We start from the raw sequence: 57,671 nt of genomic DNA on the forward strand, positions 1-57,671 counted from the left end.
TGCCGAACTGCTCAAGCAACTCGGCCGGAATCGCCGGCAGAGCCGCCGGCTGGGCTTTCGGTTTGCGAGGCATAAATTCTCCTTGGGAGCATGTTATGCCTTAAACACAAAATTCCTGACAGGCCCCGGCCGCGCGACACGAGCGCCTACCCCGCGCCCGGTTGCACCTGCCGGCGACGAATTCGGCCGGAACCCGATCGTGTGAAGTAAACTACGCGGTTACGACGCACAGACCCGCCGAAAGCGTCGCGTTCCGCGCGACGCTTTTGCATTTCTGCAGCCATTTATTGACGCTTCCAACCGTGAATCCGAGCCGCGCCTGCGCGCGGCGATAGAGCCAACGATGTCCCGAATTTCCTTGTTTCCGCGTCAGTCCCGTCTGTCGCGTGCCGTGCGTGGCGCGCTGGCGATCCTGGCGCTCGGCGCAGCCGCATCGGCATGGGCAGTCGGCGCCGGCGAACTGCCGGCGTCCGCTGCCGGCGCCGCCGCTCCGCTTACCGTGACGGTCCAGCCGGGCCAGTCGCTGAACGACATCGCGAAAGCGGCCACGCAATCGCACGATCCGGGCGTGCTCGCGCGCGCTGGCCGTGCGCTGTTCGACGCCAATCCGCAGGCGTTCATGAAGCGCGACGCGAGCCGCCTGAAAGTCGGCGCGACGCTGACGGTGCCCGCGCTCGACGCCACCGGCGCGGCGCTCGCGCCGGCCGGCGCATCCGCTGCCTCCGGGACGACGGCCGCTTCCGCGCCCGCCGCCGCATCGGGCGCGGCGGCGATCGCGCAGCATGGCGCATCGGCGCCGCATGCCGGCTCGGCCGTGCAGTCCGCGCCGGTGGCGCCTGCCCAGCATGCAACGCCGGTGAGCGGCGCGAGTGCCGCGACGGCGGCGGGGGCATCGGCATCGGCTTCGAGCGGTGCCTCTTCGAACGGGGCGTCGGCCGCACATGGCGCGTCGGCTGTCGACGGCATGCAGCCGGCGGCGCCTACGGCCGGGGCAAGCGGCCCGCACGTATGGAGCGGCGCGATCCAGTCGGCGCCGTCGGCCACGAGCGACGCCGCGGGGCAGGCGGTGCCGGGCGGCCCGGTTTCCGGCGTGCACGAACCGGCCGGCGCAGCGCCCGCCGTGAGTGCGTCGCAGCCGCGGCCGTCGAGCCTGCAGCAATTGCTGGCGCTGAAGAATCGCGTGCTGATGGAGTTGCAGAAGCACGGCATCGGCAAGCCGGCCACGACGACCGGCGTCGCGCCGGCGCCGGCTCCGGTGCCCGCCGCGCCGCGTCCGGCCGCGAACGACGCGGGTGTGTCGGCCGCCGCATCGACGGCAAGCGAAGCCGCGTCGGGCGTGGCAGCCAGCGCGCCGCAACCGGCATCGGCGTCCGTGCAGCCGGTCGCGCCCGTCGCGACACCTGCACGCCGTCCCGAACAGATGGATTGGCGTCCGGCCGCCGTGGCCGGCGCTGCCGTGATCGTGCTCGCGGCCGGCTTCGCGTGGCGCAAGCGCCGCAAGGGGCGCCGCGCGGACGATGCGGGTACGGCTACGGCCGCGGCAGGCGGTGCCGCGGAAGCGGAAGCCGCGCCGTCCGTCGAGCGCGAACTGCCGATCACGCCCGAGATGCCGGTTGCGCGCGATGCGGCGTCCGACATGAACCTCGCGGCGGCGACTGCGGCGGCGGCGGAGACCATCGAGCCGCCCGCAGCGGACACCTCGCCCGCACCCGAAGTGACGGCGCCGCCGCGCGACGAGTCGCCCGAATTGCCGTCTGCTCATGCGGCGGAGTCGCCCGCGAACGACGCGACTCCGGTTTCGGCCGAGGCGCCGCACGAGGCGGCGCCAGCGGAAAAAAACACCGCCGCCGATCAGCCGGCCGAGCCGCCCGCGGCGTCCATCGCGCCTTCGAGCACCGAAGCGCAGCACGCGACGCTGATGCAGAACGCGATCAGCGCGCTCAACAGTCTCGACATGCCGTTGCCGCCGCGGGCGACAGACGAGCCGTCGTTGACGCCGGAGGAACGCGCGGCGCGGGCAGCGCAGCCCGACGCCGATAAAATCGCAACTAACGGTCAATCCGCCCAGCACCCGCCGATTGGCTCGGGTGAAACGACGCCGGAACATCCGGCCGACCAGGACGACGAGTTCGACTGGGACCCGGACGCCGCGACGCCTGCCGGCCACGCGGGCCAGTCGCCCGCGACGTCGTCGCTGCCGGCGCTCGGCGGCGCGCAGTTCGGCGCGCTGAAGCTCGATTTCGATCTCGACCTGCCGTCCACGCCGGGCGCCGCGCTGCCTGCGCTCACCGCGGACGAACTCGCGCGCATCGCCCGCAACAAGCTCGATCTCGCGGCGGAGTACGTCGAACTGGGCGACCTGTCCGGCGCACGCACGCTGCTGCAGGAAGTGGTCGACGCGAACGACGCCGCGACGCGCGACGATGCGCGCGCGCTGCTCGCGAAACTGGCGGACGAGGCGTGATGCGGATCGCGCTCGGCATCCAGTACGACGGCGCGGCGTTCTGCGGCTGGCAGTCGCAGCCGCACGGCAAGACCGTGCAGGACCGGCTCGAACATGCGCTGGCCGAGTTCGCGCGGGTGCCGCTGCACACGACGGTGGCGGGGCGGACCGACACCGGCGTGCACGGGCTCGGGCAGGTCGTGCATTTCGACACGGAACTCGAGCGCGAGGTGTTCTCGTGGGTGCGCGGCACCAACGCGTTCCTTCCGCCGACCGTGTCGGTGCAGTGGGCGAAACCGATGCCGGACACGTTCCATGCGCGCTTTTCGGCGTTCGAGCGCACCTATTACTACGCGCTGTACGTGCATCCGGTGCGTTCGCCGATGCTGGCCGGGCGCGCGGGCTGGATCCACACGCCGCTCGACGACGACGCGATGCGCGCCGCCGCCGCGCACCTGATCGGCGAGCACGACTTTTCGTCGTTCCGGTCGTCGGAATGCCAGTCGAAGACGCCGGTCAAACACCTGTATCAGATCGACGTGCGGCGCGCGGGGCATTTCATCCATTTCCGCTTCCGCGCCAACGCGTTCCTGCACCACATGGTGCGCAACCTGATGGGCTGCCTCGTCGCGGTGGGGCGCGGCCGCTATCCGGCCGACTGGCTCGCCGACGTGCTGGCCGGGCGCGACCGCAATCTCGCGGCGCCCACGTTCATGGCCGACGGGCTGTACCTCGCCCACGTCGGCTACCCGGCGGAATTCGCCGTCCCGCCCGCGCAGCTCGGCAGCGTGCCGTGGAGCAGCGTCTGGGCGGATCTGGACCCACAAACATGACGGAGCACGCCGTGTCTTCTTCGACTTCCGCCGCGGCTGGCCTGGCGCCGCGCACGCGCATCAAGCTGTGCGGGCTGTCGCGCCCCGAGGACGTGCTGCACGCGGCGGCGCTCGGCGCCGATGCGATCGGCCTCGTGTTCTACCCGAAGAGCCCGCGCGCGGTGTCGATCGCGCAGGCGGCCGAGCTGGCGAGCCTCGCGCCGCCGTTCGTCTCGGTGGTCGGGCTGTTCGTGAATGCGACCGAAGCCGAGATCGAAGCCGTCGTGCGCGACGTGCCGCTCACGGTGCTGCAGTTCCACGGCGACGAGACGCCGGAGCAGTGCGACGCACTTGGCCGCGCGGCACGCCTGCCGTGGTTGCGCGCGGTACGCGTCGGCCCCTCGACGCAGCGTGCCGATTTGGTAGAATCGGCTCTTCATTATTCGAAAGCGCGCGGCCTCCTGTTCGACACCCTGGTGCCGGATTACGGCGGTAGCGGCAAGGTCTTCGATTGGTCTCTTATTCCCGCAGAGCTCGCGCGTCGGGCCGTTTTGAGTGGTGGCTTGAACGCGCAAAACGTCGGTGATGCGATCCGCCAGCTGCGTCCGTTTGCTGTCGATGTCTCGAGTGGCATCGAAGTGGAGGGCGCGAAGGGCGTGAAGGATCACGCCCGGATGGCGGCGTTCGTACGCGCGGTGCGCGCAGCGGACGCCGGGTGATGCAAGCCGGTGCGACCCCCAAAGCGGGCGCACCGACCGATCGAGAGAGACACCATGTACAACCTTCCTGATGATCGCGGCCATTTCGGCCCGTATGGCGGCGTGTTCGTCGCCGAGACGCTGATTCACGCGCTGGACGAACTGCGCGCGGCGTATGAAAAGTTCCAGAACGATCCCGACTTCGTCGCCGAATTCGAGCGCGAGCTGAAGTATTTCGTCGGCCGCCCGTCGCCGATCTATCACGCGCAGCGCTGGAGCGAGATGCTCGGCGGCGCGCAGATCTACCTGAAGCGCGAAGACCTGAACCACACGGGCGCGCACAAGATCAACAACGTGATCGGCCAGGCGCTGCTCGCGAAGCGCATGGGCAAGAAGCGCGTGATCGCGGAAACCGGCGCCGGCCAGCACGGCGTCGCGACCGCGACGATCTGCGCGCGCTTCGGGATGGAGTGCGTCGTCTACATGGGCTCGGAGGACGTGCGCCGGCAGGCCGCCAACGTCTACCGGATGAAGCTGCTCGGCGCGACCGTCGTGCCGGTCGAATCGGGTTCGCGCACGCTGAAGGACGCGCTGAACGAAGCGATGCGCGACTGGGTCACGAACATCGAAAGCACGTTCTACATCATCGGCACGGTCGCGGGCCCGCACCCGTATCCGATGATGGTGCGCGACTTCCAGCGCGTGATCGGCGACGAGTGCAAGGTGCAGATGCCCGAGCTCGCTGGCCGGCAGCCGGACGCGGTGATTGCGTGCGTGGGCGGCGGGTCGAACGCGATGGGCATCTTCTATCCGTACATCGACGATACCTCGGTGCAGCTGATCGGCGTCGAAGCGGCCGGCGACGGCCTCGATACGGGCCATCACGCGGCATCGCTGATCGCCGGCAGCCCGGGCGTGCTGCACGGCAACCGCACGTACCTGCTGCAGGACGACAACGGCCAGATCATCGAGACGCATTCGGTGTCGGCGGGCCTCGACTATCCGGGCGTCGGCCCCGAGCACGCATGGCTGAAGGACAGCGGCCGCGCGCAGTACGTGCCGATCAGCGACGACGAGGCGTTGAAGGCGTTCCACGACTGCTGCCGGATCGAGGGGATCATTCCCGCGCTCGAGTCGAGCCACGCGATCGCGTATGGCGTGAAGCTCGCGCCGACGTTGCCGAAGGACAAGATCCTGCTCGTCAACCTGTCGGGCCGCGGCGACAAGGACATGCACACGGTCGCCGAGCGATCGGGCATCGAGCTCTGACCCCGACCGATGCGTGACCTGATCGAAGAGCCGGGCGGCGGCGCCGCGAGCGAGGCGGAGGCGGTTCAGCCCGCCGCTGCCGTGCCGCGCGCGCTGCCGTCCGGTATCGAGCTGCACAACCGCGATTTCCTGACCCACGCCGCGCACCTGCCGGATGCGTCGATCGACCTGATCGTCGCCGATCCGCCGTACGGGCTCGGCAAGGACTACGGCAACGATTCGGACAAGCGTTCGGGCGACGACTTCCTCGCGTGGACGCGCGAGTGGCTCGACCTCGCGATTCCGAAGCTGAAGCCGAGCGGGTCGATGTACATCTTCTGCACGTGGCAGTACGCGCCGGAAATCTTCAGTTTCCTGAAGACGAAACTCACGATGGTCAACGAGATCATCTGGGACCGGCGCGTGCCGAGCATGGGCGGCACGACGCGCCGTTTCACGTCGGTGCACGACAACATCGGCTTTTTCGCGGTTTCCAAAGCGTATTACTTCGATCTCGATCCGGTCCGCATCCCGTACGACGCCGACACGAAGAAGGCCCGCTCGCGCAAGCTGTTCGAAGGCAGCAAGTGGCTGGAGATGGGCTACAACCCGAAGGACGTCTGGTCGGTCTCGCGCCTGCACCGGCAGCACGCGGAGCGCGTCGATCATCCGACCCAGAAGCCGCTGGAAATCATCGAGCGGATGGTGCTCGCAAGCTGCCCGCCGGGCGGCCGCGTGCTCGATCCGTTCATGGGCAGCGGCACGACCGCGGTGGCCTGCGCACGGCAGGGGCGCGACTTCGTCGGCTACGAGATCAACGAAAGCTATTGTGCGATCGCGCACGAGCGCGTGAGCGCGCTCGCCGCGCCGGCGTGCGCGTGAGTCGCGCCGCCGCGTCGCCGAACGCAACGCATACATCGTATGAGACCGGAGCAAGCGCTGAAGCGCCAGTTCCGGATCGACACAGGAAAATTGCCATGTCCCGTATTCAGCAGACCTTCGCCGCGCTCGCCGAACAAGGCCGTAAGGGCCTGATCCCGTTCATCACGGCCGGCGACCCCGATCCCGCGAAAACCGTCGAATTCATGCACGCGCTCGCCGCAGGCGGCGCGGACGTGATCGAGCTCGGCGTGCCGTTCTCGGACCCGATGGCCGACGGCCCGGTGATTCAGCGCTCGTCGGAACGCGCGCTCGCGCGCGGCGTCACGTTGAAGAGCGTGCTCGCCGACGTGAAGCGTTTCCGCGAAACCGACCCCCAAACCCCCGTCGTGCTGATGGGCTATGCGAACCCGATCGAACGGATGGGTGTCGACGCGTTCGCGGCCGAAGCGCACGCGGCCGGCGTCGACGGCGTGCTGGTGGTCGACTATCCGCCGGAAGAGGCCGGTGTTTTCGCCGAGAAAATGCGCGCCGCGCAGATCGATCCGATCTTCCTGCTGGCGCCCACGTCGACCGACGAGCGCATTGCCGACGTCGGCAAGATCGCGAGCGGCTACGTGTATTACGTGTCGCTCAAGGGCGTGACCGGCGCGGGAAATCTGGATGTTTCGAGCATTGCAGGTAAAATCCCGGCCATCAAGTCGCGCGTGCCGGTTCCGGTGGGCGTCGGCTTCGGTATCCGCGACGCCGAAACGGCGCGCGCGGTGGCCGAAGTGTCGGATGCCGTCGTGATCGGCAGCCGCCTGGTGCAGCTGCTCGAGAGCGCCGCGCCGGAAGGCGCCGCCGCCGCGCTGAAGACTTTCATTGCCGAGCTGCGTGCCGCGCTGGACGGCGCGGGCAAGACGGCGCGATAAACACAACAGGAAGCGGGAACGGGCCGGTCGGCCCGCCCCGCCACGGAACAGGAAACCATACGATGAGCTGGCTCGACAAACTGTTGCCGCCGAAGATCAAGCAGACCGACCCGAAAAGCCGCAAGGGCATTCCGGAAGGCCTGTGGGTCAAGTGCCCGTCCTGCGAGGCCGTTCTCTATCGCAACGACGTGGACGCGAACCTGCACGTGTGCCCGAAGTGCGATCACCACATGCGCATCGGTGCACGCGAGCGCCTCGACGGGCTGCTCGATCCGGAAGGCCGCTATGAAATCGGCCAGGAAATCGTGCCGGTCGACACGCTGAAGTTCAAGGACAGCCGCAAGTACCCCGATCGTCTGAAGGAAGCGATGGACGAAACCGGCGAGACCGACGCGATGGTCGTGATGGGCGGGGCGATCCACACGCTGCCCGTCGTCGCGGCCTGTTTCGAGTTCTCGTTCATGGGCGGCTCGATGGGCTCGGTCGTCGGCGAACGCTTCGCGCGCGGCGCGCAGAACGCGCTGGAGCAGCACGTGCCGTTCATCTGCTTCACCGCATCGGGCGGCGCGCGGATGCAGGAAAGCCTGCTGTCGCTGATGCAGATGGCCAAGACCACCGCGATGCTGACCAAGCTCGCCGAGGCGAAGCTGCCGTTCATCTCGGTGCTGACCGACCCGACGATGGGTGGCGTGTCGGCGAGCTTCGCATTCCTCGGCGACGTCGTGATCGCCGAGCCGAAGGCGCTGATCGGCTTCGCCGGCCCGCGCGTGATCGAGCAGACGGTCCGCGAGAAACTGCCGGAAGGTTTCCAGCGCGCCGAATTCCTGCTGAAGACCGGCGCGATCGACATGATCGTCGATCGTCGCAAGATGCGCGACGAGATCGCGCAGTTGCTCGCGCTGCTGCAGCGACAGCCGGCCGACGCGCTGGCCTGACCGGCGCAAGGTTGTGACTCCGCGCGTCGCCTGGCTCCAGCGTCAGGCGGCGCGCTTCGTTTTTTGGCGTAGTGGCGGTACCGATCCAGATTTGATCCGATGAGCACTTTTCCCACTCTCGACGCGTGGCTTTCGCATCTCGAACGCGCGCACCCGGTCGGCATCGACATGGGCCTGACCCGCATCGGGCAGGTCAAGGCGGCGCTGCAGCTCGAATTCGCGTGCCCGGTGATCACCGTCGGCGGCACGAACGGCAAGGGCTCGACCTGCGCATTCCTCGAGACGATCCTCGTGCGCGCGGGCTACAAGGTCGGCTGCCACACGTCGCCGCACCTGCTCGAATTCAACGAGCGCGCGCGCGTGAACGGACGGAACGTGACCGATGACGAACTGCTGCCGCACTTCGAGGCCGTCGAAGCCGCGCGCACGTCGCTGGCCGAGCCCGTATCGCTCACGTATTTCGAATTCACGACGCTCGCGATCCTGCATCTGTTCGCGGCGCGCGGGCTCGACGCGGTGATCCTCGAAGTCGGCCTCGGCGGCCGGCTCGACGCGGTCAACATCATCGATACCGATTGTGCGATCGTCACGAGCATCGACATCGACCATACCGAATACCTTGGCGACACGCGCGAGAAGATCGCGTTCGAGAAGGCCGGGATCTTCCGCGCCGGCAAGCCGGCGATCTGCGGCGATCCGGCCGCGCCGCAGACGCTGATCGACCACGCCGAAGCGATCGGCGCCGATCTGTGGCTCGTCGGTCGCGATTTCCGCTACGAGGCGCAAGCGGGCGCCGAGCGCCAGCAATGGAGCTACCTCGGCCGCGAGAAGCGCTATCCGGCGCTCGCGTATCCGGCGCTGCGTGGCGCGAATCAGCTGATCAATGCGTCGGCCGCGCTCGCCGCGCTCGAGGCGCTGCGTCCGGTGCTGCCGGTGTCCGCGCAGGACATCCGGCTCGGGCTGGCGAACGTCGAGCTGCCGGGGCGCTTCCAGGTGCTGCCCGGCAAGCCGGCGATCGTGCTCGACGTCGCGCACAACCCGCATGCGTCGGCCGTGCTCGAGCAGAACCTCGGCAACATGGGCTTCTTCCCGTACACGTACGCGGTGTTCGGCGCGATGCACGACAAGGACATCGACGGCGTGCTGCAGCACCTGAAGGGCGAGATCGACCACTGGTGCGTGACCGACCTGCCGCTGCCGCGCGCGGCCTCCGCGGAGCAGCTCGAAGCCGCGCTGCGCAAGGCTGGCGTGGAGGAGGGGCCCGATTCGAGCGTGACGCGCTACGCGTCGCCTGCGGAAGCGTTTCGCGATGCACTAAAAAGAGCATCCGAGAATGATAGAATCGTGGTTTTCGGCAGTTTCCATACGGTTGCCGGCGTGCTGGCCTACCGTAAATCGCAGCAACACTGACTGACGGGCAGTTTCGGACTCAGCCATTCATGGGAATTTTCTCGTTCGGCAAAAAAGACGACGACGCGCCCCCGCGGCGCGGCGGTCGCACCGGGGCTTCCCGGAACGTGCGCACGGAGCGCACTGAACGCGTCGAGCGGCGCCCGCGCCGCACCGAGCGTCCGGAATCGGACGCACTGCTCCTCGATCCGACCCTTCCAGAAAAGCAACGCGCACGCCGGCGCCTCGTCGGCGCGATCGCGCTCGTCGTGGCCGCGGTGATCGTGCTGCCGATGGTGCTCGACTCGCACCCGAAGCCGGTCACGGACGACATCGCGATCGACATCCCGAACCGGCCCGCGCACCAGGCGGTCGCGCCGCGCGACGACGATGTGTCCGACGTGCAGGCGGGCGTCGCCCACGACGAACCGCCGGCATCCGACACGACCGTTGCGGCCGCACCGGCCCCTGCGCCGAAGGATGCCGCCAAGCCGGCCGCGAAACCCGATACGACCACCACGGCGAGCGTGACGCCGCCGAAGCCCGCGCCGAAGCCGGCCGCCCCCGCGGCGAAACCGGCCGCGCCGAAGCCTGCGCCCGCAACCGTCGCGAATGCAGGCGCCGCGAGCCCGGACAGCGGCGACGCATCGTCGCCGGCATCGCCGGCCGGTGCGCGCTTCGCGGTGCAGCTCGGCTCGTTCAAGGACGACGCGACGGCCCGTTCGTGGGCGACCAAATTGAAATCGGCGGGTGTGCCCGCATATGTCGAGCATCGCAAGCAGGCGGACGGCAGCACGGCTACACTGTTGCGTGCCGGCCCGTTCGCGGATCGATCGGCGGCTTCCGCCGCGATCGCGAAGGTGCGCGAAGCCGGTCTGACGCAGTAATGCCACGATGCTGACGGCTTTCGACTACGCTGTATTGGCGGTGATCGTGTTGTCGGCGCTGCGCGGCGCATGGCGCGGCTTCGTGTCCGAGATTTTCGGGCTGATCGGCTGGATCGCGGCGATCGTGATCGCGGGCCGCTACGTCGGGCTGGTCGTGCCGTACATCCCGGCGAACTGGCCGGGCGGCGCGCTGACGCAGTGGGTGATCGCCTTCGCGTTAGTCGTGATCGGCGTCGTGCTGGTCGCCGGCGTGGCGAACGCGCTGCTGTCGCGGATCGCGCAGGCGAGTGGCCTGGGCGGCGTCGACCGCTCGCTGGGCATGATGTTCGGGCTCGTCCGCGGCTGCGTGCTGGTGGTGCTGCTGGTCGCGGCGGCCGGGCTGACCGAACTGCCCAAACAGGATTTCTGGCGCAATGCGCTATTGCGTCCTTTTGCCGAACAGGGCGTGCACGAGCTGAAGCAGCTCCTGCCCGACGGCATGGCCCAGTACGTACGCGTGTGACGACGCGGCCGGGCAGGACGGAACCGATTTTGTCATTCTGAAGGACATGCCATGTGCGGCATCGTAGGTGTTATCTCCCAATCCCCGGTCAATCAGCTGATCTATGACAGCCTGCTGCTGCTGCAGCATCGCGGTCAGGACGCGGCGGGCATCGCGACGGCGGACGGCAGCAATTTCCACATGTACAAGGCGAACGGCATGGTGCGCGACGTGTTCCGCACGCGCAACATGCGCAGCCTGCCCGGCACCTACGGCATCGGCCAGGTGCGCTACCCGACGGCCGGCTCGGCGTCGAGCGAGGCCGAGGCGCAGCCGTTCTACGTGAACGCGCCGTTCGGGATCATCCTCGCGCACAACGGCAACCTGACGAACTGGCAGCAACTGAAGGACGAGATGTTCCGGATCGACCGCCGGCACATCAACACCAATTCCGACAGCGAAGTGCTGCTCAACGTGTTCGCGCACGAGCTGCAACTGTCGACCACGGGCCTCGAGCTCGATCCGGCGTCGGTGTTCAAGGCGGTGTCGGGCGTGCATCGCCGCCTGCAGGGTTCGTACGCGATCGTGTCGCTGATCGCCGGCTACGGCCTGCTCGCGTTCCGCGACCCGTTCGGCATCCGTCCGCTCTGCATCGGCAAGCTCGAAACCGAACACGGCACCGAATGGATGGTCGCGTCGGAGTCGGTGGCGGTCGAAGGCATCGGTTTCGAATTCGTGCGTGACCTGGAGCCGGGCGAAGCGATCTTCATCGACAAGGCCGGCAACTTCCACAGCCAGCAGTGTGCGGAGAACCCGACGCTGAATCCGTGCATGTTCGAATACGTGTATCTGGCCCGTCCGGATTCGTGTCTCGACGGCGTGCCGGTCTACAACGTGCGCCTGCGCATGGGCGACTATCTCGCCGAGAAGATCAAGCGCGAGCTGCCAAACGTGCCGATCGACGTCGTGATGCCGATTCCCGATTCGTCGCGCCCGGCCGCGATGCAGGTCGCCGCGAAGCTCGGCGTCGAGTATCGCGAAGGCTTCTTCAAGAACCGCTACGTCGGCCGGACCTTCATCATGCCGGGGCAGGCCGTGCGCAAGAAGTCGGTGCGCCAGAAGCTCAACGCGATGAGCATCGAGTTCAAGGACAAGCACGTGCTGATCGTCGACGATTCGATCGTGCGCGGCACGACCTCGCATGAAATCGTGCAGATGGCGCGCGATGCGGGCGCGAAGTCGGTGATCTTCGCGTCGGCGGCGCCGCCCGTGAAGTTCCCGAACGTGTACGGCATCGACATGCCGACGCGTGGCGAGCTCGTCGCGCACGGCCGCACCGACGAGGAAGTCGCGAAGATCATCGGCGCCGACCACCTGATCTATCAGGACGTCGACGATCTGCGCCGCGCGGTGCGCGACATCAACCCGAAGCTCGAGCGCTTCGAGGCGTCGTGTTTCGACGGCAACTACATCACCGGCGACGTGACGCCCGAGTATCTCGATGCGATCGAGCGCGCGCGCCTCACGCCGGCGTCGCAGGCCGATCGCGATACGGCCGGCGATACCGAGCGTTCGCAGATGAACCTGCAGCTGTCGGTCGAGTAACGCCGGCGCACGCTTCGATCGAGGCGTGATAGGATGTGGCCTTGCGTCGATTTGATATCAGCTTGCGGACGCGGGGCAACTTCCCAAAACAGCTAAAGCGAAGGCCGGCGGCAGCCGGCCCGAGTCGATCGCTGTCGTACCGCACCGAAGCCCGCTGATGCCGACGCATAGCGGGCTTTTTGTTTTTGGCCTGGGTTTTGACCGGGTCCGCGCCTCATGAACGACCGTCGGCGCGGCCATCGAATACGGAAAACGGAACATGGACGACTCCCTCAACTTCGACACGCTTGCCGTGCGCGCGGGCACGCAGCGCAGCGACTTCAACGAGCATTCGGAAGCGCTGTTCCTCACGTCGAGCTTCTGCTTCTCGAGCGCGGCCGACGCGGCCGAGCGCTTCGCGAATTCGGAAGACTATTTCACCTACTCGCGCTTCACGAATCCGACCGTCACCATGTTCCAGGAGCGTCTCGCGGCGCTCGAGGGCGGCGAGGCGTGCATCGCGACGGCGTCGGGCATGGCCGCGATCATGTCGGTCGTGATGTCCGCGCTGCAGGCGGGCGACCATCTCGTCAGCTCGCGCAGCCTGTTCGGCTCGACGCTCGGGATGTTCTCGCAGATCTTCAGCAAGTTCGGGATCACGACGACCTTCGTCGACCCGACGGACTTGAACGCATGGCAGGAAGCCGTGCGGCCGGAAACGAAGATGTTCTTCCTCGAGACGCCGTCGAACCCGTTGACCGAACTCGCCGACATCGAGGCGATCGGCAAGATCGCGAAGGCCGCGAACGCGCTGTTCGTCGTCGACAACTGTTTCTGCAGCCCGGTGCTGCAGCAGCCGCTGAAGCTCGGCGCGGATGTCGTGATGCATTCGGCGACGAAATTCCTCGACGGTCAGGGCCGCGTGCTCGGCGGCGCGCTGGTCGGCTCGAAGGAATTCATCATGGGCAAGGTGTTCCCGTTCGTGCGCAGCGCGGGCCCGACGCTGTCGGCGTTCAACGCGTGGGTGCTGCTGAAGGGGATGGAGACGCTGTCGCTGCGCGTCGAGAAGCAATCGGCGAACGCGCTGGAGATCGCGCGCTGGCTCGACGCGCATCCGGCCGTCGCGCGCGTGTTCTATCCGGGGCTCGAATCGCATCCGCAGCATGAACTCGCGAAGCGCCAGCAGAAGGCGGGCGGCGCGATCGTGTCGTTCGAGCTGAAGGGCGACACGCCCGAGCAGCAGCGCGCGAACGCATGGCGCGTGATCGACGGCACGAAGCTGGTGTCGATCACCGGCAACCTCGGCGACACGCGCACGACGATCACGCATCCGGCGACCACGACGCACGGCCGCATCACGCCGGAAGCGCGCGCCGCGGCGGGGATCACCGAGGGGCTGATCCGCCTGGCGGTCGGCCTCGAGCATGCGGGCGACATTCGCAACGATTTGGCGCGCGGCCTGGACGGCTGAGTGACGCAGCGGTTTTCGGACCGGCATCAATGAAAACGGGCCGCTCGTGAGAGCGGCCCGTCGTCGTTTCGGCGCATGCCGTTGCGTGCGTGTCGTCCCGTTCAGTCAGCGGCGTGGCCGGGCGGTGCAGCACGCATCGCGTCCACCATCCATCGCAGCGTTTCGTCGAGCGGCGTGACCGGCAATTCGCCGACCGCACGCCGCAGCTTGTCGCGCGACCCGCTCAGGCTTTTCACTTCGTTGTGTCGCACGAAGCGTGGATCGATCGTCACGTCGATCACGTAACCGGCGATGCGCGACAGCATCGCCAGCACTTCCTTCAGTGAATACGCGCGCTCCGAGCAGACGTTGAACGTCTCGCCTGCCGGTGCGGCTTCGATGAGCTTCAGATAGGCGGCCGTCACGTCGCGCACGTCGGAGAAATCGCGGCTCACGTCGAGATTGCCGAGCGAGATCCGCGGTGCGTTGCGCGCATAGTGCGCGACGAGCTTCGGCAGCAGATAGGCATCGCTCTGGCCGACGCCCGTGTAGTTGAACGGCCGGGCGATCACGATCGGCAGCCGGTCGGCCCATAGCTTCGCCGCATATTCCATCGCGAGTTTGCTGACCGCGTAGTCGTTCGCCGGCGCAGGCGCGACGGTTTCGTCGAGCACGCCGGCCGTCGAGTTGCCGTAGATGTTCGCGCTGCTGGCCAGCAGCACGGCCGACGGACGGCGGTCGAGGCCGGAGAGGGCAGCCAGCAGGTTGCGCGTGCCGACGATGTTGACCGCGTAGGTCTGCGATGGCTCGTCCTGTGCGACATGCGCACGCGCGGCGAGATGCACGACTGCGTCGGGGCGTGCATCGGCCGCAGCCGCGCGCATGGCCTCGGCGTCGAGCAGGTCGACGGGCAGCAGCGTGCACTGCGCGAACGCCGGATCGGCGGGGCGGGGCGTGCCGGGCGCGACCGTGCCCCAGACGTCATAGCCGGCCGCCTGCAGGCGTTCGGCCATGTAGCGACCGGTGAAGCCCGTCAGGCCCGTGACGAATGCACGGCGCGACGGACGTCCGGTTTCAGAACGTGTCATGGTGTTGGTTCCGCGTCAAATCCGCTTCGACCATCATCTGGCAAAGTTGTTCGAGCGTCGTCCTGGGTGCCCAGCCCAGTTTGCTTTTCGCCTTGTCCGCGCAGCCGATCAGCAGGTCGACTTCGGCCGGGCGGTAGAACTTCGGGTTCACTTCGACGAGCACGTTGCCGGTCGATGCGTCGAGGCCGCGCTCCTGCTCGCCCTTGCCGGTCCATTCGATCTGGTAGCCGGCCGCCGCGAACGCCATCCGCACGAAGTCGCGCACGGTTTCGGTGCGATTGGTCGCGAGCACGTAGGTGTCGGGCTCGTCGGCCTGCAGCATGCGCCACATGCCTTCGACGTATTCGAGCGCGAAGCCCCAGTCGCGTTTCGCGTCGAGATTGCCGAGCTCGAGCTTGGTCGCCTTGCCGAGCCGGATCTTCGCAACGGTGTCCGTGATCTTGCGCGTGACGAATTCGCGGCCGCGCAGCGGCGATTCGTGGTTGAACAGGATCCCGCTGCTGCCGAACAGGCCATACGATTCGCGGTAGTTCACGGTCATCCAGTGCGCGTACAGCTTCGCGACCCCGTACGGGCTGCGCGGGTAGAACGCGGTGGTTTCCGTTTGCGGAATGGCCTGCACCTTGCCGAACATCTCGGACGTCGACGCCTGGTAGAAGCGCGTCTTCGGGCTCACGACGCGAATCGCCTCGAGCAGGTTCAGCGGACCGATGCCGGTCACTTCGGCGGTCGTCGCCGGCTGGTCGAACGACACGCCGACGAAGCTCTGCGCGGCCAGGTTGTAGAGTTCGTCCGGCTGCGTGCGTTCGAGCAGGCGCAGGCTCGAGCCCGCGTCGGTGAGGTCGTGCTCGACGAGCGTCAGGTTCGGATGCGTGTCGACGCCCAGTTCGGCGATACGCCAGAAGTTCACCGAGCTGGTGCGGCGATAGGTGCCGGTGACCTCGTAGCCCTTGTCGAGCAGCAGTTTGGTCAGGTACGCACCGTCTTGCCCCGAAATTCCGGTGATGATGGCCTTTTTACGAGTTTGGCTCATGGCGTTGTCCTGGTAGAAGCAATGGATGATGAAATTCAGGCGGTCGTGCCGGCGGCGGCCGGCACCGCGCGGCGCGCGGGCCCGCGCGTCAGGCGCCGTTCGAAGCCGTACCAGCTCAGGGTCGCGTACGCGAGCGTGATCGCCAGCGCGAGCGCGGCCGTGACGAAGCGGTTCAGATGCAGCGGCCACAGCGCGTACAGCACGCTCAGGTGGATCAGGTAGACGGTGTAGCTGACGGTGCCGACGTAGACGAGCATCGGGTTCGTCAGCACACGCTGCACGAGGCCGCGGCCGCGCAGCGCGATCACGACGATCGACGTGCACAGCAGCAGCGAGATGCTGTAGAGCGCCGCATTCGACATCGGCGTGTTCGCGGCGCGAAAGCGCGGGAACGACAGGTGCAGCCAGCCGAGGATCGCGAGCGACACGAGCGCGCCGACGATCGCGAGCGGGTAGAACGGCTCGAGCGCGCGCCGGTCGCGGCGCAGCACGATCGCGAGCAACGCGCCGGCCGCGAGCAGGTCCATCCGGAACGGCGTCAGGTAGTAGATCGGCCAGAACGAATCGAACCACGGCGTCGCGATCGCGCGCAGCACCGGCGCCGCGACGATCAGCGCGGCGGCGACCCACAGCAGCGCGCGCTCCGAGCACCACAGCACGACGAACGGCCAGAAGATGTAGAACTGCTCCTCGACCGCGAGCGACCACAGCACGTTCAGGCTGTCATGGCCGATGCTGCCGAGCGACAGCCCGATATTGGTCGAGAAAAACGCGAACCACGGCCAATGCGGCAGCCAGCTCGCGCCGAACAGCAGCGTCGACACCACCAGCAGCAGCACGTACGGCGGCAGGATGCGGCGCACGCGGCGCGCATAGAAGTGGCTGAAGTACGACTGCCCGCGCGCCTTGCGATCGAGCAGGATGCCGGTGATCAGCAGGCCGCTCAGCACGAAGAACAGATCGACACCCATCCACAGCGGCGCCTTCAGCGCGTGCTGCAGGAACACGGCGCCCACCGCGATCGCGCGCAGCCCGTCGAGCTGCACGATGCGGCCGTGTTGCGGCGGGGCGAGGTCGGCGGGGCGTGCCAGGGCCGTCATCGCGCGGCTCCTTCACGACCCGCATCCAATGCGTGTACGTATTGCATGCCTTTTAATGGAATATGGAATCGAAATCGATTCTAGGGAAAAGAAATCGGTAAAAAAACGCGCGTCATTTATCTGGCGACAAATATTCAAATGCCGATTATTGCGATCGCGAGATGAAAGGTTGGCGCCCGGGCGGGCCCGATGGGCGGTGCGGGGCGGAATTTTCTACGTGGTGGCGCGGGAAAGGCGGTCGTTATTGCCGTTTCCGCGCGCCATTTACTCGCTGTTCCGGTTCGATATTTCACGCGGAAACATCCCCAAATATTTCCAAATTTCTTGTGATTATTTTTGCTTGTAACCTGCATCGCGACGTTTGAAACCCATTTAGCGACAGCGCGCATCCGCGGCACTCCGTGGCGGCGCCGGTCGCTGTTGCATCAAGTCTGGAGAAGCGCATTGCGACGTCTGATTCTGGTTGGCATGACGGTATGCGCGGCGCTGCTGACGAGCGCCGTGCCGGCCGAAACGGTGTTGCCCGCGACGACGTCGTGGATCGGCAACACGTTCGGCTATGGCGACGGCTCATGGACGCAGATCGACATCCGCGCGATCGCGGTGACGCCCGAGGGCAAGGTGTATACGAATGCGCCGTGGGACGAGAGCGGCGCCGAGGCGAGCGTCTACCAGGACGGGAAGATGCTCGGCTTCGCCGGCGGCACGCACGGCTGGGGCAATCTCGGCGGCAACGCGATCGCGGTGAACAGCAAGTACGCGTATGTCGCGATCGGCGTCGGCAACGAGCGCGGCCACTTGCAGGCGCCCGGCATCTGGCCGGACAAGGGCAAGCAATGGTTCGGCATCTCGCGACGCACGATCGGCGACATGAAGCAGCCCGCGCCGTTTCGCGCGGCGCCGCAGGTCGCGCCGGGCGGCCGCGCCGACGCCGGCCGCGCACGGATGGCCGCCAGCTTCATGATGATGAACGAGGTGCCGGCGCCCGCGCGCTCGGAAGTCGGCGAGGCGAAGGCCGAAGTGGGCGGCCTCGCGGCCGACGACAAGACGCTGTTCGCGACCAATCCGTCGCGCGACGTGGTGGATGTCTATGACGCGGAGACGATGCAGCAGAAGGGCACGTGGAGCGCGCACGAGCCGGGCCGCATCGCGCTCGCGGGCGACGGCTCGCTGTGGCTGCTGACCGATACGCTGGGCGGGCCCGCGCATCTCGTGCACGTGCGGGCCGACGGCCGCAAGCTCGACGACGCGCCGGCGCTGCCGGAAGGCACCGACGCGGTGGACGTGGCGGTCGACGCGAAAGGGCGCGTGCTGATCGCGGACAACGGGCCGCGCCAGCAGATCCTGATCTTCTCGAAAGGCGGCAACGGCTATGCGCCGTCCGGCACGCTCGGCGAACGCGGCGGCATCTTCGCGGGCCCGGTGCCGGGTCGGCCGGGGCCGCAGCGTTTCAACGGGCTGACGGGCGTCGGTGTCGACCGCGCCGGCAACATCTACGTGTCGATGAACGGGATCGGGCCGCGCCACGACACGATCGGCGCGGGGCTCGGCGCGGTGCTGGAAAGCTACACGCCGGACGGCAAGCTGCGCTGGCAGGTGCAGGGGCTGCTGTTCGTCGACGGCGCGTGGCTCGATCCCGCACGGCCGAACAGCGTGTACACGGGCAACAAGCGTTTCGAGCTCGACCTGTCGAGGCCGCCGGGCCAGGACTGGAAATACGTCGGCTTCCTGTCGAACCGCTTCAAGTATCCGGACGACCCGGTGTTCCACACGGACCAGTATCCGGGCATGCCGATCGCGCGGCGCGTGGACGGTCGCACGTTCCTGTACCTGACCGACATGTACGCGGATCACCTGAAGATCTACCGCTTCGACGCGAAGCGCGACGGCGAAGTCGCGATTCCGTCCGGCCTGATCGCGGGCCGTGCGCGACCGGTCGACAAGGTGCCGAACAAGCCGCCGGGCGGCGACTGGCTGTGGCGCGACACGAACGGCAACGGCCGGATCGATGCCGACGAGTCCGAGCTCAACACGACGGGCAAGGCGAAGGCCGGCGGCTGGGGCTGGTGGGTCGACACGAAGGGCGACATCTGGCGCACGAGCGACGTGCGCGGCATCCACCGTTTCCAGTACGGCGGCGTCGACAAGGCCGGCAACCCGATCTATTCGTACGACAAGGTGACCACCTACCCGATGCCGCAGCCGTTCACGCAGCTGCGCCGCGCGATCTACGAGCCACAGACCGACACGCTGTACGTGACCGGCTACACCGCCGACGCGCCGCCGCAGCCGGGCATCAACAAGGAAGTCGGGCGCGTGCTGATCCGCTTCGACAAGTGGTCGACGGGCTCGCCAGTCGCGCGCTACCAGGTGGCGCTGCCGTGGAAGCTCGACGCGAAGCCGATCTTCGACCTGATCGGGATCACGGTCGAGGGGCGCTACCTTTTCACGGTGGAGCCGGTCGGCAAGATCCACGTGTACGACAAGGAAACCGGCAAGGAAGTCGGCGTGATGAGCCCGGGCGCCGAGGTCGGCAAGGCGTCCGGCTGGGTCGACGTGCCGTTCGGCATCAGCGCGTTCCGGCGCGAGAACGGCGAGTACCTGGTGTTCGTCGAGGAAGACGCGCGCGGCAAGGTGCTGATGTATCGCTGGAAACCGTGACGGGCGGCGCGCCGTCGTCGACGTCACTCAAGGCTCAAGCATGGACAAAGGCATACTCAAGAACGTTTCGATCAACTTCATCGGGCTGATCCTGCCGACCTTCGTGTCGCTGGTGACGGTGCCCGCGTACATCCACGCGCTCGGCGTCGAACGCTACGGCGTCGTCAGCCTCGTATGGACGCTGATCGGCTATTTCGGGATCCTCGATCTCGGGATGAGCATGGCCGCGCAGAACCACATCTCGAAGGCGCTCGCGAGCGGCGACGCGGACGAAAGCGCGCGCGTGTTCTGGAGCGCGTTCTGGCTGAACCTTGGCACCGGCATCGCGGGCGGGCTGCTGATCTATTTCGGCGCGTTCGTCTACACCGCGTATTTCACGAAGGTGTCGGCCGCGATGCAGCACGAGGTGTATCTCGCGCTGCCGTGGCTCGCGCTCGCGATTCCGCTCGCGAACGTGTCGTGGGTGTTCGCCGGCGCGATCAACGGCGCCGAACGGTTCGGCGTGTTCAACACGAACCAGACGATCGGCACGTTCCTGTTCCAGCTGCTGCCGCTCGCCGCCGCGTGGTGGATCGCGCCGAACCTGCAGACGGTGCTCGCCGCGGCCGTCGTCGCGCGGCTGATCGCGGCGGTGATGCTCGGGCAGGCCAGCATCAAGGTGCTCGGCATCCGCCGCATCGATCCGCCGCAGTGGGGCACCGCGAAAGGGCTGTTCAACTTCGGCGGCTGGATGCTGATCGCGAGCACGACCAGCATGATCGCCGACACGCTCGACCGCGTGATGCTCGGCGCCGGCATGGGCGCGAAATTCGTCACCTATTACACGGTGCCGCAGAACCTCGTCACCCGGTTGAACATGCTGCCGAACGCGCTGGTGCGCACGCTGTTCCCGCGGCTGTCGGCGGTCGGCCGCGATCATGCGGATACGCTCGCGCGCCAGTCGCTCGAGTTCCTGAACGGCGTGTTCACGCCGGTCGGCATCGTCGCGATCTTCGCGCTTGCGCCGTTCCTCACGCTGTGGGTCGGCGCCGATCTCGCCGCGCATTCGGCGCCGGTCGGCCGCGTGCTGGTGATCAGCGTGTGGCTCGTCGGCCAGGCGAGCGTCACGCGCATCCTGATCCAGTCGCAGGTCAACCCGGCCCGCGCGGCATTCGCCGGGCTCGTCGAGATGCCGTTCTTCGTCGGCGGCCTGTGGTTCGGCATTCATCACTTCGGGCTGATCGGCGCGGCGGTGGTCGTCGCGGCGCGCGCGCTCGTCGACTACGGCGTGCTGCTGTACCTGTCGGCGATCCGGATGCGCGCAATCGTGCTCGACATGCTCGCGCATCTGGCGTTCCTGCTGGCGAGCCTGTTCCTGGCGCAGGCGTGGCCGGGGCTCGGCGAGTCGATCGGCATGTGCGCGGTCGTGCTGGTGCTGAACGTCGCGTGGTCGCTCACGATGACGCCGGGGTTGCGCGCGCTCGTGCGCGACCTGTTTGTCCGTCTCAATGCGAGGAAAACCATATGAATCGCGATCTGGCGGAACACGCCGTCCTGAATCTCGCCACGGCCGATGCCGCCGTGGCCCACCCGGGCGACGCCGCCGCGCTGCACCGCGCGGTGTCGGCGGAGTGCGCCGGCGCGCGGCAGCCGGCGCGTGCGCTGCGCGTGGCGATCGTCCACGACTGGCTCGTCACCTATGCGGGCGCCGAGCGCGTGCTCGAACAGATCGTCGCGTGCTTTCCCGACGCGGACCTGTTCAGCCTCGTCGATTTTCTCGACGACCGCGCGTTCGTGCGCGGCAAGCCGGTGACGACGTCCTTCATCCAGAAGCTGCCGTTCGCCCGCACCAAGTACCGTAGCTACCTGCCGCTGATGCCGCTCGCGATCGAGCAGCTCGACGTGTCCGAGTACGACCTCGTGATCTCGAGCAGCCACGCGGTCGCGAAGGGCGTGCTGACCGGGCCGGACCAGGTACACATCAGCTACGTGCATTCGCCGATCCGCTATGCGTGGGACCTGCAGCATCAGTATCTGGAGCAGTCGAACCTCACGCATGGGCCGAAATCGCTGCTCGCGCGGATGATCCTGCACTACATCCGCAACTGGGACACGCGCACCGCGAACGCGGTGGACGGCTTCGTCGCGAATTCCGCGTTCATCGCACGGCGCATCAGGAAGGTCTATCACCGCGACGCGGCGGTGATCTTTCCGCCGGTCGACGTCGACGCGTTCTCGCTGAATGCGGTGAAAGAGGAGTTCTACCTGACCGCGTCGCGGATGGTGCCGTACAAGAAGATCGACCTGATCGTCGAAGCCTTTTCGCGCACGCCCGAGCGCAAGCTCGTCGTGATCGGCGACGGCCCCGAGATGCAGAAGATTCGCGCCAAGGCCGGCCCGAACGTCGAGATCATGGGCTACCAGCCGTTCGCGGTGCTGCACGACCGGATGCGGCGCGCGAAGGCGTTCGTGTTCGCGGCCGAGGAGGATTTCGGCATCTCGGTCGTCGAGGCGCAGGCGTGCGGCACGCCGGTCATCGCGTACGGCAAGGGCGGTGCGCTCGAAACCGTGCTCGACCCGCAATCGAACCTGCACCCGACCGGCCTCTTCTTCGACGAACAGACGCCGCAGGCGATCGTCGCGGCCGTCGACGATTTCGAGCGCGCGCCGCAGCGCTTCACGCCGGACGCGTGCCGCGCGAACGCGGAGCGGTTTTCCGCCGACACGTTCCGGCGGCGCTTCCTCGACTACGTGGAGCAGGCGCTGCCCGGCTCGACCGCGCAGCGCGGCACGGCCGCGCCTCTGCCGGCCGCGCGCGGCCCGGCGACGCTCGTGCTCGACCAGAGCGGCGTGCTCGGCGGCGCCGAGCTGTCGCTGCTCGAGATCATGAAGCACATGCGCGCGAACGCCGACGTGCTGCTGTTCGCCGACGGTCCGTTCCGCGCGGCGCTCGACGAGATCGGCGCGCGCGTCGACGTGGTCGAGCAGGGTGCGCTCGCGGGCGTGCGCAAGCAGGGCGGCGTGTCGTTCGGCGCGGTGAAGCAGCTCGTGCGGCTGGTGCGCGACGTCGCGCGGCGCGCGCGCCGCGCCGAGGTGATCTACGCGAACACCCAACGCGCGATGGTGGTCGCCGCGCTCGCCGGGCGGCTCGCGCGCAAGCCGGTGGTCTGGCACCTGCGCGACATCGTCAGCACCGACCATTTCGGCGGCAAGCAGTTGAAGGCGATCAAGTATTGCGCGCGGCTCGGCGTCACGCGCGTGATCGCGAACTCCGATGCATCCGCGCAAGCGTTCCGCGCGCTGACGGGCTTCACGCCGCAGCACGTCGACGTCGTGTTCAATGGCATTTCGGCCGAACCGTTCGACGCGCTGGAAGGCGTGAGCCAGGCCGCGCTGCGCGCGCGCCTGGGGCTGCCCGCGGACGCCTGGCTGGTCGGCTCGTTCAGTCGTCTCGCGCGCTGGAAGGGGCAGCACGTGCTGCTGGAGGCCGCCGCGCGGCATCCGGACATGCACGTGGTGCTGGTCGGCGCGCCGCTGTTCGGCGAGGACGACTATGCGGCGCAACTGCACGAATACGTCGCGCAGCACGGGATGGACGCGCGCGTGCATTTCCTCGGCTTCCAGCGCGACGTGGCCGCGTGCATGACGGCGGTCGACGTCGTCGCGCACACGTCGATCACGCCGGAGCCGTTCGGGCGCGTGATCGTCGAGGGGATGCTCGCGCGCCGGCCGGTCGTCGCGGCGCGGGCGGGCGGCGTCGTCGAGATCATCGAGGATGGCGACAACGGGCTGCTCTGCGAGCCGGGTAACGCGGCCGCGCTGGCCGATGCGCTGGCGACGCTCAAGCGCGACCGCGCGCTGCGCGAGCGGCTCGTCGCGAGCGGGCGCGCGACCGCGGTGCGCCGGTTCGGGACCGAAACCTACGTGGAGCGGGTCGAGAAGATCCTCGCGGATACGGCGAAGGCCGCCAAGGCCGCGAACGCGAAGAAGTAGCAGCTGGCGCGAGCCGGCGGCAAACGGGCCCCCATGCGGTGTCGTGCTGCGTGGGGGCTTCGCTTTTCAGCGGGCGAGATGTCTGGTGGTGGCGGACGGGCGGGCATGCACGCCGACTCCACATGAGGCGCGAGCATGGCCGATCGTCATCTGAAACCGGGAGCGGGCCATCGGCAACGTGAAGCGGGCAGGCGACACCGTTGCAGTCGTGCTGCAGCAACCCCGCAGAGACGGCTTACGCGGGTCGTGGCGCGGTCGGAGAGCGGCAGGCTGCCCGTCCCTTGTCGAAGCGGCCCGCGACCGCGCGCCGGCCGTGAAAAAGCCCCCGCGCAGCGAGACGCCGCGCGAGGGCTGCGAAACCGGACGGGCCGGCCTGCTTGGGTCAGACGGCCTGTTCGGGCGTCGACGCGACGACGCGGGCGGCGCGGGTCGGCTTGAAGCTGGCCGACCACGTCATCGCCGGCCGTTCGAACATCCGGTAGAACAGGTACGCCACCGGGATCGCGACGGCCATGAACGCGAACGACGGCCAGATCGACAGTTGCAGTTCGGAATGGAACAGCACCGAGCCGAGGCAGACGAACAGCGGCAGGTGGACCAGGTACAGCGAGTAGCTGAAGTCGCCGAACCAGCTCAGCACGCGCAGCGGCGGCGTCGGGCGCGGCGGGCGGGCAAGCGCGCGGTACAGGAAGCACGCGAAGCCGGCCGACCACAGCTGGAACGCACCGTACTGGCCGACATGGAACGCGCCGCAGCCGGCGGCCAGCAGCACGGCGGCCGCGACGTACCACGCGCGCGACGGCACGACGGCCATGCCGCGCGATTGCTGCGCGCGCACGTCGGCGATCCATGCGCCGATCGTCCAGGACAGCCAGTACGACGTGAAGAACTGCAGGTCGTGCCGTTCGAGCAGCCACGCCGACGCGACGTTGACGAGCGCGACCGCGGCCACGACGGCCGGCATCCCGATGCGCCGGCGCAGCGCGAACAGCAGCGGGTAGACCGCGTAGAACTGCACTTCGAGCGACAGCGTCCACAGCGCGCCGTTCGACCCGTACGTGTAGCCGGCGACGCCCTGCAGCGAGAACAGGTTCACGAGGAACGCGACGAGGCCGACGTCGCGGATCTTGTGGCTGACGGGCTCGATCTGCAGGCTGACCGCGTCGAGCGCGAGCGTGAACAGCAGCGCGGCGAGCAGCACCGGGTAGATGCGCGCGAAGCGGCGCACCCAGAAATTCGGCGCGTCGAGCCGGTATGCGGGGTTGGCCGCGAGCTTGAGCGCCGCGTTGCGGTGGATGCAGTAGCCGCTGATCACGAAGAAGATCGGCACGCCGGCGGAGCCCCACGCGAACGGGAAGGTCAGGTAGCCGGCGATCACGCCCGGGCTCAGTGCATGACCGTAAGCATGATGGAAGCTCTGCATGCCGACCCAGACGACCTGGCGGCAGTGGAAATAGGCGACGAGCAGCGCCGCGAAGCCGCGCATCGCGTCGATCACGTGTTCCTTGTGGTCGGCGACGGGCGGCGCGGCCAGAGACGATCCGCTGAAAGCTTGCATGCGATTCGATTCCTTGCGACGGATGGACGGGAAGTTTCATCCAATCGTAATGCGCAAGAATTCGGTCAATGAATAAAAAAATCTCGCCCGGAAATATCGGTATTCCACATCATGGAGTTATCGCGATCTGAAAGCGGCTCGTCGAGGGGTGCGAATTATTTGCCGATTTTTTTCTGATAGTTTGAAGCTCCAGTTGATTGATGCAAGGAGCGGCAAGATGGACATGCATTGGATCGCGAGCGCTGCAGTACTGTTGGTCATGGCCGTGCTGTCGGCGTACCGCGAGGCGCTGAAGAACGAACCGATCCGCCCGGGCCTCGAACGGGGCGGCGTGCCCTATATCGAGGAATTCGAATCGTAAGCATTTGTATCCGGAAAATCGGTAATTTGTTTCTGCCTCGGCAATCGGTCCGGCAATATCGACCGAATTGAAACGATTATATTTTTTTCGGAATCATTGGGCAATCAGTTCATATCGAAAATGAGCGGAGTGGAATTGGCCGTACCGTCGATTCTCGATATGCCGTTCGGAACACAATCGCGCCGGGTCGCAGGTCGACGCGGCGCAGTCAACGCAATCAGGATGCGAACATGTTGAAAGTCACCAAGGCCGTGTTCCCCGTTGCCGGTCTCGGCACGCGGTTCCTCCCGGCAACGAAGGCGAGCCCGAAGGAAATGCTGCCCGTCGTCGACAAGCCGCTGATTCAGTACGCGGTCGAGGAAGCGATCAACGCCGGTATCACCGAGATGATCTTCGTCACCGGGCGCAGCAAGCGCGCGATCGAGGATCATTTCGACAAGTCGTACGAGATCGAGGCCGAGCTCGAGGCGCGCGGCAAGGAAAAGCTGCTCGAACTCGTGCGCGGCATCAAGCCGAGCCACGTCAACTGCTTCTACGTGCGCCAGCCGGAAGCGCTCGGCCTCGGCCACGCGGTGCTGTGCGCGGAGAAGCTGGTGCACGGCGAGCCGTTCGCGGTGATCCTCGCCGACGACCTGCTGCACGGCGAACAGCCGGTGCTCAAGCAGCTCGTCGACGTGTTCGACCACTATCACAGCTCGGTGATCGGGGTCGAGACGATCCCGCGCGAGGACAGCCGCTCGTACGGCGTCGTCGAAGGCCGGGAGTGGGAAGAGGACATCATCAAGCTGTCGGGCATCATCGAGAAGCCGGCGCCGGAGGATGCGCCGTCGAACCTCGGCGTGGTCGGCCGCTACGTGTTCATGCCGACGATCTTCGATCATCTGCGCAAGCTCAAGCCGGGCGCGGGCGGCGAACTGCAGCTCACCGACGCCGTCCAGTCGCTGCTCGCGAACGAGCAGGTGCTCGCGTATCGCTACTACGGCACGCGCTTCGACTGCGGCAGCAAGCTCGGCTATCTCAAGGCCACCGTCGAGCTCGCGCTCCAGCATCCGGAAGTGAGCCGCGAATTCGAGGCGTACCTGCGTACCTGCTTGCCCGCGCTGGCTGCCGTCGCTTAAAGCGGCCGCGCGCTCCGTCGTTTCAGGTGGTGGTTGTTCCGTTGGCCCCGGCCGCTCGCGCGCCGGGGCTTTTTTGTTTGCGCGGGCGCGAGCGCAGGGTGCGCGACGTCGGCATGCAGCGCCGGGCAGGTGTGCGGGGTGCTGGCGCGCGACGCGCGACGCATGCCGGTGAGGCGGGACGTCGCGCGTGAAAGCGGTGCCGAAGCATGCGTCGCGTGACCGGATCGGTGGAGGGATTGCGTGGCATGCACGTCGCTCGCGTGGGTGTCGCGCGATGACGCGGTGTCGGCCGACATGCCGCCGGTCGCCGGGCGTCGCCGGTATCGACGCATTCCCGTCCGGCTTTCGCCGCGCGCCGCGTCCACGCGACGCTCAGCGCGGCGACGCGCTCGGCTGCGTGGCGAAGTGCCGGGCCAGCAGCGCGGCGATCGGCTTCTTGAAGTCGAGCAAGCGCTTTTCGAGATAACGCCAGGACAGGTGCGCGAGCAGCACGGCGAGCGCGAATTGCAGCAGTTCCGGCGTCGCGTCGCGGATGATGTCCGGCATCGGCACGTGCGCGAAGGACGCGGGCAGCACGCCGAAGCGCGCCGGAATCAGGTTGTGGAACAGGTAGAAGCCGTAGCTGATCGTGCCGAGATAGGCAAGCGGCGCCCAGTCGAGCAGCGCGACGACGGGATGCTCGGGTGCGCTGACGATCCACAGCATCAGCGCGCCGAGCGACACGGACAGGCCGAGATCCGCGAGCCCCGCGACCGCATCGGGCAAGGTCGCGCAGGCGGGCAGCGCGAGGAAGAATGCGACGCCGGCCGCGCCGAGCCAGCCGGGCGGTACGCGGCGCGCGGCGGCCGCGCCGCGATCGGCGAGCGCCATCGCGCCGACGCCGCCGAGCGCGATCAACGCGAAATTCCACGGGGAAAACGCGTAGATCAGCACCGGCGACGCGTCCGACAGGTAGAGCGCGAGATGCGCGAGCGCACACAGCGCGACGGCCGCGACGCCGAGCGCGACGTGTCGCGCGGCGGGCACCGCGAGCAGCGCGAGCGGTGCGATCAGATAGAACTGCTGTTCAACGGCGAGGCTCCAGAAATGCGACGTGGAGCCCGGCCAGCCGTCCTTGACGACGCCGATCCAGTAATTCGACAGGAACACCGCGTGCCAGGCGAGCCCGAGATTGACGCCGCGCTGGTAGAACAGCGCGTGCGCGATCGCGAGCGCGGCGAGCAGCAGGTAATACACGGGAAAGATCCGCAGCGCGCGCTTCGCGAGAAACAGCGCGAGCGCGTGGCGGCGCGTCATGGTGCCGCATTCGACCGCCTGACGGTTGCGATGCAACTCGCCGACGATCAGGAATCCGCTGATGAGGAAAAACGTCCACACGCCGAGCTTGCCGACGTCGACGGCAAGGACATGGCCCTTGTGGGACAGGAAAACGAGGATGACGGCGAGGGCTCGCAGGCCGTCGAGTCCTTTGACGTATCTGACTTCGCGCATGGAGGCATCCGGGCATTGAGCGCGCCCAGTATAGGTGCGCAAATATCGAACGTAATTCGCGTTCGGCTTGTTTGAGCCTATACGTACACGCGTTTTTTCATGCTCGAGTGTCGATGAAGTCGGTCGCGCGCAACAAAACCTGCGGGAAACCCCGCGAAAACGCATAAAAGTACTGCACGAAGCGTCAAGGCGCTTGTAGAATCCGGCGTTGAAGCGCGCGCGTTGCACGCTTCGTGTATCCAACGACCACACCTGGTAGGAGAAACATGGCGACTTCCGCAAAAAAGGTGGCCAAGAAGGCTGCCGCACCGGCGACCAAGAAAGTGGCTGCCAAAAAGGCTGCGCCCGCGAAGAAAGTAGTGGCCAAGAAGGCTGTCGCAAAGGCAGCACCGGCTGCTCCGACGCCGCTGAAGGACAAGTTCACGAAGGCATCGCTCGCAACGCACATCGCTGAGCGCGCGGCTGTCGAAGTGAAGGCGGTCAAGGCAGTGCTCGCCGCACTCGAGAACGTCGTGCTGGGCTCGGTTCACAAGAAGGGCGCAGGCGAGTTCACGCTGCCGGGTCTGCTGAAGATCACGGCACAAGTCGTGCCGGCGAAGAAGAAGCGCTTCGGCAAGGATCCGTTCACGGGCGAAGAGCGTTGGTTCCCGGCGAAGCCGGCCAGCGTGCGCGTGAAGGCACGTGCGCTGAAGAAGCTGAAGGACGCGGCAGCGTAATGCCGCGCAACGACTGCCGAATGCATGTCGGCAGCCGTTGCAGTGTCCCGAGATCCCCGTACGCGAAAGCGTGCGGGGATTTTTATTGCGTCGCGCAAAGCGCGCGGCGGCGAACGGATCGCCCGGCGATGCCGGGTTTGGCCGACGCACGATGTGCGGCGGATCGCAAGTCGCGCATCCGCATCCGCATCGCCGAGCCGCGAGTTTCATTCGCGCGCCGCGTTGTTGCCGCGCGTTCCGTCGCGAGCGCATCGCGAGATTTGTCATCGTGACGGACGACACCCCGCACGACATCGCCGCACAGGTCGCCGCCGCACGTGCCGTGATCGAACGGCATCTCGGCGCGACGCTGGAAGCGATCCACCTGTTCGGATCGGCGCTCGACGGCGGCCTGAAACCGCGCAGCGACATCGATTTGCTGGTGACGGTGGCGGTGCGCCCGGACGAAGCGGCGCGACGCGCGCTGATGTCGGACCTGCTCGGTGCTTCTGCGCCGCCCGGTTGCAGCGGCGGCATGCGTGCGCTGGAGGTCACGGTCGTCGCGCACGGCGACGTGGTGCCGTGGCGTCATCCGGCACGACGCGAGCTGCAGTTCGGCGAATGGCTGCGCAGCGACCTCGACGCCGGCATCGTCGAGCCGCCGCTCGTCGATCACGATCTGGCCATCCTGCTGACGAAGGCGCGCGAGCACAGCATCGCGCTGGTCGGCCCGCCCGCGGACGTGCTGTTCGAGCCGGTGCCCGCGCGCGACTTCGTCGCCGCGCTGCTCGCTACCGTGGCGCAGTGGCAGGCGGAACCCGACTGGCGCGACGACGCGTGCAACATCGTGCTCGCGCTCGCGCGCATCTGGTATAGCGCCGCGACCGGCAAAATCGCGCCGAAGGACGTCGCCGCGGCGTGGGTGCTGGCGCGCCTGCCGGACGCGCACCGGCCGGTTCTGGCGGCTGCGCGTGCGGCCTATCTCGATGGTGACGCAGGCGCGGCGATCCTGTCGGGCGAACCGCTGGCGGAATTCATCGGCTACGCGCGGCGGACGATCGAGTCGATGCTGTCGGCGTAGCAGTTCGCGCCGACGATGCACGCTACCGGTTTGCCGGCCGGCTGCGGATAGCGAACGCTCGCGAGCCGGCGGCATGCGCGCACCGTCGAGCCGAGCGCGTGCACGCGACCCGGCGCGGCGTCACGCATGCGCGGCCCGGTGCGCCGGGTCAGCCCGCGGTGCCCGCAAAGGCGGCCTTCAGCGCGTCGTCGTCGAACTTGGTCATCTGCATCATCGCCGCGGCCACGCGGCCCGCCTTGACCGTGTCGCGGTCGGCCATCATCGGAATGAGCGCCTCCGGAACGATCTGCCACGACACGCCATAACGATCCCGCAACCAGCCGCAGCCGTCGGCCGTGCCGCCGTTGTCGAGCAGCGCGCTCCAGTAGCGATCGAGTTCGGCCTGGTCCGCGCAGCTGACGAGCAGCGAGATCGCGTGGTTGAACGTCTCCGTGCGCGGGTGGCTCATCGCGAAGAACGGCTGCCCGAACAGCTCGAATTCGACCATCCGCGTGCCGTCGGTGCCGGGCACCGCCGTGACGCGCACGATCCGCGAATCCGGAAAGATGCCGGCATAGAAGGCCGCTGCTTCTTCGGCTTCCGTCGAATACCAGAGAAAAGGCGTGATCTTCTGAATCGTCATGACGAATCTCCTGTCTGTATGGGTCCGGGGCAAACCACGTGCCGCCATCGATACGACGGACGACGCCCGCCGAAATCGACACGCGGCGCGAACCAATCCCGCATCGGTCGGGCCGGGCGGTGCCGGCAGTGCGGATGTTAGTCGTCCTTGGCGGAAACGGCGAGCTCTCCGGGCCGCGGAAACCGGGTTGCGCGGGCATGGCAGCGGCCAGGCGCCGCTGCCGGCCGGCCGACCTATGTCGGGCCCGGCTGTCGCGCGGAGGCCGTGCAGACGCTGCCGGCCCGCGAGCCGGAGGCGGACGAAAAAAAAGCCAGCCGCGGCCGAAACCGGGGCTGGCTTTCCAGGTCGGCGACAAGGCGTCGGAGACGCCATGCACGCCGGAAACGTACTTCTTAGAACTTGTGGCGCAGGCCGAGTGCGACGATTTCCTGCGAGCTCTTGCCGGCGATGCCGTACGAGCCGATCGACGCTTGCGCATCGCTGCCGTCTGCGTTGTGGCCGCTTGCGTGCTGGTATGCGCCGACCAGGTACACGTCGGTGCGCTTCGACAGCGAGTAGTCCGCGCCGAGCGAAACCTGGTGGTACTTGGCGTTGTTGTCGCCGCTACCCTTCGTGTAGATGTAGCCGAGGCCGAGCAGCAGCGGTGCCGATGCCTGGTACGTGACGAAGCCGCGACCCGTGTTGTACTTCTGGTTCGTGCCGAACGTCGACGCGCCGTCAGCCTTGTACTGGGCGTTGCTGTAGCCTGCACCGACCGTCACCGGGCCGAATGCGTACTGGGCTGCCACTTGCGCGATGCCGATCGACGTCGACGACGTGAACGCGTTGTTGATGAAGGTCGTGCCCGAGTCGCCGTCGAAGATTGCGTCCGACGTACCGGTCCAGCCGCTACGCTTGCCGGCCGTGAGCGCCGATGCGTTGTTCGCGTGGAAGTAGCCGGCAGCCACGCCGAGCGGGCCGTTGTTGTAGGCTGCGGCTGCGGCCCACGTCTGACCCTTGCCGGTCGAGCCGGCGACGCCGCCGAGTGCGTACATGCCTTCGAACTGGAGGCCGGCGAACACCGGGGACGTGTATTTGATCGCGTTGCTGACGCGCAGGCTGTTGTCGTTGTTGTCGACGTCGCCCGGCGTGGCGAACACGCTGCCGAAGTAGTTGTCAGCCGTGACTGCCTGAACCAGGTCGACCAGCGGGTCGTACTGGCGACCCAGCGTCAGCGTACCGTACTGGTCGCTTTGCAGGCCGACGAACGCCTGGCGGCCGAACATGCGGCCACCCTGGCCCAGTGCGCCCGATGCCGAGTTGAAGCCGTTTTCCAACTGGAAGATCGCCTTCAGGCCGCCACCGAGATCTTCCGAACCCTTCAGGCCGAAGCGGCTGCCTTGCAGGTTGCCGCTACCCATCGACCACGAATTGTTACCTTGACCGGCGTTACCGTGAACGTACGTGATCGACGTGTCGATCACACCGTAGAGCGTCACGCTCGACTGAGCCTGAGCGGCGCCAGCGGCGCTCAGCAGGGCGAGCGAGAGGGTCGAGAGAGCAAGTTTCTTCATCGTTGAGTTTCTCCACGCAAGTGATTCATCGTTATTTGTTGCGGATTGGAGAATAGCTCAGTGCCATACACGCAAGAAAGCTTAAAAAATAAAGTGTCTCGAAAAGGTAACAGCAGGAAAAAGTCCATATATATCAAGCACATCAGGCACTGTTCCTGTTTATGAAATAGTTGACAATTGCTGCGCTGCGATTGTTTCAATCGCTGATGCACATGGCGGCAGACCCCCTGTTTCGGCCCGTTGCAGCAAGGAAATGAGGGTGTGCAAACGTTTGCGGTTGCAGGTGCATGCACGCCGACGTGTCAGGCAAGCGTCGACGCCGCGCGAATGCGCGGCGAACCACGGGGTTGCAAGCGAGGGGAGGGTGTGCCGGGTACGCGCGGGATCGATGCGCGGCCGTCTTCAGCGGGCTGAATCAGTCGTCGCGCGGGCGATTCCCGGCGGGATCGGGCCGAGCGGCGCGAGTCGCTTGAGCGGCCGCGGCCGGCGCCGGATTCGCGGCCGGCCGATGCGCGTCGCCGCGGGCGGCCGCGAATTCCGCGCCGAGCAGCAACACGATCGCGGAGAAGTACAGCCACATCAGCAGGACCGCGAACGACCCGGCCGCGCCGAACGCGCTCGCGGTGCCCGCATGCGCGAGATACAGCGCGAACAGCTTCTTGCCGCCGGAAAACAGGATCGCGGACACGATGCCGCCGATCGCGGCGTCGCGCCACGCGACGCGCGCGTCGGGCAGGAACTTCATCAACGACGCGAACGCGGCCGCGAGCACCGCGATGCCGACGAAGAACTGCACGACGTTCGTGACGACCACGTACGGCGAATTGCCCAGCAGCCAGGTGCCGATGAAGGTGATCGCGGTGTCGAGCACGAGCGACACGATCAGCAGGAACGCGACGCCGAGCACGAGCCCGAACGAGATCAGCCGCACGCGCACCAGCCCGAGCATGCTCGACCAGCGGCTTTCGGTGGCCGGCCAGATCACGCTGAGCGCCGCGCTGAGCGACGCGAACGTGGCCGACGCGCCGATCGCGAGCGCGGCGAACGAGATCAGCGTGGCGATGCCGCCGCGTTCGCCCGCGCGGTGCGCGTTCTGCACGATCGTCTGGATGCTGGCCGCCGCGTCGTCGCCGATCAGCTGATGCGCCTGCTCGAACACCTGGCCGCGCGCGGCGTCGTCGCCGTAGAACCAGCCGGCCACCGCGATCACCATCACGAGGGTCGGCGCGAGCGAGAACGCGGAGAAAAACGCGATGCCCGCGGCCATCGCGGAGCAGCGGTCGGACGAGAAGCGCTTGAACGCGGTGAGGGCCCAGTTGGCCTGCTGCTGGGCGAGACGGGTGGCTTCTGAAGTGATCTGTCGTTTCATGACGGTTCGGTTGCGCGCGGAACGCGGATCATCGCAGGTTAATCGGACATATCGGTATTGATCCGAGGATTCGATCATAGTTGCCTGAACTGTCTATAATTCCTTTCAGTTTCACCCCACCCCACAATAACGCCGAGACCGCCATGCTACAAATGTCCCGGCGCCAGTTCCTGAAGGTGACGGCCACGTCGCTTGCCGGATCGAGTCTTGCCCTGATGGGCTTTTCTCCGTCCGAAGCGCTGGCCGAAGTCCGACAGTACAAACTGGCGCGCACCGTCGAAACGCGCAACACCTGTCCTTACTGTTCAGTGGGTTGCGGCATCCTGATGTACAGCCTCGGAGACGGCGCGAAGAATGCGCAGCCGAGCATCATCCACATCGAAGGCGATCCCGACCACCCCGTCAATCGCGGCACGCTGTGCCCGAAGGGCGCGAGCCTGATCGACTTCATCCACAGCCCGAACCGCCTGACGCACCCCGAGTATCGTGCGCCCGGCTCGGACAAGTGGGAACCCATCTCGTGGAACGACGCGCTCGACCGCATCGCGAAGCTGATGAAGGCCGACCGCGACGCGAACTTCGTCGAGACGGCCGAAGACGGCGCGAAGGTCAACCGCTGGCTCACGACCGGCATGCTGGCCGCGTCGGCGGGCAGCAACGAGGTCGGCTACCTGACGCACAAGACCATCCGCAGTCTCGGGATGCTCGCATTCGACAATCAGGCGCGTGTCTGACATGGCCCGACGGTGGCAGGTCTTGCCCCGACGTTTGGCCGTGGAGCGATGACGAACCATTGGGTCGACATCAAGAACGCGGACGTGATTCTCGTGATGGGCGGCAATGCAGCCGAGGCCCATCCGTGCGGTTTCAAGTGGGTGACGGAGGCGAAGGCGCACCGCAAGGCGCGGCTGATCGTCGTCGACCCGCGCTTCACGCGTACGGCCTCGGTGGCCGATTACTACGCGCCGATCCGCACCGGCACCGACATCGTCTTCCTGGGCGGCGTCATCAACTATCTGCTGACGAACGACAAGATCCAGCATGAGTACGTGAAGAACTACACGGACTTCTCGTTCATCGTGCGCGAGGATTTCGCGTTCAACGACGGCATTTATTCCGGCTACGACGCGCAGAAGCACGCGTACCCGGACAAATCGAGCTGGGACTACGAGCGCGGCGACGACGGTTTCGCGAAGGTCGATCCGACGCTGCAGCATCCGCGCTGCGTATACAACCTGCTGAAGCAGCACTACGCGCGCTATACGGCGGACATGGTCCAGCAGGTCTGCGGCACGCCGAAGGACAAATTCCTGAAGGTGTGCGAGATGCTCGCGAGCACGGCCGTACCCGGCCGCGCCGGCACGGTGCTGTACGCGCTCGGCTGGACCCACCACTCGATCGGCGCGCAGATCATCCGCACCGGCGCGATGGTGCAGCTGCTGCTCGGCAACATCGGCATCGCCGGCGGCGGGATGAACGCGCTGCGCGGCCACTCGAACATCCAGGGGCTGACCGATCTCGGGCTGATGTCGAACCTGCTGCCGGGCTACATGACGCTGCCGATGCAGGCGGAGCAGGACTTCGACGCGTACATCAAGAAGCGCGTGCAGCAGCCGCTGCGGCCGAACCAGTTGAGCTACTGGAAGAACTACAAGGCGTTCCACGTCAGCTTCATGAAGTCGTGGTGGGGCGACGCGGCCACCGCCGAGAACAACTGGGCGTACGACTACCTGCCGAAGCTGGACAAGCAGTACGACCTGCTGCAGGCGATCGAGCTGATGAATGCTGGCAAGATGAACGGCTACATCTGCCAGGGCTTCAACCCGCTCGCGGCGGCGCCGTCGAAGGTGAAGACGGCGGCCGGCCTCGCGAAGCTGAAGTGGCTCGTGATCATGGATCCGCTCGCGACCGAGACGTCCGAGTTCTGGAAGCCTCACGGCGACTACAACGACGTCGATCCGTCGAAGATCCAGACCGAGGTGTTCCGCCTGCCGACCACCTGCTTCGCGGAGGAAAACGGCTCGCTCGTGAGTTCGAGCCGCGTGCTGCAGTGGCACTGGAAGGGCGCGGAGCCGCCGGGTGAAGCGAGGAGCGACCTCGAGATCATGTCGGGGCTGTTCCTGCGCATGCGCAAGCTGTACCAGAAGGACGGCGGCAAGTATCCGGACCCGATCGTGAACCTGACCTGGCCGTACGCGAACCCGGAAAGCCCGACGCCCGAGGAACTGGCGATGGAGTTCAACGGGAAAGCGCTCGCCGATCTGCCCGATCCGAAGGATCCGGCGAAGACGCTCGTGAAGAAGGGCGAGCAGCTTGCCGCGTTCGCGCAACTGAAGGACGACGGCACGACCGCGAGCGGCTGCTGGATCTTCTGCGGCGCGTGGACCCAGGCCGGCAACCAGATGGGGCGGCGCGACAACTCCGACCCGACCGGTATCGGCCAGACGCTGAACTGGGCGTGGGCATGGCCGGCGAACCGGCGGATCCTGTACAACCGCGCGTCGTGCGACGTCGCCGGCAAGCCGTTCGACCCGACCCGCAAGCTGATCGGCTGGAACGGCAGCGCGTGGAAGGGCGCCGACATCCCGGACTTCAAGGCGGACGAACCGCCCGAAAACGGGATGGGGCCGTTCATCATGAATCCGGAAGGCGTCGCGCGCTTCTTCGCCCGCGCGGGGATGAACGAAGGTCCGTTCCCCGAGCATTACGAGCCGTTCGAGACGCCGCTCGCCGCGAACCCGCTGCACCCGAACAACCCGCAGGCGCTGAACAACCCGGCCGCCCGCGTGTTCCCGGACGACCGTGCGTCGTTCGGCAAGGTGGCGGAATTCCCGCACGTGGCGACCACGTACCGGCTGACCGAGCACTTCCACTACTGGACCAAGCATGCACGGCTGAACTCGATCATCCAGCCCGAGCAATTCGTCGAGATCGGCGAAGACCTCGCGAAGGAAGTCGGCGTCGCGCATGGCGAGCGCGTGAAGGTGTCGTCCAAGCGCGGCTACATCATCGCGGTCGCGCTCGTCACGAAGCGGATCAAGCCGCTGACGGTCGACGGCAAGAAGGTCCAGACGGTCGGCGTCCCGTTGCACTGGGGCTTCAAGGGCCTGACGAAGCCCGGCTATCTCGCCAATACCCTGACTCCGTCCGTGGGTGACGGCAACTCCTATACACCGGAATTCAAGTCGTTCCTGGTGAAGGTCGAAAAGGCGTAAGGGGGAAGAGATGGCATTGCAATCGCTGGATATCAAGCGCGTCTCGGCCACCACGACGCCACCGCCCACGGTGCGCGAACCGGTGACCGGGAGCGTCGCGAAGCTGATCGACGTATCGAAGTGCATCGGCTGCAAGGCATGCCAGACGGCATGCATGGAGTGGAACGACCTGCGCGACGAAGTCGGCACCAACGTCGGCGTGTACGACAACCCGGCCGACCTGACCGAGCATTCGTGGACGGTCATGCGGTTCTCCGAATACGAGAACCCGGCGGGCGACCTCGAGTGGCTGATCCGCAAGGACGGCTGCATGCACTGCGAGGATCCGGGCTGCCTGAAGGCATGCCCGTCGCCGGGCGCGATCGTGCAGTACAACAACGGGATCGTCGACTTCCACGAGGAGAACTGCATCGGTTGCGGCTACTGCGTGACCGGTTGCCCGTTCAACGTGCCGCGGATCTCGAAGAAGGATCATCGCGCATACAAGTGCACGCTCTGTTCCGACCGCGTCGCGGTCGGCCAGGAACCGGCCTGCGTGAAGACCTGCCCGACGGGCGCGATCGTGTTCGGCACCAAGGAGGACATGAAGCAGCACGCGGCCGAGCGGATCGAGGACCTGAAGGAGCGCGGCTTCGAGCATGCGGGGCTGTACGACCCGCAGGGCGTCGGCGGCACGCACGTGATGTACGTGCTGCACCACGCGGACAAACCGTCGCTGTATCACGGTCTGCCCGACAATCCGTCGATCAGCCCGATGGTGAAGCTGTGGAAGGGCATCGCGAAGCCACTCGCGGTCGCCGGCCTCGCGCTGACCGCGCTGGCCGGGTTCTTCCACTACACGCGGGTCGGTCCGAACGAGGTCACCGACGAGGAAGAAGCCGCTGCCCGCGACGAGGCACGACGCATCAAGGAGGACGCGAAATGAGCCACGACGACCCCAACCTGATCGTCCGCTACACGCCGAACGAGCGCACGAACCACTGGATCACCGCGATCACGTTCGTGCTGCTCGCGCTGTCCGGGCTCGCGCTGTTCCATCCGTCGATGTTCTGGCTGACCGCGCTGTTCGGCGGCGGCCAGTGGACGCGGATCCTGCATCCGTTCGTCGGTCTCGTGATGTTCGTGTCGTTCGCGATTCTCGTGGTGCGGTTCTGGCACCACAATGCGCTCGATGCGGACGATCGCCAATGGCTGAAGCAGATCGGCGACGTGCTGACCAACCAGGAAGACAAGCTGCCGCCGGTCGGGCGCTATAACGCCGGACAGAAGCTGCTATTCTTCACGCTGGTGGCGTGCCTGTTGCTGCTCCTGCTGTCGGGAATCGTGATCTGGCGGCGCTATTTCTCGTTCTACTTCCCGATCGGGGTGATCCGCGCGGCCGCTGTCGTGCATGCCGTGGCGGCCTTCGTGCTGATCGCGAGCATCATCGTGCACATTTACGCGGCGTTGTGGGTGAAGGGTTCGATCGGCGCGATGGTGCGCGGCACCGTCACGCTGGGCTGGGCCCGCAAGCATCACCCGAAGTGGTTCCGTGAAAGCGTGAAATAACGCACCGGAGCGGAAGCGGTACGCCGATTGCGGCGTACCGCTCCGCCAACCGCCGGAATCGCCTGAAGAGCGCCGATTCGTCGGCGCTTGTTTTTTGGAAGAAATTTTCGTGACACAACGCATTCTCGAACCGACCGAGATCTCGGCACTCGATCATTCGGCCATTCCGCGCTTTCGCCTGCCGGAGCGCGCGACCGCGTTCGCGGCGCGCGCCGCGCGGCTGCGCAAGCTTGCCGACCTGAACCCGATCAGCGGCTACCTGCGGCTGATGGCCACCGTCGCCGACGCGCAGCACGCGACGCTGCAAGCGCTGGAGCTGCCGCTGCCGTCGAAGGAAGCGATCGCACGCGCACAGGAACATTCGATGCCGCTCGTGCCGGCGCTCGACGGCGAGCGCGATGCGCGCTGGCGCGCCGTGCTGTATGAATTGCTCGACCGCGTCGAAAGCGCGGGGCTCGTCAATCCGCAACTCGCGAAGCTGCTCGACCGGCTGCGCCTGATGGCGCCCGCCGAGCTTGACGCACAGGCCGACGCGATCCTCGCGCTGCGCTTCGCCGAGGTCGACCCGGCCACCGCGCCGTTCCTGATGGCCGCGCTGCAGGTCGCGTGGACGGACCTCGCGAGCCGCGTGACGCCGACCGATGTCCCGTATCTCGACCAGCCGGGGCTGTGCCCGGTGTGCGGCACGCATCCGGTCGCGAGCGTCGTGCGGGTCGGCGGCCAGTATCAGGGCTACCGTTTCCTCCAGTGCGGGCTGTGCACGACCGAGTGGCACATGGTGCGTACCAAGTGCTCGCACTGCGATTCGACGAAAGGCATCGCGTATCACGGGATCGAAGGCGGCAGCGAAGCGATCAAGGCCGAATCGTGCGACGAGTGCAAGACCTATCGCAAGATCGGCTATCAGGAGAAGGACTACGAGTTCGAGCCGCTGGCCGACGATCTCGCGAGTCTCACGCTCGACCTGCTGATGAACGAGGCCGGCTACCAGCGCAGTTCGCCGAACCCGCTGCTGTGGCCGGACGTGTCGCGCGAAGCGGACTGACGGCACGGGGCCGGGGCGGGGCGCGAGCGCCGGCCCGGCCGACTGCGAAGCATGAGACTGGAGCCACGACGACGTGACCGAACCGGGTGTGAATGAACTGAATGCCGTGCTGGCGCGTGTGCCGTCCGTCGAGCGCGTGCTGTCGTCGACACCGTTGCAACCGCTGATCGACGACTATGGCCGCACGCGTGTGCTGAACGCGGTGCGCGCCGAACTGGAACGCTGGCGCACGGCCGCGCAGCACGATCCCGCGGCGGCCGAGCCACTGGACGAGCCGCGCATCGCAGCGGCCGTCGCGCGCACGCTGGCCGCGCAGAGCGCGGGCGCCGTGCGCACCGTGTTCAACCTGACCGGCACCGTGCTGCACACGAACCTCGGGCGCGCGTTGCTGCCCGACGACGCGGTGCGCGCGGTGGTCGACGCGCTCACGCGGCCCGTCAACCTCGAGTTCGACCTCGCGACCGGCCGCCGCGGCGATCGCGACGACCTGATCGACGATCTGCTGTGCGAACTGACGGGCGCGGAGGCCGCGACCGTCGTCAACAACAATGCGGCGGCCGTGCTGCTGACGCTGTCGGCGCTCGCGACGAAGCGGGAAGTGGTCGTGTCGCGCGGCGAGCTGGTCGAGATCGGCGGGGCGTTCCGGATCCCCGACATCATGAGCCGTGCCGGCGCGAAGCTGCACGAGGTCGGCACGACCAACCGCACGCACCTGCACGACTACGCGGCCGCGATCGGCCCGCGCACGGCGCTGCTGATGAAGGTGCACTGCAGCAACTACGCGATCAGCGGCTTCACGAAGGAGACGACGCTCGCCGAACTCACGCCGCTCGCACGCGAGCGCGGGGTGCCGGTCGCCGTCGATCTCGGCAGCGGCACGCTCGCCGACCTGTCGCAATGGGGCCTGCCGCACGAGACGACCGTGCAGGAAACCGTCGCCGCCGGCGCAAACGTTGTCACGTTCAGCGGCGACAAGCTGCTCGGCGGGCCGCAGGCCGGCCTGATCGTCGGCGACCGCGCACTCGTCGCGAAGATCAAGAAGCATCCGCTCAAGCGCGCGCTGCGCGTCGGCAAGCTGACGCTCGCGGCGCTCGAACCCGTGCTGCGGCTGTATCAGTCGCCCGAATTCCTGCGCGACCGGCTCACGACGCTGCGCCTGCTGACGCGCCCGCAGCGCGAGATCGCCGAGGCCGCCGAACGCGTGCGTCCGGCGTTCCAGGCCGCGCTCGGCAGCGGTTTCGACGTGACGGTCGAGCCGATGTTCAGCCAGATCGGCAGCGGCGCGCTACCGGTCGACCAGTTGCCGAGCGCCGGGCTCGTCGTGCGCTCGGCGGACGGCAAGCGCAGCGGCCGCGCGCTCGCGCAGCTCGAGAAACGCCTGCGCGAATGGCCGCGCCCGGTGATCGGCCGCGTGGCCGACAACGCGCTGCGGCTCGACCTGCGCTGCGTCGAAGCGGCCGACGAAGCGGCGTTCGTCGCGCAATGCGTGCCGCTCGCGGGGCCCGCCGCATGATCGTCGGGACCGCGGGACACATCGACCACGGCAAGACCACGCTCGTGCGTGCGCTGACGGGCGTCGACACCGATCGGCTGAAGGAAGAGAAGGCGCGCGGCATCTCGATCGAGCTGGGTTATGCGTATACGCCGCTCGACAATGGAGACGTGCTCGGCCTGATCGACGTGCCGGGCCACGAGAAGCTGATCCACACGATGGCGGCCGGTGCGTGCGGCATCGACTTCGCGTTGCTCGTGATTGCCGCGGACGACGGCGTGATGCCGCAGACGCGCGAGCATCTCGCGATCCTGCAATTGCTCGGCGTCACGCATGGTGCCGTCGCGCTGACGAAATGCGATCGCGTCGATGCCGCGCGGGTCGCCGAGGTGCGCGACGAGATCGCCGCGTGGCTGCACGATTCGACGCTCGCCGGCGTGCCGATCTCCGAAACGCGCGCGACGGTGGCCGACGATCCGGGCGTCGCCGCGCTGAAGCGGCACCTGGCCGACGCGGCGATCGCGTGGCGCGCGCGTCGCGATGACGGCCTGTTCCGGCTCGCGGTCGATCGTGTGTTTACGCTCGCCGGGCAGGGCACCGTCGTGACGGGTACCGCGTTCGCGGGCCGCGTCGCGACCGGCGACACGCTCGCGATCGTGCGCACCGGCGGCGCGGCCCGCGTGCGCAGCATCCATGCGCAGAACCGGCCGGTCGAGGCCGGCCGCGCGGGCGAGCGTTGCGCGCTGAATCTGGCCGGCGTCGACAAGGCCGACGTCGAGCGGGGCGATACCGTCGCCGATGCGCGGCTCGTCGCGACGTCGCCGCGCCTCGATGTCGAACTGACGTTGCTCGCGGACGCGGGGCTGACGTTGACGCACTGGGCGCCGCTGCATGTGCATCTCGGCACGCTGCATCGCGTGGCTCACGTCGCGCTGCTCGACGGCGACACGCTCGCGGCCGGCCAGCGGATGCGCGTGCAACTGGTGTTCGACGAACCGGTGTTCGCGCTGCCGGGCGACCGCTTCATCGTTCGCAATCCGCAAGCAACGCGCACCGTCGGCGGCGGCCGCGTGCTCGATCCGTTCGGGCCGGCGCGCAAGCGCCGCACGCCGGCGCGCCGTGCGTGGCTCGATGCGCTCGCCGCGTGGCTCGACGAAGGGCGCCTCGATGCACTGCTGGCGCAGGCGCCGCTCGGCATGCCACGCGCGACGCTCACGCATCTGACGGGATTCGCACCCGATGCGCTGGCGTTGCCGGACGACGCGCTGGCGATCGGGCAGCGCGATGCCGCGTCGAATGAAGGCGCGGTGATTTCGCGGGCGCACTGGCGTGCGTTGCAGGCACGGGCGGTCGATACGCTGCGCGCGTACCACGAGCGCATGCCCGACGAGCAGGGGCTCGACGCTGCGCGCTTGCGGCGGATGGCGGCGCCGCTCGTCGGCGATGCGCTGTGGCGCGCGCTCGTCGAGGCGCTGGTGGCGGGCGGCGAGGTCGTGCGCAGCGGGCCGTGGCTGCATCTGCCGTCGCATTCGGTGAGCCTCGAGCCGCGCGAGGAAGCGCTGGCGCAGCAACTGCTGCCGCTGATCCACGCGGGGCGCTTCGATCCGCCGTGGGTGCGCGACCTGGCTCGCGACACGGGCGTGGCCGAGGACGCGGTGCGCACGCTGCTGCGCAAGCTCGCGCGGCGCGGCGACGTGCACCAGGTCGTGCGCGACCTGTTCTATCACGCGGACGTCGCACGCGAGCTGGCGGAACTGGTCGCGCATCTCGCGCCGTCGCGCGGCGGCGGGCTCGATGCCGCGACGTTCCGCGACGCGACGGGGCTCGGTCGCAAGCGCGCGATCCAGATTCTCGAGTTCTTCGATCGGGTTGGGTATACTCGCTTCCACCGCGATCTTCACTACCTGCGGCCTGACAGCGGTTGGGTGGGTATTCAGGCGTAGGCGCTCGTCGTTCTTCTCGCTCTTTTGATTCTTTTCCCCACGGAAGGCATTCGTATCCGGTGGTACGGCCGGGCTTCAAACCCGGTTAGGGGCGTCAGACGCTCCTGGGTAGGTTCGACTCCTGCTGCCTTCCGCCACCTCGTTTTTCTCTCGACTCGGCATGCTTCGGACTGCGCGCGCCCGCGTCGAGCGCCCGCATCGCGCAACGGCCGCGACCGCGCAAACTTGATCGGGAAAAGCACTAGAAGTGCGGGAATTATTTCCCGGCTATAGTGAAATGACTGAAGGTAGACGCGCGCGTTTTTGCCGATACCGTTCAGGTCATGACTGTAGACGGGTGCTGTATGAAAAATAAAATCGAAAAGACCGCCGGACCGATCTGGGGTGTGGCTGCAGGATTGTTTCTCGCGGCGGCAGGGTTGAGTCTCGGCATCTTCCCGCAATCCTTGCACGGCTCGGGAAGCGCGAACGACTTCATGGCGTCCGGCGTCGCGATGCTAGGCGTTTTCCTCGTCGTCTATTCCACGCACGAACTGCGAAGAAAGCGCTCGCATTGAGCGCACGCGTGCCGCTGATCCACGAAAATTGACTCGAGTTCGCCGGCTGCGCGTGCATGCGTTCGCCGCGCCGATGTCTACGCTTTACGGATTTCGTGGTTGTAGACGAGTTCGACGATCCGTTTCGTCGGGATGCTTGCGCGCAGCGCATCGACACCGTCGATCGGAAACCACTTGCATTTCTCGATCTCGTTGTTCGCTTGCGGCGTCTGGTCCGGGCCGACTTCCGCGAAGAACACGTGATGGATTTTTGCGAGCCCGGTGAACTGCATCGAGTACACGAGATGCTGGCCGGTCACACCGGTTTCTTCGCACAACTCGCGATGCGCGGCTTCGAGCGGCGTCTCCCCACGCTTGATCGTGCCGCCCGGTAGCGCCCAGCGCGACGACGCACGCGCGACGAGCAGGACTTGCTCGTCGCGGTAGCAGACGACGGTCGCGCGTTCCTTGATCGGGACGGCGCTCGTTTCGGCGGAGGGAGTGGGCGCTCGCGTTTGGGGCATGGAGCCATTCTAACCAGCGCGGATCGATCGGCCAAGGCAGCCTGACCCGATTTGACGTTCGCGGACGACGGTCGAACGACGCGGCCCGTTATGCGTGCCGCGCCGTCATGCGGTTCGTGCCGCGTTTGCCTTTACTTCTTTTCCGGCAGGAACCAGTTCATCACGAGCGCGCAGATGCCGCCCGTCGCCACGCCCGATTCCAGTACGTTCTTCAGTGCATGCGGCAGGCTGTTCAGAATGTCCGGCACCTGCGACACGCCGAGGCCGAGCGCGAGCGACACCGCGATGATCAGCAGCGCACGGCGGTCGAGGTGGACGCCCGCGAGGATGTTGATGCCCGACGCGGCCACCGCACCGAACATCACCATCGCCGCACCGCCGAGCACCGGCTCCGGCACCGCCTGCAGCACGCCGGCGACGACCGGGAACAGGCCGAGCACCACCAGCATGCCCGCGATCCAGATGCCGACGTAGCGGCTCGCGACGCCGGTGATCTGGATCACGCCGTTGTTCTGCGCGAATACCGAGCTCGGGAACGTATTGAACACGCCGGCCAGCAGCGAGTTCGCGCCGTTGACGAGCACGCCGCCCTTGATGCGCTGCATCCACACCGGCCCTTCGACCGGCTCGTTCGAGATCTTGCTGGTGGCCGTCACGTCGCCGATCGCTTCGAGCGACGTGACGAGATAGATGATCAGCATCGGCACGAACAGCGCCCACGAGAAGCCGATGCCGAAGTGCAGCGGCGTCGGGACCTGGAACAGCGCGGCCTGGTGCATGCCGGTGAAATCGAGGCGGCCGAGGAACGCGGCCGCGAGGTAGCCGATCGCAAGCGCGATGACGAGCGCGGTGCTGCGCACCCAGACGACCGGCACGCGGTTCAGCAGGATGATCGTGCCGAGCACGAGGCCCGACAGCGTGAGGTTCTCCGCGCTCGCGAACGTGCCCTTGGCCATCGCGCCGTAGCCGCCGCCCATGCTGATGAGGCCGACCTTGATCAGCGTGAGGCCGATCAGCAGCACGACGATGCCGGTGACGAGCGGCGTGATCAGGCGTTTCACGAACGGCAGGATGCGCGACACGCCCATCTCGACGAACGACCCCGCGATCACGACGCCGAAGATCGCGGCCATCACGGTCTCGACCGGCGTGCCTTGCTTGACCATCAGGCTGCCGCCGGCGATCAGCGGGCCGACGAAGTTGAAGCTGGTGCCCTGGACGATCAGCAGGCCGGCGCCCAGCGGGCCGAAGCGCTTGCACTGGACGAAGGTGGCGATGCCGGAAATGACGAGCGACATCGACACGATCAGGGTCGTATCGCGGCTGGACACGCCGAGCGCCTGGCAGATCAGCAGGCCCGGCGTGACGATCGGCACGATGATCGCCAGCAGGTGCTGCAGCGCGGCGACGAAGGCGACCATCGGCGCCGGCCGGTCGTTCGGGCCGTAGACGAGGTCGCGGGCCGATTCTGCGGCGTCGGCGCCATGGGAGGCGGATTGGGCGGAGGAGGCGGGTTGCATGGCGAGCGGGCCGGACAAGGTGGAAAGTGCGGCATTTTAGCCGAAGGGCCCGCCGGCGCCGCCCGGCCGTGCCGCAATAGTCGACGGCGGCCGGCTGGCGTGAGCCGCGCGACGTCAGCCCGCTGCGCGCGTTGCTTTGCCGCGCGTCGTCGTGCGTGGCGGGCGCGAATCCGGATACGCGCGCTGGCAGACGGCGATGACCGCATCGCGCAGGCGGCGATGCACGGGGTCGCCGTGCATGCGCGGATGCCACAGCGCGGACACCAGGATCGCCGGCAAGCGGACCGGGATCTCGAAACTGCGCAGCCCGAGCGCGTCGGTGAGCCCCGGCGAGCACGCGTTGCCGAGGCTGGAGCGCGGCACCAGCGCGACCAGGTCGGTACTGGCCGCGACACGCATCGCGTCCGGATAGCCCGGCACGACGACGTGCACGGCGGGGCCCGGGCCGGCCTGGCCGGTCGAGTCGTCGGCCGGTCCGTCGAAATCGCCGAACTGGGCCGCGATGACGTGACGGCAGGCTGCATAGCGCGCGGGCGTGATCCGGGCCGACGCGAACAGCGGATGCCCGACGCGCGCCACCGCGACGTGCCAGTCGTGAAAGAGCATCCGCGTGTGCAGCTCGGGCGCGTCGTCGCCGCGCTTGCCGATTTGCAGGTCGACGGTGCCGTCGCGCAGCGCTTGCGGATCGCTGTCGAGCTTCGGGACGAAGCGGATACGCACGTGCGGCGCGACGTCGGCCAGCGCGGCCACGACCGGGCCGGCCAGCATTTCCATGAACGACGCGGCCGCCCGGATCGTGAACGTGGCCGTGAGCGTCGCGAGGTCGACGTCGGCCGTCGCCGGCCGCAGCACGGCGCGCGCGTCGCTCGCGACGGCATGCACGCGGTCGCGCAACGCGGTTGCGTGCGGGGTCGGCACGAGCCTGCGCCCGGCGCGCACGAGCAGTTGATCGCCGGTGGCGGCGCGCAGCCGCGTGAGCGTGCGGCTCATCGCGGACGTGCTCAGGCCCAGCCGGCGCGCGGCGCCGGTCACGCTGCTCTCCGACAGCAGCGCGTCGAGCGCGGTGACGAGGTTCAGGTCGATGTTTCCCATGTGGACAGGATACGCCACTGCGAGGTGTGACATGGCGTTTGATGCAACGATGGATTGCATTCGGTGCGTCTGGCGCCTGTCATGGTGCACGCCTATAGTGGGTGCATGACGAACACGGTAAACGCAAAAACCATGCAATCGACTGAATCGAATCGACGCAACGCGCCCGCGATCCTCCTCGTCGCGGCGTCGCGCGGCCTCGGGCTCGCGATGGCGGAGGCCTTCCTGAACAAGGGCTGGAACGTGACGGGGACCGTGCGCGCAGGATCGGGGCGCACGCAGCTGCACGAGCTGGCCGAGCGGTTCGACGGCCGGCTCGAGATCGGCACGCTCGACATCTGCGCGCCCGCGCAACTGGCCGCGCTGCGCGAGCGTCTGGCGGGCCGGCGCTTCGACATGCTGTTCGTGAACGCGGGCACGACCAACGATCCGAACGAAACGATCGGTGAAGTGACGACCGACGAATTCGTACGCGTGATGATCACGAATGCGCTGGCGCCGATGCGCGCGATCGAGACGCTGCAGGATCTGGTGACCGACGACGGGCTGATCGGCGCGATGTCGTCGGGGCAGGGCAGCGTCGCGAACAACGTCAGCGGCATGCGCGAGGTCTATCGCGGCAGCAAGGCCGCGCTGAACCAGTTCATGCGCAGCTTCGCGGCGCGTCAGGCCGATACGCGCCGCGCGATGGCGCTGATGGCGCCCGGCTGGGTCCGCACCGAACTCGGCGGGCCCGACGCACGCCTGACCATCGACGAAAGCGTGCCGAGCCTCGTCGACGTGCTGCTCGCGAAGCGGGCGCGGCCCGGGCTCGAATACCTCGACTATCTGGGGCGCACGGTGCCGTGGTGAACAGGTGGCTGACCGCGCGCGGCCAGCCGGGAGATGAGGTTGCGTACGCAACAATTGCCGGGAGCGCCGACGTGCGCGTCGCTGCATCGCACAACCGACCGCGCTTGACACCGGCGCGCTGCCCGCCGTAAATTGCTCAGGCAGATCTAGATAAGAGACTATCTGTAAGATGGTCTCTCCATGCGTCGATCGCATCTGCAATGTCGAGCCTCTTACAGAACAAATATACGGAGGCCGATTGTGCAAACGATCGCGGTCAAGCTTCATGGCATTGAAGACGTCATCTCCTTTCTCGACACGCGCCCCGGTATCGCGGGCAGGGCGGGACTCGTCTGGTGGCTGTCGCTCGGCGGGCTGTTTCTCGACGCATTTTCCAACTCGGCATTGAGTGCCGGCCTCGGGCCGATGACGCACGAATTGCATCTGTCGGCCGCACAGGTCGCATGGATGACGTCGTTCGCGTCGTGGGTCGCGATCGCGTTCAACCCGATCGGCGGCTGGATGGCCGACCGCTGGGGCCGCGTGCGGCCGCTGATCGCCGCGAAGCTGCTGTCGGTGATCGGCGCGTTGCTGGTGGTGTTCGCGCCCGATTTCAATACGATTCTCGCGGGCCGCTTCTTCGTCGGGATGGCGTACGGCATCGACTTCGCGATCGCGATGGCGATGCTCGCGGAATTCACGCCGGGCCGCCTGAAGAGCCGACTCAATACCTGGCAGGGCATGTGGTACACGGCCGTGTGCCTGAACCTGCTGCTCGCGCTGCTGTTTCATGCTTGGCAGGTCGGCGATTCGATCTGGCGCTACTCGGTGGCGGCGACCGCCGTGTTCGGCATCGCGATCCTCGCGCTGCAATGCGCATTCCTCGTCGAAAGCCCGATCTGGCTCGCCCGCAAGGAGCGGCTCGACGAGGCGGCGCGCGCGATGACGCGCATCTACGGGCAGCCATTCGTCGCCGCGCCCGCGCATGAACGTACTCCCATCGTCAATCCGGCCACGCGCGGCCTCGCGAACGTGCTGCTGATCTTTCGCGGCGTCTACCTGCCGCGCACGATCCTGGCCGCGACCGTGCAGATCGGCCAGTCGATCGAATACTTCGCGATCGGCTGGTACCTGCCGCTGATCAGCGCGGCGCTGTTCGGCAAGGACTTCGTCTACGCGACGCTCGGCGCGCTCGTGTTCAACCTGTTCGGGATCGTCGGCGGCTTCTCGTCGTCGGCGGTCGGCCGCCGTGTCGGGCTGCGTCGCGCGTCGGCGTTCGGCTTCGCGGCGGTCTGCGTGATGCTGGTTGCGCTCGGGTTGTTTCATGCGCGCATGCCGCTGTGGCTGTCGGTGGTCGTGCCGTCGCTGTTCATCCTGTTCCACTCGGCCGGCCCCGGCGCGAACGGCAAGAGCCTGTCGTCGCTGTCGTTTCGCGGCGAATTGCGCGCGGGTGCGAACGGCATCGTCGGGGCGCTCGGCTCGATCGGCGCGGCGCTCGGCCTGCTGGTCTTTCCGCTGTTTCGTGCGCGCTACGGCCTCGAACACACGTTCCTGATCCTCGCGATCGTGCCGTGCGTGGCCAGCGCGATCTGTTTCGCGATCCGCTGGGATCCGACCCGCACCACCGTCAATCCCGACAACGAACCCGACGCGCCGCACTTCGGCGACGACGCGCGCGCCACGTCGGCCTTCCTGAAACCCGCCATCGAGAAAACGCAGCGATGACCGAATCCCGAAACGCCATTCTCGCGATCGACGAAGGCACGTCCGGCACGCGCGCCGCGCTCGTCGACGCGAGCGGCCACGTGTCGTGCCTGGAATACCTGCCGCTGTCGGTCGAGAGCCCGCAGCCCGGCGTCGTCGAACAGGACGCGAACGCGATCCTCGACAAGACGCTCGCCGTCTGCCGTGCGACGCTCGCGCAGGCGCATCAACAGCACGTGCGCATCGTCGCGCTGGCGCTCGCGACGCAGCGTGCGACCGCCGTGCTGTGGGACACGCGGACCGGGCGCGCGCTCGTGCCCGCGATGGTCTGGCAGGACACGCGCCATGCGGCCGAGCTCGACCGTCTCGCGGCCGACTGGGACCGCGTGCTGGTGCCGCAGGTCGGCCGGCCGGCGGGGGTGCGCTCGCCGTATCTGTGGGCCGTGCACCAGTTGCGTACGTCGCGCGCGGTGGCCGATGCGCATCGCGCCGGCCGTCTCGCGTTCGGCACGATCGACACGTGGCTGCTGTGGCATCTGTCCGAGGCACGCGCGTGCATGACGACGCCGACCAACGCGACGTCCGCCAGCGCGTACCTGCTCGGCGAGCATCGCTATTTCGACCCGTGGCTCGACGCACTCGGCTTTCCGCGCGAACTGCTGCCGGCGCTGCGCGAGGACGCCGACGCGTTCGGCCGCACGCGCGCGGACGTGCTCGGCATCGACGTGCCGATCCTCGCGTGCGCGGGCGACCAGTTCGCGGGCGCGGTCGGCCTCGGCTGCGTCGAGCGCGGCCAGGCGATGTGCGTGCACGGCACCGGCAGCTTCGTCGACCTGCTGACGGGGACGGCGCGCCCCGACGCCGGATCGCATGCGCAACCCGGCCACGCACACGACGGCACGCTGGCGATGACCGCGCGGCGGCACGGCGGCGTGTCGCATTACTCGCTCGAAACCTTCGTCGCGACGACCGGCTCGGCGTTGCGCTGGGTCTGCGAAAAGTTGCGCTGGTTCGACGACCCCGCGCAGATCAGCGCGCTGGCTGGCACCGTGGGGTCGGCGCGCGGCGTGACCTTCGTGCCGGCGCTCACCGGCCTGCGCGTGCCGAGGATGGAGCCGAACGCGCGTGCGCTGCTGTCCGGCATCTCGATCGCGACGACCCAGGCCGAGGTCGCGCATGCGGTACTCGAAGGCATCGCGCATTCGGTCGCGTCGTGCATGGAGGCGAACGAGGCGGTCGCGCGGGCCGGCGTGTCCGAGCTGATCGTCGGCGGCGGCCTCGCGGGCAGCGACACGCTGCTGCAGATCCAGGCCGACGTGAGCGGCGTGCCGGTGCGCCGGATGCGCGACGGCGATCGCGCGAGCCTGCGCGGCGCGGCGTTTCTCGCGGGCGCGTCGGGGTTGCTGTGGGAATCGCTCGAGGCGGCCCGTGCGACGCTCGTCACCGACGCCGTCTTCGAACCGTCGATCGATGCGGACAGCCGGCAGCGGCGGCGCGCGGCCTGGCATGCGCGGATCGCGTCCGAGCTCGCGCACGCGGCCGATTTTGCTCATGCGTAAGCACGGAGAACGACCAGCATGATGTTTTTGCCATCCAGAAAACCCCGCACGGACCGGGCCGGCATGACGGCCACGGAGCCGCTACGCGTGAACCGCGACGAGCATCTGGCGCGACTCGAGACGGATACGTTCGACGTACTGATCGTCGGCGGCGGCGTGACGGGCGCTTACGCGGCGTTCGACGCGAGCCTGCGCGGGCTGCGCGTCGCGCTCGTCGAGAAGAGCGATTTCGCGTCGGGCACGTCGTCGAAATCGTCGAAGATGGTGCACGGCGGACTGCGCTACATCGAGCAGGGCAATCTCGGGCTCGTGCGCCATTCGCTGCTCGAGCGGCAGCGGTTGCGGCGCAACGCGCGCCATCTCGTGCAGCGGCTGCCGTTCCTGTTCCCGGTGATGGAGCGCGAGGGCGTGTTCGACCGGCGTCTCGCGAAAGCCTTCGAAAGCCTGCTGTGGACCTACGACATCGCCGGCGGCTGGCGCGAGGGCATCCTGCACCAGAAGCTGACCAAGGCCGAGGTGTTGTCGCATTGCCCGACCTTCAACGAAACCTACCTGACGGGCGGCTTCCTGTACTTCGACGCGCGCGTCGACGATGCGCGCCTGACGCTGAACCTCGTGCGCACGGCCGCGTTCCATGGCGCGGCGGTGGCGAATCATGCACGCGTGGTGGAACTGACGCGCGACGGCCACGGCAAGGTCGACGGCGCGATCGTGCACGCCGACGGCCGCGAGCGGCGCGTGCGGGCACGCGTGGTGGTGATGGCGACCGGCGTGTGGCTGCGCGACTGGACCGGTGCACGCAAGGGCGACGCATCTGGATTGCAAGTGCGGCCCGCGAAGGGCGTGCACGTCGCTATTCCGTGGCTGAAGATCCGCAACGACTGCACGGTGACGATCCCCGTGCCGGGCCGCAACCGCCGCGCGACGATCACGCGCTGGGGCAACGTGTCGTATCTCGGCACGACCGACGAGGACTACGACGGCGATCTCGACGACGTGCACTGCACGCGGCAGGAACTCGATTTCCTGCTGGAAGGCGCGCGCTCCGCGTTGAAAGTCGACCTGAGCGCGGACGACGTGGTCGGCAGCATCGCCGGATGCCGGCCGCTCGTCGGGCCGCCCGGCGGCAAGACGATCGAGATGAAACGCAATCACGAGATCCATGTCGCGCCGGACGGCCTCGTGACGATCGTCGGCGGCAAGCTGACGACGTCGCGGCACATGGCCGAGCAGACCATCGATACGGTCGGCAAGCTGCTCGGCCGCCGCACGCGCTGCCGCACGAAATCGGCGTACCTGCTCGGCGCGGCCGGCTACGACCCGCAGGCGATCGTCGCATCGGGCGGGCTCGCCGCGCATCTCGGCGAACGCTACGGCACCGAGGCGCGCTTCGTCGGCGACCTCGCCGATGCGACGCCGTCGCTGCTCGCGCCGATCGTCGAAGGGCTGCCGTACAGCGAAGCGGAAGTGCTCTATGCGGTACGCCACGAATTCGCGCGCAGCGTCGACGACGTGCTGTCGCGCCGCACCCGCGCGCGGCTGATGGCGCGCGACGCGTCGGCACGCGCCGCGCCGCGCGTCGGCGCCATCCTTCAGGCGGAGCTCGGCTTGTCCGACGCGGCCGTCGCCAGCCAGGTGCGCGACTACGTCGCCGCCGTCGCACTCGAAAAAGCCATCCTCATCGGAGAAAACGGATGATCAGCAAGGAAGCCATCAAGCGCGGCTACAACCGCGGCAACTACGTCGTCGGCGCGCATACGCCGCCGCCCTACGCACTGAACCTGCCCGCGACAGGCGGCGCGCCTGTCGAGGCCGGCATGCAGCGGGCGCCGGTCACGGTATCGCCGCAGCAGGTCGACGCGCTGCGCGCGGTGGCCGACGAGGTGCTCGTGCAGCCGGCCGACGTCGTCGTGTGGACGCGCGACTGGTGGGCCGCGTCGATGGTCGCGGAGACGGGCGGCCGGCCCGCGACGCCGCACGCGGTCGTCGTGCGCGTGTCGACGGTCGAGCAGGTGCAGGCCGTGATGCGCATCGCACACGCGGCGACGCTGCCGGTCACGGCGTCGGCCGGCCGCAGCAACGTGACGGGTGCGGCGCTGCCGGTGCGCGGCGGCATCGTGCTCGACGTGTGCGGGTTGAACCGGCTGGTCGGCGTCGACGCCGAGAGCCAGATCGTCGACGTCGAAGCCGGCATGTTCGGCGACGTATTCGAGGCCACGCTGCAGCGCGAGCACGGGCTGACGATGGGGCACTGGCCGTCGTCGTTCGGGATCAGCACCGTGGGCGGCTGGATCGCGTGCCGCGGCGCGGGGCAACTGTCGACGCGCTACGGCAAGATCGAGGACATGGTGTTCGGCATGGACGTGGTGCTCGCGGACGGCAGCCTCGTCACGCTGGGCGGGTATTCGCGCGCGGCGGTCGGCCCGGATCTGCAGCAGTTGTTCATCGGCAGCGAAGGCACGCTCGGCATCATCGTGCGTGCGCGCCTGAAACTGCATCGGCTGCCGGACTACGGCCGTGCGCTCGCGTACGGTTTCGACACGTTCGCGGCCGGCCTCGACGCGTGCCGCGAGATCCTGCAGCGCGGCGCGAATCCGGCGGCGCTTCGGCTCTACGACGCGCTCGAGAGCGGCGTGCAGTTCGGCCTGCCCGACACGAACGTGTTGCTGATCGCCGACGAGGGCGCGCCGGAGATGGTCGATGCGGTGATGGCGATCGGCGCGCGCGTCGGCGACGCGAGCGGGCACAAGCTCGATGGCGACGCGATCTTCGAGAAGTGGCTCGACACCCGCTACCTGACCGGCAAGAGCGCGGAAGGCTTCAAGCGCAGCCCGGGCTTCGTCGCCGACACGCTGGAAATGTGCGGCCGCTGGCGCGACCTCGCGGCGATCTATCGCGACGTGGTGGCCGCGTTGCAGGCGGTGCCGGGCACGCTGGCCGGGTCCGCGCACCAGTCGCATGCGTACGCGGACGGCGCGTGCCTGTATTTCTCGCTGCGCGGCGACGTCGCGGTGGCCGAGCGGGCCGCGTGGTATCGCGCGGCGTGGGACGCGGCGAACGCGGTGCTGATCCAATACAATGCGGCGTTGAGCCATCACCACGGTGTCGGGCTGTTGCGTGCGCCGTACATGCGCGATTCGCTGGGCACCGCGTTTCCGGTGCTGCGGGCGGTGAAGCGCGCGCTCGACCCGAAGCATATCCTCAACCCCGGCAAGCTCGGTCTCGGCGACGAGACCGGCCCGCACGTCGACCGGTAAACGTCATGGACAAGTCGCTGGGCGCGCGTCTCGCCCGTCATCCCGTCATCGCCACGCTGTACGGCGTCGAGCAGGCCGACAGCTTCGTCGACAGCGCGGCCGAGGTCGGCATCGTCGCGAACGTCGACCTGCGGCGCTTGCAGGCGGTGGTCGCGGCGCTCGCCCGGGCCGGCAAGTTCGTGATCGTCAACATCGACAGTTGCGACGGGCTGTCCCAGGACAAGGGCGGCGTCGAGTATCTGGCCGATATCGGTGTCGCGAGCGTCGTGTCGACGCGCGTCGCGACGATCCAGCGCGCGAACCGCGCGGGGCTGATCACGATGCAGAAGGTGTTCGTGACCGACCGTTCGACGTGGCCGCGCAGCGTGAAGGCGATCGAGCAGAGCGATCCGAACCTGGTGCAGCTGATGCCGGCGCCGATGCTCGCGCACCTGAGCGAAGCCGACCGGCAGGCGCTGCCGCCGATCGTCGCGTCCGGTTTCGTCGGCAACGCGGACGACGTGCGCAGCGCGCGGCGGCACGGCGCGGTCGCGGTATCGACGAGCGACAGCGCGTGGTGGAATTTCGACCCGTCGGCGTGACGGGCTTGTGTCGAACCTGGAGCCCAGCATGAACGAACCGTATCTGCAGGTGATCGCGCATTACTTCGCAAAACCCGGCAACGGCGACCGCGTGGTCGAACTGCTCGCGGAACTCGCGCCGGCCACGCGCGCCGAGCCCAAGAACCTCGACTACGCGTATTTCCGGTCGCCGGAGCATCCCGACCACATCGTGATCCTCGAGCGCTACCGCGATGCGGACGGCCTCGACGCGCATCGGGAAACGCCGCATTTTCAGCGGATCGGAATCGGGGCGATCATGCCGTTGCTCGATCGCCGCGACGTGTCGCGCTACATGGTGCAGCCGGACACCGGCACGGCGACGCCACCGGGAGGCACCCGATGAATCCGTTTCAATTCCGTACCGTGCCGACGCAGATCGTCGAATTCGGCGCTGCGCGCCGGCTCGGCGCGCTGTTGCGCGAACGCTTTCCGGCGCTCGCGCGGCTGTGCGTCGTCACCGATGCGTTCCTGCATCGCAGCGGCGTGCTCGCGCCCGCGCTGGAGAGCCTCGCCGCGCACGGCTGGCAGGTCACCGTGATCGACGACGTGATCGCCGATCCGCCCGAGCACGTGGTGCTGGACGCGACCGAGCGGGCCGTCGCGGCCGATGCCGAGATCGTGCTCGGCCTGGGCGGGGGCTCGTCGATGGACGTCGCGAAGCTGATCGCGGTGCTCGCGCCGGGGCAGCAGGCGCTGGCCGACATGTACGGCGTCGACAAGGTCGCGAGCGCGCGGCTGCCGCTCGTGCAGATGCCGACCACGGCCGGCACCGGCTCCGAGGTCACGGCGGTGTCGATCGTCACGGTCGGCGAGGCGCGCAAGATGGGCGTCGTGTCGCCGCATCTGTTCGCGGACGTCGCGATCCTCGACGCGGAACTCACGCTCGGCCTGCCGCGCGCGGCGACGGCCGCCACCGGCATCGACGCGATGGTGCATGCGATCGAGGCGTATACGTCCGCACGGCTGAAGAATCCGGTCTCCGACATGCTGGCCACGCACGCGCTGACGCTGCTGTCGCGCAACCTGCTTGCCGCGTGCGACGACGGCCGGAACCGGCACGCGCGCGAAGCGATGCTGGTCGGCGCGATGTTCGCGGGGCAGGCGTTCGCGAATGCGCCGGTCGCGGCCGTGCACGCGCTGGCCTATCCGGTCGGCGGGATCTTCCACGTGCCGCACGGGCTGTCGAATGCGCTGGTGCTGCCGCACGTGCTGCGCTTCAATGCGCCGGCCGCCGCGCCGCTGTATGCGGAACTGGCAGCCATCGTCGCGCCGTCGGCCACCGGCAGCGACGAAGCGAAAACGCATGCGCTGATCGCCGAGATCGACCGGCTGATCGTCGCGACGGGCATTCCGCGCACGCTGCGCGAAGTCGGCATCGGCGAGGCCGATCTGCCGAGGATGGCGTTGGACGCGATGCTGCAGACGCGCCTGCTCGTGAACAATCCGCGCGAGGTGACCGAGGCAGACGCGCTGGAGATTTACCGGCAGGCGTGGTGAGACGGCGGGCGGTGTAGCACATCGCCCGGCACGATTCACGACGCGCGCACGACCTGCCGCGCGGGCCGTGCCGCGACCCATGCGCATGCCAGCGCGACGGCCACCAGCACGCAGCCGGCCCACGGTGTAACGAGCAGTGCATTGCGCCCGACCAGTACGCCGCCGAACGCCGACCCGAGCGCGACACCCGCATGCATCGCCGACACGTTGATGCCGACGCTCGCGCCGGCCAGCGACGGCGCGGTGTGGATCAGATAGTTCTGCACGATCGGCGAGATCGACCAGCTGATGCCGCCCCACAGCATCATTGCCGGCACGAATGCGAGCGGCGACGCACCGGCCGCCGGCAGCACGGCCATCGCGACGAGAAACACGGCCGGGCATGCGCACAGCGCGCGCGAAGCGCCGAGCCGATCCGAGAAGAGCCCGCCGAGCCACGCGCCGGTCACGCCGGCCATCCCGAACGCGACGTACAGCCCTTCGAGCGCGGCCGCGCCGGGCGACAGCACGGCCTGCAGATATGGCGTGAGATACGCGAACAGCGTGAAATGCCCGCCGATCATCGCGATCGATACGCATTGCGCGGCCAGCAGCCGCGGCCGCGCCAGCACGGCGCGATACGACGGCACGCCGGAGGCGCCGATCGGGGCAGGCGTCATGCGCGGCAGCCGGCGGGCGAGCCAGATTCCGAGCGGCAGCGCCGGCATCGCGATCGACACGAACACCGCGCGCCAGCCGGCCCATTCGGTGATGCGCATCCCGATCGGCACGCCGAGCACGAGCGACGCGCTGATCCCCATGAACACGATGCCGATCGCGCGGCCGCGTTGCGACGCCGGCGCGAGTTCGGCCGCGAAGCGCGTCGCGACGAGGATCAGCGTCGCGCAGCTCGCGGCCATCAGCACGCGCGCGGCAAACAGGCTCGCATAGCGGGGGCTCGCGGCGGCGCCCAGGTTCGCGGCCGCGAACGCGCCGAGCGCCGCGAGCAGCGCGGTGCGCCGTTCGACCCGTGCGACGAACGAGGCGGCCACGAGCGCGGCGAGCGCGAACACGGCGGAGAATATCGTGGTGAGCTGTCCGGCAGCGGCGATCGACACGTGAAGGCCGGCGGAGATCGCCGGCAGGATACCGACGCAGATGTTTTCGGCAACGCCGGCCAGGAACACGGCGGCGGCCAGCAGATACACGCGAACGTCCAACGCAAACCCCTCCTGTACGCGCGATGCGACGGCGCCGGGCAGGGGCGGGGCCGCATCGGATCGAATCGACGGATGGGTTTCGAGGCGAGGCTTCGGTTATCCCGGAAAGGAGGACGGTACCGCACGGTCGGACCATGCGCAAGTGCCGGTGCGCGGCCGTCGCGGCGCCGGGCGGTCGTCTCCGGAACAGACGGCGGGCGGCGTGCAGCCGCCCACCGGACCTACATGCGCGACGCGTCCGCGCCGGCCGCGACCACGTACGCCGATGCCTGCTTGGTGCCGTCCGGCTTCGTCTGCAGGTACACGCCCTGGATTTCCGGCTCGAAGCCCGGCAGCGCGTTGATCCCGGCTTCGAGCGCGCGGAAGTAGTCGAGCGCCGGGCCGCCCCACACTTCGCCCGGCACCACGCAGAAGATGCCCGGCGGGTAGGGCAGCGCGCCTTCGGTCGCGATCCGGCCTTCGATGCGGTCGAGCGTCACGAGTTCGACGTTGTTGCGGATCAGCTCGGCATTCGCGGCCTGCGGCAGCATCGCCTGCTTCGGGAACTGCGCGCGCCGGAACATCTGTTTCTGCAGATGCTTCATGTCGTGGCTGCGGTAGAAGTCGTGCATGCGCTGGCACAGCTGCCGCAGGCGCATCGTGCCGTACAGCTCCGGATACGCTTCGCACAGCGACGGAATCGCTT

At 67.8% G+C, this 57,671-nt stretch carries 49 protein-coding genes and 1 tRNA gene (1 of these 50 running past the window's edge); 36 read left to right on the forward strand and 14 right to left on the reverse strand.

The window, feature by feature from the left end; genetic code table 11:
* The 13 genes from H0X95_RS35950 to H0X95_RS12295 form a co-directional block, all read left to right on the forward strand.
* Positions 1-205, forward strand: a 205-nt coding sequence (locus H0X95_RS35950) for a hypothetical protein (protein ID WP_230878197.1), incomplete at its 5' end; no start/stop codon positions are given.
* Positions 206-343: 138 nt separating this feature from the next.
* Positions 344-2,464, forward strand: coding sequence for a FimV/HubP family polar landmark protein (locus tag H0X95_RS12240; protein WP_058902906.1), 2,121 nt, complete (start codon positions 344-346; stop codon positions 2,462-2,464).
* Positions 2,464-3,276, forward strand: a complete 813-nt coding sequence (gene truA / locus H0X95_RS12245) for a tRNA pseudouridine(38-40) synthase TruA (RefSeq protein WP_059722619.1) — start codon at positions 2,464-2,466, stop codon at positions 3,274-3,276. The genes H0X95_RS12240 and truA overlap by 1 nt, the downstream gene beginning before the upstream one ends.
* Positions 3,273-3,974, forward strand: coding sequence for a phosphoribosylanthranilate isomerase (locus H0X95_RS12250; RefSeq protein ID WP_034202598.1), 702 nt, complete (start codon positions 3,273-3,275; stop codon positions 3,972-3,974). The genes truA and H0X95_RS12250 overlap by 4 nt, the downstream gene beginning before the upstream one ends.
* 54 nt (positions 3,975-4,028) lie before the next feature.
* Positions 4,029-5,222, forward strand: a complete 1,194-nt coding sequence (gene trpB / locus H0X95_RS12255; RefSeq protein WP_006484413.1) for a tryptophan synthase subunit beta — start codon at positions 4,029-4,031, stop codon at positions 5,220-5,222.
* Between the two features lie 9 nt (positions 5,223-5,231).
* Positions 5,232-6,083: a DNA-methyltransferase gene (locus H0X95_RS12260; protein WP_006484405.1), complete on the forward strand. Its 852-nt coding sequence runs from the start codon at positions 5,232-5,234 to the stop codon at positions 6,081-6,083.
* 95 nt (positions 6,084-6,178) lie between these two features.
* Entirely contained in the window at positions 6,179-6,994 is an 816-nt protein-coding gene (gene trpA, locus H0X95_RS12265) for a tryptophan synthase subunit alpha (protein ID WP_059722620.1), read from the forward strand.
* Positions 6,995-7,056: 62 nt separating this feature from the next.
* Entirely contained in the window at positions 7,057-7,929 is an 873-nt protein-coding gene (gene accD, locus H0X95_RS12270) for an acetyl-CoA carboxylase, carboxyltransferase subunit beta (protein ID WP_006484412.1), read from the forward strand.
* A 99-nt stretch (positions 7,930-8,028) separates the two neighbouring features.
* On the forward strand, positions 8,029-9,339 hold the full coding sequence (gene folC, locus H0X95_RS12275; RefSeq protein ID WP_059722622.1) for a bifunctional tetrahydrofolate synthase/dihydrofolate synthase: 1,311 nt from the start codon (positions 8,029-8,031) through the stop codon (positions 9,337-9,339).
* Between the two features lie 29 nt (positions 9,340-9,368).
* The gene (locus tag H0X95_RS12280) at positions 9,369-10,205 is read left to right on the forward strand and encodes an SPOR domain-containing protein (protein ID WP_034178306.1); all 837 of its coding nucleotides are present in this window, start codon (positions 9,369-9,371) and stop codon (positions 10,203-10,205) included.
* A gap of 7 nt (positions 10,206-10,212) precedes the next feature.
* Positions 10,213-10,707: a CvpA family protein gene (locus H0X95_RS12285; RefSeq protein WP_006491262.1), complete on the forward strand. Its 495-nt coding sequence runs from the start codon at positions 10,213-10,215 to the stop codon at positions 10,705-10,707.
* Positions 10,708-10,758: 51 nt separating this feature from the next.
* Entirely contained in the window at positions 10,759-12,291 is a 1,533-nt protein-coding gene (purF, locus tag H0X95_RS12290; RefSeq protein WP_006495945.1) for an amidophosphoribosyltransferase, read from the forward strand.
* A gap of 259 nt (positions 12,292-12,550) precedes the next feature.
* Positions 12,551-13,741, forward strand: a complete 1,191-nt coding sequence (locus H0X95_RS12295) for an O-succinylhomoserine sulfhydrylase (protein ID WP_006491257.1) — start codon at positions 12,551-12,553, stop codon at positions 13,739-13,741.
* A gap of 101 nt (positions 13,742-13,842) precedes the next feature.
* Here H0X95_RS12295 and H0X95_RS12300 read toward each other — a convergent pair whose 3' ends face one another.
* From H0X95_RS12300 to H0X95_RS12310, 3 genes are read right to left on the reverse strand one after another with little or no spacing between them, the layout of a single operon-like run.
* The gene (locus tag H0X95_RS12300; RefSeq protein WP_059722624.1) at positions 13,843-14,808 is read right to left on the reverse strand and encodes an NAD-dependent epimerase/dehydratase family protein; all 966 of its coding nucleotides are present in this window, start codon (positions 14,806-14,808) and stop codon (positions 13,843-13,845) included.
* A complete protein-coding gene (gene gmd / locus H0X95_RS12305) occupies positions 14,795-15,841 on the reverse strand; it encodes a GDP-mannose 4,6-dehydratase (RefSeq protein ID WP_006495942.1) in 1,047 nt (348 codons plus the stop codon). Before gmd ends, H0X95_RS12300 begins: the two co-directional genes overlap by 14 nt.
* A gap of 35 nt (positions 15,842-15,876) precedes the next feature.
* Positions 15,877-16,941 carry an acyltransferase family protein gene (locus H0X95_RS12310; RefSeq protein ID WP_006495941.1) on the reverse strand — a complete coding sequence of 355 codons (1,065 nt, stop codon included), beginning with the start codon at positions 16,939-16,941 and terminating at the stop codon, positions 15,877-15,879.
* A gap of 468 nt (positions 16,942-17,409) precedes the next feature.
* Between H0X95_RS12310 and H0X95_RS12315 the strand changes: the two genes are divergently transcribed.
* The 3 genes from H0X95_RS12315 to H0X95_RS12325 are packed head-to-tail and all read left to right on the forward strand — an operon-like array spanning position 17,410 to position 23,574.
* A complete protein-coding gene (locus H0X95_RS12315; RefSeq protein ID WP_059722626.1) occupies positions 17,410-19,602 on the forward strand; it encodes a hypothetical protein in 2,193 nt (730 codons plus the stop codon).
* A gap of 40 nt (positions 19,603-19,642) precedes the next feature.
* Positions 19,643-21,109 carry a flippase gene (locus H0X95_RS12320; protein ID WP_006491256.1) on the forward strand — a complete coding sequence of 489 codons (1,467 nt, stop codon included), beginning with the start codon at positions 19,643-19,645 and terminating at the stop codon, positions 21,107-21,109.
* Positions 21,106-23,574 (forward strand): glycosyltransferase family 4 protein, encoded by a 2,469-nt coding sequence (locus tag H0X95_RS12325; protein WP_059722628.1) that lies wholly within the window; start codon positions 21,106-21,108, stop codon positions 23,572-23,574. The genes H0X95_RS12320 and H0X95_RS12325 overlap by 4 nt, the downstream gene beginning before the upstream one ends.
* A 382-nt stretch (positions 23,575-23,956) precedes the next feature.
* Here the strand turns inward: H0X95_RS12325 and H0X95_RS12330 are convergent, their stop codons facing one another.
* Positions 23,957-25,132 (reverse strand): acyltransferase family protein, encoded by a 1,176-nt coding sequence (locus H0X95_RS12330; protein ID WP_006495937.1) that lies wholly within the window; start codon positions 25,130-25,132, stop codon positions 23,957-23,959.
* Positions 25,133-25,349: 217 nt separating this feature from the next.
* Between H0X95_RS12330 and H0X95_RS12335 the strand changes: the two genes are divergently transcribed.
* Together H0X95_RS12335 and galU are read left to right on the forward strand one after the other, a co-directional pair.
* The gene (locus H0X95_RS12335; protein ID WP_006479318.1) at positions 25,350-25,493 is read left to right on the forward strand and encodes a hypothetical protein; all 144 of its coding nucleotides are present in this window, start codon (positions 25,350-25,352) and stop codon (positions 25,491-25,493) included.
* A 230-nt stretch (positions 25,494-25,723) separates the two neighbouring features.
* A complete protein-coding gene (gene galU, locus H0X95_RS12340; protein WP_006482949.1) occupies positions 25,724-26,611 on the forward strand; it encodes a UTP--glucose-1-phosphate uridylyltransferase GalU in 888 nt (295 codons plus the stop codon).
* Here galU and H0X95_RS12345 read toward each other — a convergent pair.
* A complete protein-coding gene (locus tag H0X95_RS12345) occupies positions 26,608-26,907 on the reverse strand; it encodes a hypothetical protein (RefSeq protein WP_196446068.1) in 300 nt (99 codons plus the stop codon). The genes galU and H0X95_RS12345 overlap by 4 nt on opposite strands.
* A gap of 76 nt (positions 26,908-26,983) precedes the next feature.
* Positions 26,984-28,102, reverse strand: coding sequence for an acyltransferase family protein (locus H0X95_RS12350; protein WP_059722629.1), 1,119 nt, complete (start codon positions 28,100-28,102; stop codon positions 26,984-26,986).
* A gap of 266 nt (positions 28,103-28,368) precedes the next feature.
* On the opposite strand from H0X95_RS12350, the gene H0X95_RS12355 reads away from it, so the two are divergent.
* Complete coding sequence (locus H0X95_RS12355; protein ID WP_006492882.1) at positions 28,369-28,818, forward strand: HU family DNA-binding protein; 450 nt, start codon at positions 28,369-28,371, stop codon at positions 28,816-28,818.
* 268 nt (positions 28,819-29,086) lie between these two features.
* A complete protein-coding gene (locus H0X95_RS12360; RefSeq protein ID WP_043205167.1) occupies positions 29,087-29,878 on the forward strand; it encodes an AadA family aminoglycoside 3''-O-nucleotidyltransferase in 792 nt (263 codons plus the stop codon).
* A 148-nt stretch (positions 29,879-30,026) separates the two neighbouring features.
* On the opposite strand, the gene H0X95_RS12365 is transcribed toward H0X95_RS12360, so the two are convergent.
* The 3 genes from H0X95_RS12365 to H0X95_RS12375 form a co-directional block, all read right to left on the reverse strand.
* Complete coding sequence (locus H0X95_RS12365; protein ID WP_059722631.1) at positions 30,027-30,500, reverse strand: VOC family protein; 474 nt, start codon at positions 30,498-30,500, stop codon at positions 30,027-30,029.
* Between the two features lie 392 nt (positions 30,501-30,892).
* On the reverse strand, positions 30,893-32,053 hold the full coding sequence (locus H0X95_RS12370; RefSeq protein WP_059722633.1) for a porin: 1,161 nt from the start codon (positions 32,051-32,053) through the stop codon (positions 30,893-30,895).
* 415 nt (positions 32,054-32,468) lie between these two features.
* On the reverse strand, positions 32,469-33,422 hold the full coding sequence (locus H0X95_RS12375) for a YihY/virulence factor BrkB family protein (RefSeq protein ID WP_006495933.1): 954 nt from the start codon (positions 33,420-33,422) through the stop codon (positions 32,469-32,471).
* Positions 33,423-33,565: 143 nt separating this feature from the next.
* On the opposite strand from H0X95_RS12375, the gene fdnG reads away from it, so the two are divergent.
* The 8 genes from fdnG to H0X95_RS12415 all read left to right on the forward strand — a co-directional run bounded on the left by fdnG (position 33,566) and on the right by H0X95_RS12415 (position 43,222).
* The gene (gene fdnG / locus H0X95_RS12380; RefSeq protein WP_077208670.1) at positions 33,566-36,637 is read left to right on the forward strand and encodes a formate dehydrogenase-N subunit alpha; all 3,072 of its coding nucleotides are present in this window, start codon (positions 33,566-33,568) and stop codon (positions 36,635-36,637) included.
* A gap of 10 nt (positions 36,638-36,647) precedes the next feature.
* On the forward strand, positions 36,648-37,562 hold the full coding sequence (gene fdxH, locus H0X95_RS12385; protein ID WP_006488883.1) for a formate dehydrogenase subunit beta: 915 nt from the start codon (positions 36,648-36,650) through the stop codon (positions 37,560-37,562).
* Positions 37,559-38,185, forward strand: coding sequence for a formate dehydrogenase subunit gamma (locus H0X95_RS12390; RefSeq protein ID WP_006488816.1), 627 nt, complete (start codon positions 37,559-37,561; stop codon positions 38,183-38,185). The genes fdxH and H0X95_RS12390 overlap by 4 nt, the downstream gene beginning before the upstream one ends.
* A 109-nt stretch (positions 38,186-38,294) precedes the next feature.
* Positions 38,295-39,230, forward strand: a complete 936-nt coding sequence (gene fdhE / locus H0X95_RS12395) for a formate dehydrogenase accessory protein FdhE (protein WP_006492897.1) — start codon at positions 38,295-38,297, stop codon at positions 39,228-39,230.
* A 73-nt stretch (positions 39,231-39,303) separates the two neighbouring features.
* Positions 39,304-40,743, forward strand: coding sequence for an L-seryl-tRNA(Sec) selenium transferase (gene selA, locus H0X95_RS12400; protein ID WP_059722634.1), 1,440 nt, complete (start codon positions 39,304-39,306; stop codon positions 40,741-40,743).
* The gene (gene selB, locus H0X95_RS12405; RefSeq protein WP_059722636.1) at positions 40,740-42,665 is read left to right on the forward strand and encodes a selenocysteine-specific translation elongation factor; all 1,926 of its coding nucleotides are present in this window, start codon (positions 40,740-40,742) and stop codon (positions 42,663-42,665) included. The genes selA and selB overlap by 4 nt, the downstream gene beginning before the upstream one ends.
* A gap of 41 nt (positions 42,666-42,706) precedes the next feature.
* Positions 42,707-42,802, forward strand: a tRNA-Sec gene (locus H0X95_RS12410).
* A 207-nt stretch (positions 42,803-43,009) separates the two neighbouring features.
* Positions 43,010-43,222, forward strand: a complete 213-nt coding sequence (locus tag H0X95_RS12415) for a hypothetical protein (RefSeq protein ID WP_006488812.1) — start codon at positions 43,010-43,012, stop codon at positions 43,220-43,222.
* 77 nt (positions 43,223-43,299) lie between these two features.
* Here H0X95_RS12415 and H0X95_RS12420 read toward each other — a convergent pair whose 3' ends face one another.
* From H0X95_RS12420 to H0X95_RS12430, 3 genes are all read right to left on the reverse strand, one after another.
* A complete protein-coding gene (locus tag H0X95_RS12420) occupies positions 43,300-43,725 on the reverse strand; it encodes an NUDIX hydrolase (RefSeq protein WP_006495929.1) in 426 nt (141 codons plus the stop codon).
* A 131-nt stretch (positions 43,726-43,856) separates the two neighbouring features.
* Positions 43,857-45,245, reverse strand: coding sequence for a nucleobase:cation symporter-2 family protein (locus H0X95_RS12425; protein ID WP_034178302.1), 1,389 nt, complete (start codon positions 45,243-45,245; stop codon positions 43,857-43,859).
* A gap of 114 nt (positions 45,246-45,359) precedes the next feature.
* Positions 45,360-46,337: a LysR substrate-binding domain-containing protein gene (locus H0X95_RS12430; RefSeq protein ID WP_059722638.1), complete on the reverse strand. Its 978-nt coding sequence runs from the start codon at positions 46,335-46,337 to the stop codon at positions 45,360-45,362.
* Between the two features lie 132 nt (positions 46,338-46,469).
* On the opposite strand from H0X95_RS12430, the gene H0X95_RS12435 reads away from it, so the two are divergent.
* The 8 genes from H0X95_RS12435 (at position 46,470) to H0X95_RS12470 (ending at position 55,787) form a co-directional block, all read left to right on the forward strand.
* Positions 46,470-47,189 (forward strand): SDR family oxidoreductase, encoded by a 720-nt coding sequence (locus H0X95_RS12435; RefSeq protein WP_059722640.1) that lies wholly within the window; start codon positions 46,470-46,472, stop codon positions 47,187-47,189.
* 240 nt (positions 47,190-47,429) lie between these two features.
* Positions 47,430-48,893: an MFS transporter gene (locus H0X95_RS12440; RefSeq protein ID WP_059722641.1), complete on the forward strand. Its 1,464-nt coding sequence runs from the start codon at positions 47,430-47,432 to the stop codon at positions 48,891-48,893.
* The gene (locus tag H0X95_RS12445) at positions 48,890-50,431 is read left to right on the forward strand and encodes an FGGY family carbohydrate kinase (protein WP_059722643.1); all 1,542 of its coding nucleotides are present in this window, start codon (positions 48,890-48,892) and stop codon (positions 50,429-50,431) included. The genes H0X95_RS12440 and H0X95_RS12445 overlap by 4 nt, the downstream gene beginning before the upstream one ends.
* Positions 50,432-50,449: 18 nt before the next feature.
* Complete coding sequence (locus H0X95_RS12450; protein ID WP_006492899.1) at positions 50,450-52,129, forward strand: glycerol-3-phosphate dehydrogenase/oxidase; 1,680 nt, start codon at positions 50,450-50,452, stop codon at positions 52,127-52,129.
* Complete coding sequence (locus H0X95_RS12455) at positions 52,126-53,688, forward strand: FAD-binding oxidoreductase (RefSeq protein WP_006495924.1); 1,563 nt, start codon at positions 52,126-52,128, stop codon at positions 53,686-53,688. The genes H0X95_RS12450 and H0X95_RS12455 overlap by 4 nt, the downstream gene beginning before the upstream one ends.
* A 5-nt stretch (positions 53,689-53,693) precedes the next feature.
* Entirely contained in the window at positions 53,694-54,269 is a 576-nt protein-coding gene (locus tag H0X95_RS12460) for a glycerol-3-phosphate responsive antiterminator (RefSeq protein WP_006488888.1), read from the forward strand.
* A 28-nt stretch (positions 54,270-54,297) separates the two neighbouring features.
* On the forward strand, positions 54,298-54,633 hold the full coding sequence (locus H0X95_RS12465; RefSeq protein WP_034202541.1) for a putative quinol monooxygenase: 336 nt from the start codon (positions 54,298-54,300) through the stop codon (positions 54,631-54,633).
* Positions 54,630-55,787: an iron-containing alcohol dehydrogenase gene (locus H0X95_RS12470; RefSeq protein ID WP_059722645.1), complete on the forward strand. Its 1,158-nt coding sequence runs from the start codon at positions 54,630-54,632 to the stop codon at positions 55,785-55,787. Before H0X95_RS12465 ends, H0X95_RS12470 begins: the two co-directional genes overlap by 4 nt.
* Before the next feature lie 35 nt (positions 55,788-55,822).
* On the opposite strand, the gene H0X95_RS12475 is transcribed toward H0X95_RS12470, so the two are convergent.
* Both H0X95_RS12475 and H0X95_RS12480 read right to left on the reverse strand, forming a co-directional pair.
* Positions 55,823-56,986, reverse strand: coding sequence for an MFS transporter (locus tag H0X95_RS12475; RefSeq protein WP_059722646.1), 1,164 nt, complete (start codon positions 56,984-56,986; stop codon positions 55,823-55,825).
* 221 nt (positions 56,987-57,207) lie between these two features.
* On the reverse strand, positions 57,208-57,671 hold the 3' portion of the coding sequence (locus H0X95_RS12480) for an ornithine decarboxylase (RefSeq protein ID WP_006488848.1). It continues 1,717 nt past the right edge of the window; 464 of the gene's 2,181 nt are visible here — the last part of the coding sequence; the start codon falls outside the window, past its right edge; the stop codon is at positions 57,208-57,210.

Source organism: Burkholderia sp. 9779_493, from assembly GCF_015712215.1.
Taxonomy (GTDB): Bacteria; Pseudomonadota; Gammaproteobacteria; order Burkholderiales; family Burkholderiaceae; genus Burkholderia; species Burkholderia cenocepacia.

Coding starts and splice junctions, on each gene's coding strand:
- H0X95_RS12240 (WP_058902906.1), top strand. CDS start 344: ATGTCCCGAATTTCCTTGTTTCCGCGTCAGTCCCGTCTGTCGCGTGCC.
- truA (WP_059722619.1), top strand. CDS start 2,464: ATGCGGATCGCGCTCGGCATCCAGTACGACGGCGCGGCGTTCTGCGGC.
- H0X95_RS12250 (WP_034202598.1), top strand. CDS start 3,273: ATGACGGAGCACGCCGTGTCTTCTTCGACTTCCGCCGCGGCTGGCCTG.
- trpB (WP_006484413.1), top strand. CDS start 4,029: ATGTACAACCTTCCTGATGATCGCGGCCATTTCGGCCCGTATGGCGGC.
- H0X95_RS12260 (WP_006484405.1), top strand. CDS start 5,232: ATGCGTGACCTGATCGAAGAGCCGGGCGGCGGCGCCGCGAGCGAGGCG.
- trpA (WP_059722620.1), top strand. CDS start 6,179: ATGTCCCGTATTCAGCAGACCTTCGCCGCGCTCGCCGAACAAGGCCGT.
- accD (WP_006484412.1), top strand. CDS start 7,057: ATGAGCTGGCTCGACAAACTGTTGCCGCCGAAGATCAAGCAGACCGAC.
- folC (WP_059722622.1), top strand. CDS start 8,029: ATGAGCACTTTTCCCACTCTCGACGCGTGGCTTTCGCATCTCGAACGC.
- H0X95_RS12280 (WP_034178306.1), top strand. CDS start 9,369: ATGGGAATTTTCTCGTTCGGCAAAAAAGACGACGACGCGCCCCCGCGG.
- H0X95_RS12285 (WP_006491262.1), top strand. CDS start 10,213: ATGCTGACGGCTTTCGACTACGCTGTATTGGCGGTGATCGTGTTGTCG.
- purF (WP_006495945.1), top strand. CDS start 10,759: ATGTGCGGCATCGTAGGTGTTATCTCCCAATCCCCGGTCAATCAGCTG.
- H0X95_RS12295 (WP_006491257.1), top strand. CDS start 12,551: ATGGACGACTCCCTCAACTTCGACACGCTTGCCGTGCGCGCGGGCACG.
- H0X95_RS12300 (WP_059722624.1), bottom strand. CDS start 14,808: ATGACACGTTCTGAAACCGGACGTCCGTCGCGCCGTGCATTCGTCACG.
- gmd (WP_006495942.1), bottom strand. CDS start 15,841: ATGAGCCAAACTCGTAAAAAGGCCATCATCACCGGAATTTCGGGGCAA.
- H0X95_RS12310 (WP_006495941.1), bottom strand. CDS start 16,941: ATGACGGCCCTGGCACGCCCCGCCGACCTCGCCCCGCCGCAACACGGC.
- H0X95_RS12315 (WP_059722626.1), top strand. CDS start 17,410: ATGACGGTATGCGCGGCGCTGCTGACGAGCGCCGTGCCGGCCGAAACG.
- H0X95_RS12320 (WP_006491256.1), top strand. CDS start 19,643: ATGGACAAAGGCATACTCAAGAACGTTTCGATCAACTTCATCGGGCTG.
- H0X95_RS12325 (WP_059722628.1), top strand. CDS start 21,106: ATGAATCGCGATCTGGCGGAACACGCCGTCCTGAATCTCGCCACGGCC.
- H0X95_RS12330 (WP_006495937.1), bottom strand. CDS start 25,132: ATGCAAGCTTTCAGCGGATCGTCTCTGGCCGCGCCGCCCGTCGCCGAC.
- H0X95_RS12335 (WP_006479318.1), top strand. CDS start 25,350: ATGGACATGCATTGGATCGCGAGCGCTGCAGTACTGTTGGTCATGGCC.
- galU (WP_006482949.1), top strand. CDS start 25,724: ATGTTGAAAGTCACCAAGGCCGTGTTCCCCGTTGCCGGTCTCGGCACG.
- H0X95_RS12345 (WP_196446068.1), bottom strand. CDS start 26,907: ATGTCGGCCGACACCGCGTCATCGCGCGACACCCACGCGAGCGACGTG.
- H0X95_RS12350 (WP_059722629.1), bottom strand. CDS start 28,102: ATGCGCGAAGTCAGATACGTCAAAGGACTCGACGGCCTGCGAGCCCTC.
- H0X95_RS12355 (WP_006492882.1), top strand. CDS start 28,369: ATGGCGACTTCCGCAAAAAAGGTGGCCAAGAAGGCTGCCGCACCGGCG.
- H0X95_RS12365 (WP_059722631.1), bottom strand. CDS start 30,500: ATGACGATTCAGAAGATCACGCCTTTTCTCTGGTATTCGACGGAAGCC.
- H0X95_RS12370 (WP_059722633.1), bottom strand. CDS start 32,053: ATGAAGAAACTTGCTCTCTCGACCCTCTCGCTCGCCCTGCTGAGCGCC.
- H0X95_RS12375 (WP_006495933.1), bottom strand. CDS start 33,422: ATGAAACGACAGATCACTTCAGAAGCCACCCGTCTCGCCCAGCAGCAG.
- fdxH (WP_006488883.1), top strand. CDS start 36,648: ATGGCATTGCAATCGCTGGATATCAAGCGCGTCTCGGCCACCACGACG.
- H0X95_RS12390 (WP_006488816.1), top strand. CDS start 37,559: ATGAGCCACGACGACCCCAACCTGATCGTCCGCTACACGCCGAACGAG.
- selB (WP_059722636.1), top strand. CDS start 40,740: ATGATCGTCGGGACCGCGGGACACATCGACCACGGCAAGACCACGCTC.
- H0X95_RS12415 (WP_006488812.1), top strand. CDS start 43,010: ATGAAAAATAAAATCGAAAAGACCGCCGGACCGATCTGGGGTGTGGCT.
- H0X95_RS12420 (WP_006495929.1), bottom strand. CDS start 43,725: ATGCCCCAAACGCGAGCGCCCACTCCCTCCGCCGAAACGAGCGCCGTC.
- H0X95_RS12425 (WP_034178302.1), bottom strand. CDS start 45,245: ATGCAACCCGCCTCCTCCGCCCAATCCGCCTCCCATGGCGCCGACGCC.
- H0X95_RS12430 (WP_059722638.1), bottom strand. CDS start 46,337: ATGGGAAACATCGACCTGAACCTCGTCACCGCGCTCGACGCGCTGCTG.
- H0X95_RS12435 (WP_059722640.1), top strand. CDS start 46,470: ATGCAATCGACTGAATCGAATCGACGCAACGCGCCCGCGATCCTCCTC.
- H0X95_RS12445 (WP_059722643.1), top strand. CDS start 48,890: ATGACCGAATCCCGAAACGCCATTCTCGCGATCGACGAAGGCACGTCC.
- H0X95_RS12450 (WP_006492899.1), top strand. CDS start 50,450: ATGATGTTTTTGCCATCCAGAAAACCCCGCACGGACCGGGCCGGCATG.
- H0X95_RS12455 (WP_006495924.1), top strand. CDS start 52,126: ATGATCAGCAAGGAAGCCATCAAGCGCGGCTACAACCGCGGCAACTAC.
- H0X95_RS12460 (WP_006488888.1), top strand. CDS start 53,694: ATGGACAAGTCGCTGGGCGCGCGTCTCGCCCGTCATCCCGTCATCGCC.
- H0X95_RS12465 (WP_034202541.1), top strand. CDS start 54,298: ATGAACGAACCGTATCTGCAGGTGATCGCGCATTACTTCGCAAAACCC.
- H0X95_RS12470 (WP_059722645.1), top strand. CDS start 54,630: ATGAATCCGTTTCAATTCCGTACCGTGCCGACGCAGATCGTCGAATTC.